Annotated in this window: 48 protein-coding genes, 2 tRNA genes and 1 riboswitch (1 of these 51 running past the window's edge); of the genes, 16 read left to right on the top strand and 34 right to left on the bottom strand. The window is 70.8% G+C overall.

What is annotated here, in order from left to right; all coding sequences use genetic code 11:
* The 4 genes from ACFU5O_RS28565 to ACFU5O_RS28550 all read right to left on the bottom strand — a co-directional run.
* Positions 1-855 carry the 5' portion of a glycoside hydrolase family 3 protein gene (locus ACFU5O_RS28565; RefSeq protein WP_384244898.1) on the bottom strand. 675 nt of this gene lie to the left of the window's left edge, so 855 of the gene's 1,530 nt are visible here — the first part of the coding sequence; the start codon lies at positions 853-855; its stop codon lies off the left edge, out of view.
* Positions 856-864: 9 nt separating this feature from the next.
* Positions 865-1,725 (bottom strand): carbohydrate ABC transporter permease, encoded by an 861-nt coding sequence (locus tag ACFU5O_RS28560; protein WP_384244896.1) that lies wholly within the window; start codon positions 1,723-1,725, stop codon positions 865-867.
* Positions 1,722-2,732 (bottom strand): carbohydrate ABC transporter permease, encoded by a 1,011-nt coding sequence (locus ACFU5O_RS28555; protein WP_384244894.1) that lies wholly within the window; start codon positions 2,730-2,732, stop codon positions 1,722-1,724. The genes ACFU5O_RS28560 and ACFU5O_RS28555 overlap by 4 nt, the downstream gene beginning before the upstream one ends.
* A 75-nt stretch (positions 2,733-2,807) precedes the next feature.
* Complete coding sequence (locus ACFU5O_RS28550; RefSeq protein WP_384244892.1) at positions 2,808-4,091, bottom strand: extracellular solute-binding protein; 1,284 nt, start codon at positions 4,089-4,091, stop codon at positions 2,808-2,810.
* A 294-nt stretch (positions 4,092-4,385) separates the two neighbouring features.
* On the opposite strand from ACFU5O_RS28550, the gene ACFU5O_RS28545 reads away from it, so the two are divergent.
* From ACFU5O_RS28545 to mctP, 3 genes are all read left to right on the top strand, one after another.
* A complete protein-coding gene (locus ACFU5O_RS28545; RefSeq protein WP_384245008.1) occupies positions 4,386-5,150 on the top strand; it encodes a GntR family transcriptional regulator in 765 nt (254 codons plus the stop codon).
* A 493-nt stretch (positions 5,151-5,643) separates the two neighbouring features.
* Positions 5,644-5,898, top strand: a complete 255-nt coding sequence (locus ACFU5O_RS28540) for a DUF3311 domain-containing protein (protein WP_384244890.1) — start codon at positions 5,644-5,646, stop codon at positions 5,896-5,898.
* Positions 5,895-7,520 carry a monocarboxylate uptake permease MctP gene (gene mctP / locus ACFU5O_RS28535; RefSeq protein WP_384244888.1) on the top strand — a complete coding sequence of 542 codons (1,626 nt, stop codon included), beginning with the start codon at positions 5,895-5,897 and terminating at the stop codon, positions 7,518-7,520. Before ACFU5O_RS28540 ends, mctP begins: the two co-directional genes overlap by 4 nt.
* Positions 7,521-7,605: 85 nt before the next feature.
* Here mctP and ACFU5O_RS28530 read toward each other — a convergent pair whose 3' ends face one another.
* The 12 genes from ACFU5O_RS28530 to ACFU5O_RS28475 form a co-directional block, all read right to left on the bottom strand.
* Positions 7,606-8,406, bottom strand: coding sequence for a phosphate ABC transporter ATP-binding protein (locus ACFU5O_RS28530; protein WP_384245007.1), 801 nt, complete (start codon positions 8,404-8,406; stop codon positions 7,606-7,608).
* Positions 8,407-8,493: 87 nt separating this feature from the next.
* A complete protein-coding gene (locus ACFU5O_RS28525) occupies positions 8,494-9,465 on the bottom strand; it encodes a class E sortase (RefSeq protein ID WP_384244887.1) in 972 nt (323 codons plus the stop codon).
* Positions 9,462-10,760 carry an Ig-like domain-containing protein gene (locus tag ACFU5O_RS28520; RefSeq protein ID WP_384244886.1) on the bottom strand — a complete coding sequence of 433 codons (1,299 nt, stop codon included), beginning with the start codon at positions 10,758-10,760 and terminating at the stop codon, positions 9,462-9,464. The genes ACFU5O_RS28525 and ACFU5O_RS28520 overlap by 4 nt, the downstream gene beginning before the upstream one ends.
* A gap of 17 nt (positions 10,761-10,777) precedes the next feature.
* A complete protein-coding gene (locus tag ACFU5O_RS28515; RefSeq protein WP_384244885.1) occupies positions 10,778-11,683 on the bottom strand; it encodes a hypothetical protein in 906 nt (301 codons plus the stop codon).
* Between the two features lie 55 nt (positions 11,684-11,738).
* Positions 11,739-13,667 (bottom strand): hypothetical protein, encoded by a 1,929-nt coding sequence (locus tag ACFU5O_RS28510; protein WP_384244884.1) that lies wholly within the window; start codon positions 13,665-13,667, stop codon positions 11,739-11,741.
* 125 nt (positions 13,668-13,792) lie between these two features.
* The gene (locus tag ACFU5O_RS28505) at positions 13,793-15,367 is read right to left on the bottom strand and encodes an Ig-like domain repeat protein (RefSeq protein ID WP_384244882.1); all 1,575 of its coding nucleotides are present in this window, start codon (positions 15,365-15,367) and stop codon (positions 13,793-13,795) included.
* A 93-nt stretch (positions 15,368-15,460) separates the two neighbouring features.
* Positions 15,461-16,459 (bottom strand): hypothetical protein, encoded by a 999-nt coding sequence (locus ACFU5O_RS28500; RefSeq protein WP_384244881.1) that lies wholly within the window; start codon positions 16,457-16,459, stop codon positions 15,461-15,463.
* Between the two features lie 97 nt (positions 16,460-16,556).
* On the bottom strand, positions 16,557-19,133 hold the full coding sequence (locus ACFU5O_RS28495) for a hypothetical protein (protein WP_384244880.1): 2,577 nt from the start codon (positions 19,131-19,133) through the stop codon (positions 16,557-16,559).
* Positions 19,130-20,869, bottom strand: a complete 1,740-nt coding sequence (gene pstS, locus ACFU5O_RS28490) for a phosphate ABC transporter substrate-binding protein PstS (RefSeq protein ID WP_384244878.1) — start codon at positions 20,867-20,869, stop codon at positions 19,130-19,132. The genes ACFU5O_RS28495 and pstS overlap by 4 nt, the downstream gene beginning before the upstream one ends.
* A gap of 89 nt (positions 20,870-20,958) precedes the next feature.
* The gene (pstA, locus tag ACFU5O_RS28485) at positions 20,959-22,254 is read right to left on the bottom strand and encodes a phosphate ABC transporter permease PstA (protein ID WP_384244877.1); all 1,296 of its coding nucleotides are present in this window, start codon (positions 22,252-22,254) and stop codon (positions 20,959-20,961) included.
* 1 nt (position 22,255) lies between these two features.
* The gene (gene pstC, locus ACFU5O_RS28480) at positions 22,256-23,275 is read right to left on the bottom strand and encodes a phosphate ABC transporter permease subunit PstC (protein WP_384244875.1); all 1,020 of its coding nucleotides are present in this window, start codon (positions 23,273-23,275) and stop codon (positions 22,256-22,258) included.
* An 8-nt stretch (positions 23,276-23,283) separates the two neighbouring features.
* Positions 23,284-23,754, bottom strand: coding sequence for a hypothetical protein (locus ACFU5O_RS28475; protein WP_384244874.1), 471 nt, complete (start codon positions 23,752-23,754; stop codon positions 23,284-23,286).
* Positions 23,755-24,100: 346 nt separating this feature from the next.
* On the opposite strand from ACFU5O_RS28475, the gene ACFU5O_RS28470 reads away from it, so the two are divergent.
* From ACFU5O_RS28470 to ACFU5O_RS28460, 3 genes are all read left to right on the top strand, one after another.
* Positions 24,101-24,601 carry a GNAT family N-acetyltransferase gene (locus ACFU5O_RS28470; RefSeq protein ID WP_384244873.1) on the top strand — a complete coding sequence of 167 codons (501 nt, stop codon included), beginning with the start codon at positions 24,101-24,103 and terminating at the stop codon, positions 24,599-24,601.
* A gap of 79 nt (positions 24,602-24,680) precedes the next feature.
* Positions 24,681-24,773, top strand: a riboswitch (cobalamin riboswitch).
* Between the two features lie 153 nt (positions 24,774-24,926).
* Entirely contained in the window at positions 24,927-27,317 is a 2,391-nt protein-coding gene (locus ACFU5O_RS28465) for a ribonucleoside-diphosphate reductase subunit alpha (protein ID WP_384244871.1), read from the top strand.
* Positions 27,317-28,354, top strand: a complete 1,038-nt coding sequence (locus ACFU5O_RS28460; RefSeq protein ID WP_384244870.1) for a ribonucleotide-diphosphate reductase subunit beta — start codon at positions 27,317-27,319, stop codon at positions 28,352-28,354. Before ACFU5O_RS28465 ends, ACFU5O_RS28460 begins: the two co-directional genes overlap by 1 nt.
* A 374-nt stretch (positions 28,355-28,728) precedes the next feature.
* On the opposite strand, the gene def is transcribed toward ACFU5O_RS28460, so the two are convergent.
* The 8 genes from def to ACFU5O_RS28420 all read right to left on the bottom strand — a co-directional run bounded on the left by def (position 28,729) and on the right by ACFU5O_RS28420 (position 36,485).
* Positions 28,729-29,358 carry a peptide deformylase gene (gene def, locus ACFU5O_RS28455; protein ID WP_384244869.1) on the bottom strand — a complete coding sequence of 210 codons (630 nt, stop codon included), beginning with the start codon at positions 29,356-29,358 and terminating at the stop codon, positions 28,729-28,731.
* A gap of 68 nt (positions 29,359-29,426) precedes the next feature.
* Complete coding sequence (locus tag ACFU5O_RS28450; protein ID WP_384244867.1) at positions 29,427-30,407, bottom strand: tetratricopeptide repeat protein; 981 nt, start codon at positions 30,405-30,407, stop codon at positions 29,427-29,429.
* 210 nt (positions 30,408-30,617) lie between these two features.
* Positions 30,618-31,874: an HD-GYP domain-containing protein gene (locus tag ACFU5O_RS28445; protein WP_384244866.1), complete on the bottom strand. Its 1,257-nt coding sequence runs from the start codon at positions 31,872-31,874 to the stop codon at positions 30,618-30,620.
* Positions 31,871-33,457, bottom strand: coding sequence for an HD-GYP domain-containing protein (locus ACFU5O_RS28440; RefSeq protein WP_384244865.1), 1,587 nt, complete (start codon positions 33,455-33,457; stop codon positions 31,871-31,873). Before ACFU5O_RS28440 ends, ACFU5O_RS28445 begins: the two co-directional genes overlap by 4 nt.
* A 312-nt stretch (positions 33,458-33,769) precedes the next feature.
* A complete protein-coding gene (gene rsrA / locus ACFU5O_RS28435) occupies positions 33,770-34,090 on the bottom strand; it encodes a mycothiol system anti-sigma-R factor (protein WP_384244863.1) in 321 nt (106 codons plus the stop codon).
* A complete protein-coding gene (locus tag ACFU5O_RS28430; protein WP_384244862.1) occupies positions 34,087-34,746 on the bottom strand; it encodes a sigma-70 family RNA polymerase sigma factor in 660 nt (219 codons plus the stop codon). The genes rsrA and ACFU5O_RS28430 overlap by 4 nt, the downstream gene beginning before the upstream one ends.
* Before the next feature lie 242 nt (positions 34,747-34,988).
* Positions 34,989-35,636 (bottom strand): alpha/beta family hydrolase, encoded by a 648-nt coding sequence (locus ACFU5O_RS28425; RefSeq protein ID WP_384244861.1) that lies wholly within the window; start codon positions 35,634-35,636, stop codon positions 34,989-34,991.
* A 33-nt stretch (positions 35,637-35,669) separates the two neighbouring features.
* Positions 35,670-36,485, bottom strand: a complete 816-nt coding sequence (locus ACFU5O_RS28420; RefSeq protein ID WP_384244860.1) for an SOS response-associated peptidase — start codon at positions 36,483-36,485, stop codon at positions 35,670-35,672.
* Positions 36,486-36,534: 49 nt separating this feature from the next.
* On the opposite strand from ACFU5O_RS28420, the gene ACFU5O_RS28415 reads away from it, so the two are divergent.
* The 4 genes from ACFU5O_RS28415 (at position 36,535) to ACFU5O_RS28400 (ending at position 40,458) form a co-directional block, all read left to right on the top strand.
* Positions 36,535-37,227 (top strand): M50 family metallopeptidase, encoded by a 693-nt coding sequence (locus tag ACFU5O_RS28415; RefSeq protein ID WP_384244858.1) that lies wholly within the window; start codon positions 36,535-36,537, stop codon positions 37,225-37,227.
* A gap of 340 nt (positions 37,228-37,567) precedes the next feature.
* The gene (gene aroA, locus ACFU5O_RS28410; RefSeq protein WP_384244857.1) at positions 37,568-38,908 is read left to right on the top strand and encodes a 3-phosphoshikimate 1-carboxyvinyltransferase; all 1,341 of its coding nucleotides are present in this window, start codon (positions 37,568-37,570) and stop codon (positions 38,906-38,908) included.
* Positions 38,909-38,924: 16 nt separating this feature from the next.
* Positions 38,925-39,935, top strand: coding sequence for a ribosome small subunit-dependent GTPase A (gene rsgA / locus ACFU5O_RS28405; protein ID WP_384244856.1), 1,011 nt, complete (start codon positions 38,925-38,927; stop codon positions 39,933-39,935).
* A 199-nt stretch (positions 39,936-40,134) separates the two neighbouring features.
* Positions 40,135-40,458, top strand: coding sequence for a DMT family transporter (locus ACFU5O_RS28400; protein WP_384244854.1), 324 nt, complete (start codon positions 40,135-40,137; stop codon positions 40,456-40,458).
* Here the strand turns inward: ACFU5O_RS28400 and ACFU5O_RS28395 are convergent.
* On the bottom strand, positions 40,424-41,056 hold the full coding sequence (locus ACFU5O_RS28395) for a TetR/AcrR family transcriptional regulator (protein WP_384244853.1): 633 nt from the start codon (positions 41,054-41,056) through the stop codon (positions 40,424-40,426). The genes ACFU5O_RS28400 and ACFU5O_RS28395 overlap by 35 nt on opposite strands.
* Before the next feature lie 256 nt (positions 41,057-41,312).
* On the opposite strand from ACFU5O_RS28395, the gene hisN reads away from it, so the two are divergent.
* Both hisN and ACFU5O_RS28385 read left to right on the top strand, forming a co-directional pair.
* The gene (hisN, locus tag ACFU5O_RS28390) at positions 41,313-42,113 is read left to right on the top strand and encodes a histidinol-phosphatase (RefSeq protein WP_384244852.1); all 801 of its coding nucleotides are present in this window, start codon (positions 41,313-41,315) and stop codon (positions 42,111-42,113) included.
* Between the two features lie 509 nt (positions 42,114-42,622).
* A complete protein-coding gene (locus ACFU5O_RS28385) occupies positions 42,623-43,030 on the top strand; it encodes a cyclic nucleotide-binding/CBS domain-containing protein (protein WP_384244850.1) in 408 nt (135 codons plus the stop codon).
* 84 nt (positions 43,031-43,114) lie between these two features.
* On the opposite strand, the gene ACFU5O_RS28380 is transcribed toward ACFU5O_RS28385, so the two are convergent.
* Complete coding sequence (locus ACFU5O_RS28380) at positions 43,115-44,566, bottom strand: catalase (protein ID WP_384244849.1); 1,452 nt, start codon at positions 44,564-44,566, stop codon at positions 43,115-43,117.
* Positions 44,567-44,728: 162 nt separating this feature from the next.
* Between ACFU5O_RS28380 and ACFU5O_RS28375 the strand changes: the two genes are divergently transcribed.
* Positions 44,729-45,145, top strand: a complete 417-nt coding sequence (locus tag ACFU5O_RS28375) for a Fur family transcriptional regulator (RefSeq protein WP_384244847.1) — start codon at positions 44,729-44,731, stop codon at positions 45,143-45,145.
* A 131-nt stretch (positions 45,146-45,276) separates the two neighbouring features.
* On the opposite strand, the gene ACFU5O_RS28370 is transcribed toward ACFU5O_RS28375, so the two are convergent.
* The 4 genes from ACFU5O_RS28370 to ACFU5O_RS28355 form a co-directional block, all read right to left on the bottom strand.
* A tRNA-Met gene (locus ACFU5O_RS28370) sits at positions 45,277-45,350 on the bottom strand.
* A 289-nt stretch (positions 45,351-45,639) separates the two neighbouring features.
* Entirely contained in the window at positions 45,640-47,787 is a 2,148-nt protein-coding gene (locus ACFU5O_RS28365; protein WP_384244846.1) for a sel1 repeat family protein, read from the bottom strand.
* Between the two features lie 192 nt (positions 47,788-47,979).
* Positions 47,980-48,053 (bottom strand) — tRNA-Met (locus tag ACFU5O_RS28360).
* A gap of 97 nt (positions 48,054-48,150) precedes the next feature.
* Positions 48,151-51,027 carry a UPF0182 family protein gene (locus tag ACFU5O_RS28355; RefSeq protein ID WP_384245005.1) on the bottom strand — a complete coding sequence of 959 codons (2,877 nt, stop codon included), beginning with the start codon at positions 51,025-51,027 and terminating at the stop codon, positions 48,151-48,153.
* A 168-nt stretch (positions 51,028-51,195) separates the two neighbouring features.
* Here ACFU5O_RS28355 and ACFU5O_RS28350 point away from each other — a divergent pair, with 168 nt between their 5' ends.
* A complete protein-coding gene (locus ACFU5O_RS28350; protein WP_384244844.1) occupies positions 51,196-51,753 on the top strand; it encodes a PPA1309 family protein in 558 nt (185 codons plus the stop codon).
* A 56-nt stretch (positions 51,754-51,809) separates the two neighbouring features.
* Here the strand turns inward: ACFU5O_RS28350 and ACFU5O_RS28345 are convergent, their stop codons facing one another.
* From ACFU5O_RS28345 to ACFU5O_RS28330, 4 genes are all read right to left on the bottom strand, one after another.
* On the bottom strand, positions 51,810-52,898 hold the full coding sequence (locus ACFU5O_RS28345; protein WP_384244843.1) for a PDZ domain-containing protein: 1,089 nt from the start codon (positions 52,896-52,898) through the stop codon (positions 51,810-51,812).
* Between the two features lie 75 nt (positions 52,899-52,973).
* The gene (locus ACFU5O_RS28340; protein ID WP_384244842.1) at positions 52,974-53,144 is read right to left on the bottom strand and encodes a hypothetical protein; all 171 of its coding nucleotides are present in this window, start codon (positions 53,142-53,144) and stop codon (positions 52,974-52,976) included.
* Positions 53,145-53,453: 309 nt separating this feature from the next.
* On the bottom strand, positions 53,454-53,915 hold the full coding sequence (locus ACFU5O_RS28335; RefSeq protein ID WP_384244841.1) for a molybdenum cofactor biosynthesis protein MoaE: 462 nt from the start codon (positions 53,913-53,915) through the stop codon (positions 53,454-53,456).
* A 148-nt stretch (positions 53,916-54,063) separates the two neighbouring features.
* Positions 54,064-55,176 (bottom strand): SDR family oxidoreductase, encoded by a 1,113-nt coding sequence (locus ACFU5O_RS28330; protein WP_384244839.1) that lies wholly within the window; start codon positions 55,174-55,176, stop codon positions 54,064-54,066.
* Between the two features lie 384 nt (positions 55,177-55,560).
* Here ACFU5O_RS28330 and ACFU5O_RS28325 point away from each other — a divergent pair, with 384 nt between their 5' ends.
* Both ACFU5O_RS28325 and ACFU5O_RS28320 read left to right on the top strand, forming a co-directional pair.
* A complete protein-coding gene (locus ACFU5O_RS28325; protein ID WP_384244838.1) occupies positions 55,561-57,045 on the top strand; it encodes a zinc-dependent metalloprotease in 1,485 nt (494 codons plus the stop codon).
* The gene (locus ACFU5O_RS28320) at positions 57,042-57,575 is read left to right on the top strand and encodes an NUDIX hydrolase (protein WP_384244837.1); all 534 of its coding nucleotides are present in this window, start codon (positions 57,042-57,044) and stop codon (positions 57,573-57,575) included. Before ACFU5O_RS28325 ends, ACFU5O_RS28320 begins: the two co-directional genes overlap by 4 nt.
* Positions 57,576-57,671 lie beyond the last annotated feature (96 nt).

Below are 57,671 nucleotides of genomic sequence, written 5' to 3'. Positions count from 1 at the left end.
GGCACCGGCGGCGATCGCGAGGACACTGCCGCGCTCGATTCCGTACGTCGCGGCGATGGCCTGCATCTCCATGCCGTCCGTGACGATCAGGCCGTCGAAGCCCAGCTCCTGGCGCAGCAGACCGGTGAGGATCTGCGGGCTCAGGGTCGCCGGGCGGTCCGGGTCGAGCGCGGGTAGCAGGATATGCGCGCTCATGACCGACTTGGAACCCGTTGCGATCGCCGAGTGAAAAGGCAGCAGCTCACGGGCATGCAACGTGTCCAACTCCACATCGATCCGTGGCAGGGCATGGTGCGAATCGACAGCGGTGTCGCCATGTCCCGGGAAGTGCTTGGTACATGCAGCCACACCTGCGGACTGCAGCCCCTCGACATACGCCGCGGTGTGCCGGGCGACCAGCTGCGGGTCGGAGCCGAAGGAACGAACCCCGATGACCGGATTGTTCGGATTTGAATTGACGTCGGCGGAGGGGGCCCAGTTCAGGTCCACTCCGCACGCGGCGAGCCGCCTCCCGAGCTCCGCCGCAACGGCCCGCGTCAGCTCGGCGTCGTCCACGGACCCGAGGGCGTGGTTGCCGGGGAAGGAGGAGCCGGTACGGACCTCCAGGCGGGTGACGTCCCCGCCCTCCTCGTCGACGGCCACGAGCACGTCGTCCCGTTCGGCACGCAACTGGGACGTGAGCGATGCCAGTTGACCGGGCGAGGAGATGTTGCGGCCGAACAGGCCCACGGACGAGAGCCCTTCGCCGATGCGGCGCAGCAGCCAGTCGGGCGCGGTGGTGCCGACGAAGCCGGGCTGGAGAACGGCGAGTGCGTCACGCGTGAGCGTGTCGGTGCGGTGTGCGAGTGTCGTCATGGGGCGGCGTCATCCCTTCACTGCGCCGGCCGTCAGACCTGCGGCCATCTTGCGCTGGACGAGGAGGAAGAGGATCACGATGGGGACGGCCATCATCGTGGCGCCGGCCATCATTGGTGCGTATTCGGTGCCGTGCTTGGTGGTGAAGTTGCCGAGCCACACGGTGGCGGTCTGGTTCTGCTGGCTCATCAGCATGAGTGCGTACAGGTACTCGTTCCACGCCTGGATGAATCCGTACACGGACGTCGCCACCATGCCCGGGGCGAGCAGCGGGAAGACCACACGCATGAAGGCGCCGGTGCGGGTGCAGCCGTCGACCATCGCCGCCTCCTCCAGCTCGCGGGGGATGTTGACGATGAATCCGCGCAGCGTCCACACCGTGAAGGGCAGGATGAAGGTCAGGTACGTGATGATCAGGCCGGTGAGCCTGTCGTACTGGCCGAGGTCGTTCAGCAGCAGGAACACCGGGATGATCATGGCGACCAGCGGGACCATCTGGACGGCCAGGATGCCCACGATCACGAGCTTCCGGCCGCGGAAGGCGAAACGGGAGATGGCGAGCGCGGCCAGCATGCCGACCACGATGCCGATGACGACCACGACGAGGGAGACGACGAGGCTGCGCCCCACCGGGCCCCAGAAGTCGGCGACGTCGAAGGCGCGGGAGAAGTTCTCCAGGGTGAACGTCCTGGGGAAGAAGTGCGGGTCCGGGTCGATGGCGTCCTTGGCCGGCTTGAAGGCCGTGTTGAGCATCCAGTAGACGGGGAAGCCCGCCGTGACGAACACCAGCAGGCCGAGCAGGTTCCAGCCCGCCCTGCTCCTCCTGGGCCCGACCGGACGGCGTCCGACGCCTTGCGTCACAGCGCTCACTCGACTTCTCCGATCTTGAGCATCTGGCGCATGTAGACCGCGACCACGCCGAGCAGCAGGAGCACGGTGACAAGGGCGATGGCCGAGCCGCCGCCGTAGTCGTTGACCACGAAGGCCTTGTCGTACGAGTACGTCGTCAGCAGCTGGAACTCCGCCTCGGGATGCCCGTTCCGCATGACGAAGACCTGCGGGAAGACCCCCATGTCCCAGATCACCGAGAGCGTCGCGAGCATCACGATGAGGGGCTTGAGGATCGGCAGCGTCACGTAGCGGAAGACCCCCCACGCGCCGGCACCGTCGAGGCGGGCGGCCTCCTCGAGCTCCTTGGGCACCTGGGTGAGTCCGGCACTGAGCGTGATCACCACGAAGGGCACGGCGCCCCAGACGACCAGCAGCATGATGACGGCGAGGCCCTGCGGACCGCTGGCGAACCAGTTGTGCCCGGTCGTGTCGACCCCGGGCAGCCGGCTGAACAGCCAGTTCAGCACGCCGTAGTCGGTGTCGAAGAGCCACTTGAAGATGGCGGTGGCGACGATGATCGGCATGCCCCAGCTCGCCACCAGCGCGATGTTGACAAGGGTCTTCACCCAGCCGGAGACGCGCTGCAGCAGCAGGGCGATCAGCATGCCGAGGACCATCGTGAGGACGACGGCGCCGCCCGCGAAGATCACCGTCCTGACGACGACGGACCAGAACTCACCGTCGCCGAGGATCTTGGTGAAGTTGGCGAAGCCGACCGACTCCGGCTCCTGGAAGCCCCACAGCTGCGACTGTCCGAACTTCTGGAAGGAGAGGGTGACCAGCCGGACCAGCGGATAGCCGAGGACCAGCAGCAGGATGAGCAGGCAGGGCGCGAGAAGCGCCCAGGGCAGTCCCGCCCCGCCGCCCGTGCGCCGCTGCTTTCCCGGCTTTCCGGCTCCCCGGGTCCCGGCCCCGGCGTCCGGGGCCGGGACTTTCGACGGCCGCGTCGGCGGCACCTTGGCAGTGGTTGTCTCTGCGGCACTCATCGGGCGCTCCTCAGCGGTCCCTCTCCTGGTACGGGAGCAGGGCCCCGTCGTCGCCCGACGGGGCCCTGCGGAAGGTCACTTGGTGTTGATGACCTTGTCGATCGCGGCGTCCGCGGCCTTCGCGGCCTCCTCGACCGACTTCTTGCCGGTGCCGATCTCCTGGAGCATCGTCTTGAGGGTCTGGGCCTTCTCGACCTGGCCCCAGCCCGGTGCCATGGGCACGAACCAGTTCGACTCGGCCGCGGTGGCCGGGACGACCGTCTTCGGGTCGTTCTTCAGGGTCGCCAGGTCGGTCTTGTTGTTGGGCAGGTTGCCCTTGGCGAGCAGACCCTTCTGGCCCTGGGCGCCGGTGAAGGCGTTGATCCATTCGGCCGCGACGCCCTGCGCACGGGACTTGACCGGCACGGCCAGGTCGGAGCCGCCGAGGAAGACGGGCATGTTCTTGCCGGACGGTCCGGGCATCACGAAGTTCTCGAGGTTGCCCTTGAGCTTGCCGGTCTTGTCGTTCTTCGGGTCCTCCGCGGTGGCGCCCTCCCAGGCCGCGCCGAAGATCATGCCGGCGTTGCCCTGGCCGTAGACGATGTAGCGGTCCGACTCGTCCTTGGTCTTGTCGGCCTTCATGTACGAGTCGAGGACCTTCTTGTACTCGTTCAGGCCCTTGACGGACTCGGGCGAGGAGAGGGCGGCCTTCCACTGGTCGCCCTCCTTCTTGGCGATGGCGCCGCCCGCGTCGTACACGAACGACATCGCGGCGTACCAGTCCGGCGAAGGCTGGTACCAGGCGCTGAACTTGCCGCCCTTCTTCTTCTGGATCCTGTCCAGGGCCGCGGTCAGCTCGGCGTAGGTCTTCGGAGGGGCCTTCACGCCGGCCTCGGCGGCGACGTCCTTGCGCCAGTTGCCCACGCGGCCACCGGCGTAGTAGGGGACACCGTAGGTCCTGCCCTCGTACGTGACGGACTCCTTGAGGCCGTCCAGCCAGGCGTCGGACTGCTCGAACTGCTTCGGGTCGACCTCGGCGAAGGCGCCCTTGACCATGTAGCCGAGCATCTCGGTGTTGCCCATCTCGACGACGTCGGGGGCCTTGTCCGTGGCGAGGACGGCGTCGAGCTTGGCGTTCTTGTCCGGCCAGCCGTAGTACTCGTGCTTGATCTTGATGCCGGGGTGCTTCTTGACGACGGCGTCGTCGGCCGCCTTGACCAGCTCGGGCCAGTTGTTCTGGGCGTCGACCGTCAGCCAGACGGTGAGCTCCTTGGCGTCAGCACCGGCCTTGTCCCCGCCCTTGTCGCTGTCGGTGCCGCATGCGGCAATGCCGACCACCATGCCCGCGACGCCGATCGCCGCGATGAGCTTGCGCTTCACGCCACCCTCCTCAGGGATGCTGCAACCCCCCGCCCACCGCAAGGACATACGGAGACCTACGCCGAGTACTGCTCGTGGGGCTGGGACCCGGTCTCAAATGGTTTAGACCAGTAACCGGGAGCTTGGCCTAGACCTTTAGGGGTGTCAAGGGTGTATAAGAAGGGCTGTCGCGTCCGTTATCGGACCGACACCTGAGGGAGGGCGACGACCCGTGGCCGGACCGTGTCACCATGTGAGCCGCAACAGACGGAGGAGCCGGTGACGGCAGCAGCACACGAGTCGGGAAGGCGGACCATGGCCACGGACGGGGGCAGCACGGAGGAGAACGGGACGGCGACCCGCACGGCCCGCGTGCCCAAGTACTACCGGCTCAAGAAGCACTTGCTCGACATGACGGAGACGCTGCCGCCCGGCACACCCGTACCGCCCGAGCGCACGCTCGCCGCCGAGTTCGACACCTCGCGCACCACGGTGCGCCAGGCACTGCAGGAGCTGGTCGTCGAGGGCCGGCTGGAGCGCATCCAGGGCAAGGGAACGTTCGTCGCGAAGCCCAAGGTCTCGCAGGCGCTCCAGCTCACCTCGTACACCGAGGACATGAGGGCGCAGGGCCTGGAACCCACCTCCCAGCTGCTGGACATCGGGTACGTCACGGCCGACGACACCCTCGCCGGGCTGCTGGACATCTCACCGGGCGGACGCGTGCTGCGCATCGAGCGGCTGCGGCTGGCCAGCGGCGAGCCGATGGCGATCGAGACGACGCATCTGTCGGCGAAGCGCTTCCCCGCGCTGCGGAGGTCGCTCGTCAAGTACACCTCGCTGTACACGGCACTGGCGGAGGTCTACGACGTCCACCTCGCGGAGGCCGAGGAGACGATCGAGACCTCACTGGCGACGCCGCGCGAGGCGGGGCTGCTGGGAACGGACGTGGGCCTTCCGATGCTGATGCTGTCCCGGCACTCCCTGGACAGGAACGGCGAACCGGTCGAGTGGGTGCGCTCGGTGTACCGCGGCGACCGCTACAAGTTCGTTGCGAGGCTGCAGCGTCCGGAGGCGGACTGACGCACCGACCGACGACTGGGGGTCCGGGGGTCACCCCCCGGGACAACACAGCGTTGCGAGGCTGCAGCGTCCGGAGGCGGACTGACGCACCGACCGACGACTGGGGGTCCGGGGGTCACCCCCCGGGACAACACAGCGTCGCGAGACTGCAGCGTCCGAAGACGGACCAACACGCCGACCGACGGCTGAAGGTCCGGGAGTCCCGCCAGGACAACACAGCGTCGCGACGCCCCAGTGCCCGAAGACGGACCCGTGCCGAACCGGCGGCCGTACATCCCGGGTGTCCCCGCAGCCGGGCCGAATGGTCCGGGTGAGTGGCCGAGCGGTAGGAATCAGCCGTTGAGCGGTCGAATTCGGCCGCCGAACGGTCGGCGACCGCTGGCCGATTGCCTCGTTCGTGATCCGAACCGGGGTTCCATCAAGCGGAACCGTCGCTTAGATTTCGTGCGCATTTACATCAGCGCAGCTGATCAGCGAGGGGACGGAGCCGCACATGCCCGAAGTACCCGCAGAGAGAAAACCGGTCCTCACCCCGGTACGGGTGGTGGTGGCCCTCTGCCTGATCGCGCCGTTCGTGGCGATGCTCTGGGTCAGTTCGTACGCGAAGGTCGAGCCGACGTTCGTCGGGATCCCGTTCTTCTACTGGTACCAGATGCTCTGGGTCATCGTCTCGACCACGCTGACGGTGATCGCGTACCAGCTGTGGCAGCGTGACCAGCGCGCCCGCAAGGAAGGGGCGTCGAAGTGAAGGACGGCGTGAACGGCGTCGCACTCGCCGTATTCATCTTCTTCTTCCTGGCCGTCACGGTCATGGGCTTCCTGGCCTCCCGCTGGCGCAGGGCCGAGAACGAGCACAGCCTGGACGAATGGGGCCTGGGCGGGCGGTCGTTCGGCACCTGGGTGACCTGGTTCCTGCTCGGCGGTGACCTCTATACGGCCTACACCTTCGTCGCCGTACCCGCGGCGATCTACGCGGCGGGCGCGGCGGGCTTCTTCGCGGTGCCGTACACGATCCTCGTCTATCCGCTGATCTTCACCTTCCTGCCCCGGCTGTGGTCGGTGTCGCACAAGCACGGCTATGTGACGACATCGGACTTCGTCCGCGGGCGGTTCGGTTCCAAGGGGCTGTCGCTGGCGGTCGCCGTCACCGGCATCCTGGCGACGATGCCGTACATCGCGCTGCAGCTCGTCGGCATCCAGGCGGTGCTCGACGTCATGGGCGTCGGCGGCGGCGAGACCACGAACTGGTTCATCAAGGACCTGCCGCTGCTGATCGCCTTCGGTGTGCTCGCGGCGTACACGTACTCGTCCGGTCTGCGAGCGCCGGCGCTGATCGCCTTCGTCAAGGACACGCTGATCTACATCGTGATCGCCGTCGCGATCATCTACATCCCGATCAAGCTCGGCGGCTTCGACGAAGTCTTCGCCAAGGCGGGCGACGCGTACGCGCAGATCAACCCGGCGACCGACAAGCCCCGGGGCGCGCTGGTGCCCGGGGAACTGGGCCAGTGGGGTTACGCAACGCTCGCGCTCGGCTCGGCGCTCGCGCTGTTCATGTACCCGCACTCGGTCACGGCCACGCTGTCCTCGCGCAGCCGTGACGTGATCCGGCGCAACACCACCATCCTGCCGCTGTACTCGCTGATGCTGGGGCTGCTGGCACTGCTCGGGTTCATGGCGATCGCGGCCGGGGTGAAGGTGACCAACGGTCAGCTGGCCATCCCGCAGCTGTTCGAGAACATGTTCCCCGACTGGTTCGCGGGTGTGGCCTTCGCGGCCATCGGCATCGGCGCGCTGGTCCCGGCGGCGATCATGTCGATCGCGGCTGCCAACCTGTTCACGCGGAACATCTACAAGGACTTCCTGAAGCCCGACGCGACCCCGGCGCAGGAGACCAAGGTGTCGAAGCTCGTGTCGCTGCTGGTGAAGGTGGGTGCGCTGGTCTTCGTCCTGACGATGGACAAGACGGTCGCCATCAACTTCCAGCTGCTGGGCGGCATCTGGATCCTCCAGACCTTCCCGGCGCTCGTCGGCGGCCTCTTCACCCGCTGGTTCCACCGCTGGGCGCTGCTCGCGGGCTGGGCCGTCGGCATGCTCTACGGCACGGTCGCGGCGTACGGGGTCGCGAGCCCGACGCAGAAGCACTTCGGCGGATCGTCGGCGGAGATCCCCGGGATCGGGGAGATCGGCTACATCGGTCTGACGGCCTTCGTGCTCAACGTGGTGGTGACGGTCGTCCTCACCTTCGTGCTCAAGGCACTGAATGCTCCCGACGGCGTGGACGAGACCTCCCCGGAGGACTACACGGCGGACGCGGGCGATCCGGGCGTCGCCCCCGAACTCCCGAAGGTGACCGCCGCCACCCACTGACCCGCGAGGTGTCGACGCCGGCCGGCGCAGGCTCATCGAGTCCGCGCCGGCCGGAGTTTGTTCGTACATCGGGCCGGATCGGGCCCTAGCCGAAGCGGCCCTCCACGTAGTCCGCCGTACGCGGGTCCCCGGGCGCCGAGAACATCGCCTGCGTGGGGCCGTGCTCGACGATCACACCCGGGGTGCCCTGCTCCGCGAGGAAGAAGGCGCACTGGTCGGAGACGCGGGCCGCCTGCTGCATGTTGTGGGTGACGATCACGATCGTCACCTCGTGGGCGAGTTCGCGGATCGTCTCCTCGATCCGGCGGGTGGAGGTGGGGTCCAGGGCCGAGCACGGCTCGTCCATCAGCAGGACCTCCGGGCGTACCGCGAGGGAGCGGGCGATGCACAGACGCTGTTGCTGGCCGCCGGAGAGCGCTCCGCCTGGCTGACGGAGGCGGTCCCTGACCTCCTTCCAGAGTCCCGCCTTGGTCAGGCACTCCTCGACGAGATCGTCCTTCGACGCGCCGCCCATCCGTGTTCCGGTGAGTTTCAGACCGGCGGTGACGTTCTCGTAGAGGGACATCGCCGGGAACGGGTTGGGCTTCTGGAAGACCATGCCGATCCGTCGCCGGGCCTCGGTCAGCCGCTGCCCTGTCGCATAGATGTCCTGGCCGTCGATCAGCACCTCCCCGGCCAGCGAGGCGGACGGGACGAGTTCGTGCATGCGGTTGAGGATCCGCAGGAACGTCGACTTGCCGCATCCGGACGGGCCGATGAGGGCCGTGACGAGGCTCGCCGGCATGGTCAGCGACACACGGTCGAGGACCTTGTGGTCGCTGAACCACGCGGAGACCCGGCGGGCGTCGAGGGTGGCCCCGGTGCCTCCGGGCGCATCGGCGTGCACCGGTAGCGGCAGGGTCTCGGTCTGGGTGCTCTGTTCGGTCACGGCATGTCCCTACTCAGGATGTCCTTGGTCGGCGGAAACGGTCGGTCACAGCAGATTCGGGAGGAGCAGCGCCGCCTGGTCGGCGACCGTCAGGCCGAGGGCGCCCAGCAGCGGCACACCCACCACCCATGTGTGCGGCCGTCCCCACCGCGCATGCGCCCAGGCGAGGGCCGCGGCGGCCAGCACCAGGGCCTGTCCCCACAGCACCAACGGCAGCCAGGCCGTCTGCTGCACGGCCATCGGCTTCTCCTCCTCCGGCAGGGCGCCCGGCGCGACGGCCGCCGGCGGAGCGGCCTGGACGTCCGACACCAGGTCCGCGTCCACCCGCAGAATCCCGCGCGGCATGAACGGCGTGCCCTCCGCGGTGACGAGGGTGAGGCGGCCCCGGCCCGCGGCGAGGGCCGGGGGCTGCGGGTCCCCGGCCCGGCGCGGGCCGATGACGGAGTACGTGTGCTTCCCCTGGCCCGTGGTCACGGTGAGCCTGTCCCCGGTGCTCAGTTCGGCGACATGCCGGAAGGGCCCCCCGTAGGCGGCCTGACGGCCCATGACGACGCTGACTCCGGCCTGGCCCGGCAGGGGGGTGTCCCGGCGGTGGCCGGAGCCCCTGGCCAGGTCCTGGGCGGTGGTGCCCTCGCGGACGACCTCGCGCAGGTGGAGTGCGGGGATCTCCAGCAGCGCCACCGGCTCGCCGGCCTCCGGTGCCGTACCGCCGCCGGCGGATCTGCCGACCGGTGCGACACCGTTGGCCAGGGCGGACCGGAAGTCCGCGTAGTCGACCTGCCGGTCGCGGGCGTGCCGGAGGTCGCCCACGAACCCGACGTCCACGACGAATCCGAGAAGCAGCGCGGCAAGAATGCTCAGGGCCGCACCGAGGACGCGCAGTCCGGGGCCGGGGGCCGGGCGCGGTCGATGCGCCCGGCCGGGCTCCGGGGGTGACGAACGGTCAGGTGGCCCGTCGCCGGAAGGCGGCCTGTCGTTCCGCGCCAGGGCGTCCGCCACGGCACCCGGTGCTGTCATCCGATCCTCCGCGACACGGAGGTGGCGTAACCGGGGGCGTAGCCGGGGCGCTTCGCCGTGACGGTGACGGTGACGAGATGGCGCCGGTCGGCCGCGGTGGGGTAGTAGGTGGCCCGCGTGGCACCGCGGATCACCCTTCCGTCACGCTTCCAGACGTAGCTGTACGAAGTGGCCGCCGGGGTCCAGGTGCCGGGTTTGGCGGTCTGGCGGTAGCCCACCTTGGCCGTACCGGTGATCGAGGGCTTCGTCCCGTTCCGGAGAGCGGGGCCGAGGCCCACGGACACGGCAGGGCTGCTGGAGGTCGTGGTGCCCGTGCTGTTGGCCGCAGTCGCCCGGCAGGCCGTCCTGTGCGGGTGGTCGGCGGCAACGAGCGCACGGGTGCGCGTGGTCGCGCCGCTGATGACGGTGTTGTCGCGCAGCCATGCGTACTTGACGGAGGCCGCCCCGCTGAAGGTCACGGCGCAGGTGACCGTCGAGCCGACCTTGGCGGTACCGGTCACCTTCGCGGCGGTGGTGACCGCCGGGGGCTTGATCCTGACCGTGTACGGCAGGGCGGCGGAGGAGGAAGCGGCGTAGGCCGCCGGATCGGCCGGCGTGAACACCGCCTTCACCGGGTGCGTGCCGACGGTCAGGGTGCTGGTGGTGAGCGTGGCCTTCCCCGCGGCGACGGCGACAGGGGTGCCGAGCTGGGCCGTCCCGTCCAGGAAGCGCACCGTGCCCGCGGCGTCGGCCGGGGTGACCGTCGCGGTCAGCTTCACGGACGTGCCCTGGACGACCGGGCTCGCCGGCGCCCCCGCGAGGGTGGTCGCGGTCGCGGTGGCGGGCGCGGTGCTCTGGTACGAGGTGTTGGACGTGAACCAGACGGGCGCGGTGAAGTCGCCGTACGTCGACGAGCCGAACGCGGGCCGGCAGGTCAGCGTGAAGTCGTAACGGCCCTGCAGTGTGGTGAAGCCGGCCGTGCTGGCGTAGTCCCGCATCGTCTGCGTCAGCGGCACCACGATGCCGCCGGCGGGGGTGGACGCGTAGGTGTCGACGGGCGAGTTGCTCACCACGATCTGGCCTTCGGCCGGGAAGCCGGAACCCTTCACCGAGACGATCAGGTTGGTCGCCTCTGCGGGGCACGGAGCCGGGGTGGTCAGGGTGATGCCGCTGGTGTCGGTGCCGGTGGCCGGGGCCACCTCCAGCGAACCGAGGACATCGGCGCGGGCGCCGCCCGAACCCAGCGTGATCGCGCCGGCGGTCAGCAGCGACACGAGGGCGGCCGACAGGGTACGGCGTGCAGTCGTGAACTTCATCGGTGCCTCTTCCCGGCTCAGATGTTCGGGGTGTCGGTGACGGGGAACTCCTCGCGCCTGCGGGCCCGCCGGACGACGAGGACGCCCGCCGCGACCAGGGCTGCCGAGACGGCGCCCAGCACGGCCGCGTCGGCGCCGGTGGCCGCCAGCGAGCCCTTGCCTCCGCCCGAGCCTCTCGAACCTCCGGCGACGTCGGTGGTGATGCCCTGGGAGCTGCCGCCCGTGGTCGTGGTGTCGGTCGGCGGCGCGGTGTCCGTCGGGCTCGCCGTGTCCGTGGGCGACGCCGTGTCGGTGGGCGACGCGGTGTCCGTCGGGCTCGCCGTGTCGGTCGGTGACGCGGTGTCGGTCGGCGACGCCGTGTCCGTCGGCGACGCGGTTCCGGTCGGCGAGGTGGTCGCGGTGCCGGACGGCGTCGGACCGGGGCCCGCGGGGTCGGTGTTGCGGTACTCGGTGTTGGAGGTGAACCAGATCGGAGCGCCGAAGTCGCCCAGGCTGGCGCCGTTGAAGGCGGTACGGCAGGTCAGTGTGAAGTCGTAGCGTCCCTCCAGCTTGGAGAAGCCGGCCGTGTTGGCGTAGTCGCGCATCGTCTGCGTCAGCGGCACGACGATGCCCCCGCTCGGCGCGCTCGAGTACGTGCTGATCGGTGAGTTGCTCACGACGTTCTGGCCCTCGGCCGGGAAGCCCGAGCCCTTCACCGTGACGATGATGTTGGTCGCCGTCTCCGGGCATGCCTTCGAGGTGGTCAGCTGCATCCCGCTGACATCCGTGCCGGTGGCAGGGGTCACCTCGAGCGAACCGGCGGCCTCGGCGTACGCGGAGGTCGTCGCGAGCAGTCCCGCGGCGCCGCACGCCGCGACAAGCGCTCCGACCCGGACGGCGGTGGCCCGGGCCATCGGGATGCGGGCCTTGAGTGTGAAGGACACGGTGTTCTCTCCTTGGCAGTGGATCAAGCAGTGGATCGAGGGGTGGCGGTGGTGTTCAGTCGCCCGGACCGGACCCGTCCGCGGCGGTGCGTGACCTGCGGCCGCGTGCCCACTGGGCGACGCCGGTGAGCAGCGCCAGGAGAGCGAGGCCGAATCCCGCCGCCGACCAGGCGATGAGGGAGGTGCTGGAGCTCCGCGTCGCGTCACCGGCCGCCGCGGCAGCGGGCTCGGCCGGGCCCTGCGTGGATGTGCCGGAGCCGTCGGCCGGGGCGGTGGGCGCGGCGGCGCCGCCCGCACCCGCCGCGCTTCCCGGTCCTGCGCCCGTACCGCCCCCCGACGCGCTCGGCGGTACGGGCTGCTTGGGCTGCCCCGGCGCCTGCGCGCCCGGGGCCTTCTCCACGGCGGCGACCCGCGTGCCGTCCCGGTAGGCGTCCTTCACGGTGAACCGCAGCGATCCCGTGAAGTCCCGCAGGCCGGTCAGGTCGAAGGCGCTCTCGAGACAGCTGACCGTGAAGGTGTAGGTGCCGCGCAGCGTGGTGAATCCCGCGGTGGCGGCATAGTCCCGCATCGTGTACGTCAGCGGGATCGCGAGGCCACCGCCCGGTGCCTTCTGATAGGTGGCGAGGGGCGCGTTGCCGACGACGATCTGCCCGTCACTGGGGAAGCCCGCTCCGAGGACGCGGGCGATGACATGGGAGGTCCCTGCGGGGCAGGGCCCGGCGGCGGTGAGCGTGATGGGTTCGGTGTCGCTGCCCTTGGCCGGGGTGACCGCGAGCGCCCCCGTCCTCTGCGCCCGCCCGTCGGCGGCGACGGCGTCGGCCGGTGTCCGCGCCACGGCGGCGGCGACGGCGTCGGCCGGTGTCCCCGCCACGGCGGCGCCCGCGGCCAGCAGGACCGCCGCCAGGCCGACGGCCTGCTTCGACCGGGAGACCGTCGGGAGCCGGTCCGCCCGGCCCCTGTCCGGTCGCGGTCCACGCCGGCGGCGCCGGCGTACCAGCAGCAGGGCCACCGTCGCGGCGGTGGCCGACAGGAGGACGAGCAGCGCCCAGGGCACGGCCCGGAACGCTTCGGTCCGGGTGACCCGGGGCAGGATGCGGTGGTTGACGTCGCCGCGTACGGGCCGGGGGTCGACCGTCACCGTGGTGGTGTCCCGCACGGCCGGGAGGACGTCGGTGGCCGGGGCCGTGATCTTCAGGGAGGCGCCGGGCAGCAGCTCGGTGATGTCACGGGGCTTCGCCACCTCGGCCCTGCCGCCGAACAGATCGCGCACGCTCACCGTCTGACGGGCAGCCAGCCGGACGTTGCCGGTGTTGCGCAGGGTGTACGTCACCGTCGCGGAGCCGCTGCCGAAGGGGTTGGCGGTGCCGTCGTACGCCGTGCTCAGATCTTCCACCGCGAGTCGGGCCTTGAGTTCCCCGGCGATCCGGAGATAGATCCGCGCCCCCACCCGCTGGTCGACCGCGACCTTGTTGCCCTTCTTGTCGGTTCTCACCGCGGACAGCGACGCGACGATGCCACCCACGTGGTCACCGGGGGTGACGTTGCGCGGGACGGTCATGGTGAAGGGGACGATCACATGGGACCGGCGGGGCACGCTCAGCACGTTCTTGCCGAGCTTCACCCAGGCGCCCACATCGGTCGGCCTGTGGCCCGCCGCGAACAGGTCGAAGCCCCCGTCGGCGGTGGTGAAGGCGTCACCGGCGTACACGCGCAGAGTCAGCGGCCGGTTGGCGTAGTTGAAGACGGCGATGTGGTCCTTGACGACGACGCCCGGGGTCGCCCCGTACGAGAAGTTCGGTCGCGCGTCGGCCTTCCTGGCCGCCGACGGCTGGACACCGAACGTGGTACGGCCCTGTCCGCCGTCGCTCTGCCGGCCGGCCGGGGCCGGGGCGGCGGCCGGCGCGGCCACGGCTGCGCCCGGGAGGACGGCGAGGAGGCAGGCGGCGAGGACGGCGGCGATACGGGAGGCCGAGGTGGTGATCATGTCAGGTCGTCCGATCGGGCGCGGGCAGGACGGGCGGGGCGGGAGGCCGGGACGGGCATCGCTGCCCGTCCCGGCCCGGAGCGGCGGTACCGGGGGTGGTGCCGCCCCAGGACCATCCGACGGGGTCAGATGGCGGTGAGGGTGAGCGTGGCGGTGTAGGTGCCGGCCACGGTCGAGGTCGGTGCGTTGAGGGCCAGGTCCGCCCCGACATGGGCGGTGCCCAGACCGGTACCGGTGGCGAGGGAACGGGAGGACTTGAGTCCGGCCGTGCCCGCGTCGGCGGGGGCGACACCGCCGGCCGCGGCGACCGCCGCACCGGCGTTGACGGTCTGGGACGCACCCTTGTCGATCACCTTCGGCGTCCAGCCGAGGTTCTGACCGTTGATCTTGTGCGTACCGCCGTCGGAGAAGTCGGTCACCTGGCCGCTGACCGACCAGCCGGGGTTTCCGGCGCGGGTGTCGGTGAGGGTGACCGGGTTGATCGCACCGCTGGTGGCCAGCAGGTCACCGTTGGCGTTGAGCACCGGGGAGGGCAGGGTGACATGCGGGTTGTCGACGCTGATGACCAGCGCACCCGCCTCGACGGTGGTGGTGATGTCCTGCGAGGCGGTGACACCGGCGAAGGCACCGATCACGTACGGGACGGCACCGGAGTCGGAGCCGAGGTACGCGGCGGAGTCCGACGGGACGAAGGTTGCCGAGAAGGAGTGGTCACCGGCCGCCAGGCTGCTGGTGGTGAACGCGGCCTGACCGGCGGCGACCGGCACCGTGGCCAGCGTCGTGGTCGTACCGCCCACGGTGTCCTGGAACTTGACGGAACCGGCCGCCGATGCAGGCGACACCGATGCCGTCATGCTGACCGGGCTGAACTGCGCCGCAGTGCCTGCCGGGGAGACGGCCAGCGCGGTCGTGGTCGCGGTCGCCGGAGCGACGTTGACCGTGTAGGCGACGGCGGTGGACGTGGAGCCGTTGTAGGCGGCGCCGGACGGCGTGAAGACGGCCGTCAGCGAGTGGTCGCCCTTGCCCAGGCCGGCGGTGGTGAGCGCGGCCTGGCCGCCGGAGACGTTCACCGGGTTGCCGAGCGCCGCGCCATTGTCGCGGAACTGCACCGTGCCCGCTGCCGCGGCGGGAGCCACGGTCGCGGTCAGCGTCACCGGGGTGCCCTGGGTGGCCGGGGCGGCCGGGGACACCGCGAGCGAGGTGGTGGTGTCGGTCTTCACGGCCGGGTCGGTGTTCTGGTAGGCCGTGTTGGACGTGAACCAGACCGCGGCCGGGAAGTCGCCGAGGCTCGTGCCGTTGAAGGCCGTACGGCAGGTGACGAGGAAGCTGTACTTGCCCGTCAGATTGCTGAATCCGGCCGTGTTGGCGTAGTCACGCATGGTCTGGGACAGCGGGATGACGAGCCCGCCCTCCGGCGTCGATCCATAGGTGCCGATCGGCGAGTTGCCGACGACGTTCTGGCCCTCGGCCGGGAAGCCCGAGCCCTTGACCGAGACGATGATGTTGGTGGCGCTGTCCGGGCAGGCGCCCGAGGTGGTCAGCGTCATGCTGGAGGTGTCGGTGCCCGTCGCCGGGGTGACCGCGGCGGTGCCGATGTCGGCGGCGTGCGCCGCGGGGGCCAGCACCAGGCTGCCCGCCAGCACGGCCACCAGGCCCGCGAGCCCACCCGCCAGGGTCCGCGGGAGCGTGTTCTTCCACACAGTCGTGCTCTCCTTCTTGGAAGGATTCGAAAGTGACGAAAGCGATGGATCAGAAGTGGGGGGTCGAAGCACTACAAGGCGTCAGGCGCGGCGTCAGGGCGTCTGCTTGCTGGTGTCACCGCAGTTGGCGTTGGCCGCGAAGCCGTAGGTGTTGATCACGGCCTCCTGCTTGCAGATGAGGGCGTCGGGCCCGACGAAGACGGTGCTGTACGGCGCCGTCGCGATCTTGCTGGTCGGAATGACGTTGTAGACATCGCGCTTCACACCGAACTTGCTGTTGAGCGTGGTCGGCGCGAGACCGTCGATCGTGCCGAGGATCGCGCGGCCGCGCAGGTCGGCGATCGTCTGCGTGGACTGCGAGTTGTACTGCGCGATGGAGAAGGGGACGATCGACTTGTCGTCCAGGACACGGCCGTCGTGCTCCTGCACGGGTGCGCCGCCCTTGGCGTCCTTGATGCACGGGTAGACGCCCGCGACCACGTCGGCATCGGTGATGCCCATCGTGGACTCCCAGAAGCTGCGCGTACCGGAGCCGGCCTGCGGCAGGTACACGTTCAGGCTGAAGTTGGGAGCGGTGCCCACGTAGTTGGGGTCGCAGTGGTAGATCGACTTGAGGTCGTTCAGGGAGAGCTTGCGCGGAACGGTGCTGGTCGGCGTGATCGCGTAGCTCACCGCGTCCACGGCGAACGGGACATAGGTCAGCCCGGGGTTCGCGGCGCCCAGATTGAGGCTGGAGGAGCGGGCGAAGTCCAGACAGCCGTTGTTCGCCTGCAGCGAGTTCAGCAGCGCGGTACGGCCGGCGCCCGACCCGTTCGGGCGGTTGATGGTGCAGCCCGGGGTGGCGGCGGGGTCCTTGGTGGTGATCTGGGCCGAGCCGGTGGCGTCGTAGGAACCGATGACCTTGGTGCCGTTGATGGTGATCGCGTTGGCGAGGCCGTTCATCACGTCCTGCGTGGTGTCGGAACCCACGCCGGACAGCTGACGGTAGGGCGGCGGGCCGGAGGGCTCGGCAACTGCCTGGCTGACGCTGACCGTTCCGGTGATCAGACCGGCGATACCGGCGACGGCGACGGCTGTCTTCCTCTTGTTCATGTGCGTTACCTCTCGGATAGGCTTTCGCCGGGTGGTGCCCGGCGCGTTGTTCGGACAGTTCGTTGGCGCGGACCTGTCGACGATTCGGCTTCGGGCATCACCCCCCTTGGTTTCGTGACGACTTGCTCCCGGCGCGCCAGGCCGACAGGCCTGCCGACAGCCGCGGCACCACCCTCGGCAGCAGGGGGCCGCCGGCCGCGGCGGCCAGCCCGACGACGAGGGCGATCAGGAGGGCGTAGCGCACAGCGCCGAGCGCCCAGGCCGGAGTGCGGGGCAGCGGCCCGTCGGAGGCCGCGGGTGCCGCCGCGGACGGTGAGCCGGACGGCCGCGCGGTCGTGGACGGGGACGCTCCGTCGCCGCCGGCCGGACCGTCCGACCGGCCTCCTGCCGCGGTGCCACCGCCGCTCGCGTCCGCGCCGCCCGCTGCCGCGCCGCCGGAGGTTTCCGGGCCCGCGCCCGCGGTCGAACCGCCCTGGGCGCCGCCGGGGCCCGGCCCGGCCGGCGAACCGCCCGCGCGGGACTCGATGGCGTCTGCCGCCGCACGGGTACGGGCCCGGAGGCTCTGCGGCAGCGGGGCGTAACCCTCCGGCAGGGTTCCGGCGGCCACGCCCGGCTGCTGCCCGGCGCCCGCCGCATACCTCAGCAGTGCCGCGTAGTCCTGGCCTTCCTGCTCGGTCAGCTGCTCGGGCACGGTGGCGGCATAGGTGAGCAGGGCGAGCGGATAGGCGCCGCCGGCCGTGGCCGCCGGGTCGGCGGCGACCACCCCGGCGACGCCGGTGGGCTTCATCGCCGCTTGGCCGGCGAGTAGACCGGGCGTGTCCGGGGCGACGAAGCGGCCCGCGGCGTTCCGGAGCTTCGCCGTCACCAGCCCGTAGCGGCTCGCCGTCGCGGTGTCGGTCAGGGCGAGGACGGCCCGCCTGCCCGTGGGCTGCGGGGAGTTCTTCTTGTAGCCGGGCGGCGTGGCCGTGTTGTCCCAGGTGGCCCGGGCGAGCGTGTCACCTCGGGCGGCCGCGCGCGCGGCGGCGTGCATGTCGCCGGCGTAGGGGTGCTTGTCCTGGATGCACAGCGGGTGGTCGGGGTGGTCGTCGAACTGCTGGCAGAACGGGTCGCTCTTCGGGAAGTCGTGCCGCGGCAGCTTGACGTTCCGGTAGTGCGGGTTGACCTTCATCCCGGAGAAGGCGGCGCTGCCGTGGCGGCCCTGGTTGTCGGCGGTGCCGTTCAGGAACTCGCGGGCGGCCGGGTCCTGGTTCACCCAGTTCCACAGCTGCCAGGCCGCGTCGGAGAGCGCCTCGGGCACGAGCGCGTCGCCGAGGTTTCCGGCGAAGTCGAGGTCCCGGTAGTCAGGGTTGACGGCGCGGAACTCCGGGTCGCGGGCCAGGTTGAACGGATTCCGGGCGGTGCTGGGAGCGAAGCGTGAATTGCCGTCCTGGTACGACTCGGTGAGCAGCTTGGCGACCAGCCTCGGGGTGAGGTCGAGCGAGGTGAGCCGCGCCCCGTCACGTGCCTTGACCTCGGGTGGTGCGCTGAAGCCCGACTGGCTCTCGATGAAGAACCCGAGGGTGAGACCGGACAGTGCCACGGGCGCGTACACCGGGTCCGTACCGGCGGGGACCTGGCTGCCCGTGGCCGGGCGGCCCAGGAAGACCATTCCGGGCCTGCCAGAGACGAGCTTGGCGCGGGCGGTGTCATCGGTGACCTGCGCATAGCCGTAGATGGTCCTGGCGGCGGACTGGCACAGGGCCGGCTGCCAGCGGGCGACGGCCTCGGCGACGAGCTCGTTGCCGAGCGTGCTCCGCTCGTCGGCGCCGATCGGGCAGAAGCGGCCCATCGGTTCGAAGCGCAGCGGCACCACGAGCCGGTGCTGCCAGTTGCTCGCGCTGAGGGGCGAGGACTCCAGCAGCCCGCTCGGCCGGGAGGTGTACGAGGTGCCGTTCACCTCGGTCTCGCCGCGCGGCACGACCACCAGCCAGCAGGCCCGGCCCGCGGTCGCGCCCGACGCCCCTCTCGGCACTTCGCCGCACCCCAGACCGGGCGCCTCGAGCGCGGTCTGGGTCTCGAAGTACACCTCGCCCCTGCCGTCGGGACCGCTGCGGGCGTAGGGGACCTCGTTGGTGGTGTTCACGTCGTAGAACTCGTTCCAGTTCCCCTTCGTGATCACATCACCGGTGGCCGACCTGAACGGCATGTAGGAGATGCCGGTGGGGGTCGGCCCGGGCAGTGTCTGGTGTTCGTCCTTCAGGGTGGCGCCGTAGTTGAGCTGCCGGGTGTTGGTGTACGCGCCGGCGGCCTGGCTGCCGGCGCCCGCGCCCAGCGCGGACGTGCCGCCGAACTGGCACTGTTCCGGGTCCGGTCCGCCGGCCTCGTCCCCCCAGCACTGCATGACCTGCAGGTAGTTGGCCGCATAGGTGGTGTCCGAGACCGTGGGGGCGCCGCCCGTCCAGGAGACCTTGACCACTTGGTTGACCAGGTTGCGGGTCTGGCTGACGGTCACCTTCAGGCCCGCGTAGGGCCCCTTGCCCGAGACGGTCGCCGCCGACCCCGCTCCGGAGGCGCTCCGGTCGGCGGCGTCGGCCGGCCGGGGAGCCAGGGCCAGGGCCGCGGCGCCGATCACCGCGAGCAGGACGACCGCGACGACGGACGACGCCCGGACGAACCGGCGGAGTGCGGCGATCATGACCGGCCCCGCTTCAGCCGCCTGTTGAGCAGCGGGGGTCCGACGGTCACGGCGAGCAGCAGCAAGGCCGAGACGGCCATCAGCGCGGTCCGCGTACCGCTGCCGATGCTCTGCGAGGTCGTGACGGGTACGGCGAACGCGTCGACGTTGCCGCCTCCGCCCGCCGCGTCGCCCGCCCCGACGACCTGCCCGGTGTCCGGGTCGACCGTGGCGCCGCCTGGACCGCCCGTGGCTCCGGCAGAGCCCGCGCCGGCCGGCGTCCCGCCCGCACCCTTGCCGCCCGTGCCCGCGTTCGGTCCGCCGGATCCGCCGCCACCGGTGGCGCCCTGGGCGGAACCGGACGAGCCGCCGGAACCGCCCGAACCACCCGAAGCCGAGCCGCCGCCACCGCCGTTGACGGTGGTCGGGGTCTTGGCGCCGCCCGTGCCGGTCGAGCACTGCGCCGTGCCCTTCTTGTCACAGGCGGGCGGATAGGGGGCGGTCTTGACCAGGGTGTTGGTGCCGTCGGCGGAGAAGGTGGGGTTGCGGCAGTCCTTGATGTCGACCGACTCGACGTCCACACCGGGAATCCGGCGGACCTGCTTGAGTCCGGCCTGCACCAGGTTGATCGGCAGCGGTGAGTAGCCGAGGTTGTCCACGTGCTGCTGCCCCTGGCAGAGGAAGTAGTACGCGAAGGCGCCGAGCGTCTTGCCCTTCTGGGCGTTGAAGTTGGACTCCGTCTTCGTCGGGATGATCATGTAGCTGTAGCTCGACAGCGGATAGCTCCGCGGGTCACGGTCGTTGTAGACGCGGTCGAGCTTCTGGGTGAGATAGGCGGGTGAGGAGGCGTTCTCCTCGATCTCCGCCTTCGTGAGCGCCACGGCCACGTTCTTCGCGGTCGGCTCGGTGTAGTACCCGGCCTCGTTCAGCACCTTGGCCACCGGGAACCCGGTGGTGTACACGGCGTAGGAGTACTCGACGTAGGTGATGGTGCCGACGTTGCCCGCCTGGGCGACGTAGCCGGACACGCCGTTCGAGCCCGACTGGCCGACGAAGCCGCTCCCCGGTACGAGCGGGTAGTTCGACGTCGCCCCGCAGGGTGTGCCCCGGCCCGCCCTGCGGCAGTAGGCGTCCCACAGCCCCGGGTGCTTCTTGCTCAGCCAGGTCGTGAACTGCGCCGTGGTGCCGGAGCCGTCGGAGCGCACCACGGGCACCACCCGGCGGGCGGGCAGTGCGGCGGCGAGCGCGGGGTTGTCGGCCTTGATGGCAGGGTCGTTCCAGGTCTTGATCTGCCCTGTGAAGATCCTGGCGACGACCTCGCCGGACAGCCGGAGGTTGGTCACCCGCCTGTTGCCGATCGTGAGGTTGTACATGAACGACGTGCCGCCGGCGACGATCGGCATGTAGGCGTACTTGCGCGACGGCGGTGAGTCGACGACGCCCGAGTCCTTGATGCCGTACGGGATCTCGGAGACGCCGTAGTCCACGGTGCCGTTGCGGAACTGGTTGCGGCCGTCGGAGGAACCGGTGCCGTTGTAGTTCACCGTCATCCCGTACTGCTTGACGTTGGCCCGCCACTGGTCGAGGGCGTTCTGGCTCCAGGTGGATCCGGCACCCGAGATCGGGACGTAGGTCGCGGCGGCTGCGGGCTCGGCGCCCGGCATCGTGGCGCCGAGCAGGAGGGCGGCCAGCAGGGCGATGACGGTCACGACCCTCGGGCGGATACGTGCTGTGGGTGCCGGAGGCGATCCGGGCATGGCAGAGACTCCTGGTCGGTTCGATCGGTACGGGGCGGGGCGGATTCCGTGGCGCGGACGGGCGCGGGCCCGCGGGGAGCGGCGTGCGGTCACTCCGACGGCCGGACCGGGACATCGGGCGGGCCGTCCGACGGTGTGCCGGTCGTCGCGGCCCGCCCCTCGGGCGCTTGTGGCCTGAGCCGCGCGCGCCTGCTCATGCGCTCGGCGTCCCGGCGCGACGCCAGTACGCGGCGGTGCTGCTGGTTGCGGGTGAGCTCACCGGGAGCACGCCCGCCGATCACGCGCGCCACGACGAACAGCAGCAGCACGAGCGCCATCAGCAGGGCGGCCGATCCGAATCCGCGGGCGATGAGGCTGGGCTGGGGGGAGCCCACCAGCTGGAAGGTGGCCAGCGGAAGCGAGACCTGGGGACCGCTGAGCGCGTTGGCGTTCAGATCGGCCGTGAAGCCGGAGGTGAGCAGCACCGGCGAGGTCTCGCCGATCCCCCGGGCGGTGCCGAGGATCACGGCGGTGGTGAGACCGGAGCGCGCGGTGGGCAGCACCACGGTCCACACCGTGCGCCACTGGCTCGCGCCCAGGGCGTACGAGGCCTCGCGCAGCGAGCCCGGCACCAGCCTGATGACCACATCGGCGGCGCGGATGATGATGGGCAGCATCATCACGCCGAGCGCCAGGGCGGCGGCGAACCCGGACTTGTCGAAACCGAGGATGAGGATCACCGTGGCGTAGATGAACAGCCCCGCGACGATGGACGGCAGCGCCGTCATCGCCTCGACGATGGTCCGTACGAACCGGGCGTAACGTCCCGGCACTTCGTTGAGGAACACCGCGCAGGCCAGCCCGAGCGGCACCGTGATCGCCAGCGAGATGGCGATCTGCTCCAGCGTTCCGACGATCGCGTGGACGACTCCGCCGTCGCTGAGCGGCTGGAGCGGGCCGGTGCGCGACATGTCCTCGGTGAAGAAGTTGAGGTGCACGAGGGCAGAACGGCCCCGCCACAGGGTGTACACCACCACCATGACCAGCGCCGCGAGCAGCAGCACGGCAAGGCTCTGCCACAGCACGGCCGCGACCTTGTCCCGTACCGCCACGCCGCTCTCGTCGAAGGAGACGAGCACCGCGTACACGCCGAGGAAGAGCAGACAGGCGACGACGACGAAGCCCAGGACGGAGTCGAACGGGGCGATCCACACGAACAGCAGCACCGTCAGGGCGAGCGAGCCGACGGCCGCGCCCGTCAGGGCGAGCAGGTCGGAGGCGTGCACGGACGAGGTGTTGCGGCGGACTTCCGGGGAGCCGTCCCGGTCCCCGGCCACCGGCCGTACGGTCCCCGTCTGCCCGGCAGTGCTCTTGTGCAGCGGGTGTTGCTCGACGAGCTCGGTCATCTCAGGCCTCCGCCCCGCTGCCCGAGCGGCTGCGGGCCGCGATCGAGGAGGCGATGAAGTTCACGACGAGGGTCATCAGGAAGAGCGCGAGTCCTGCGGCCATGAGGGCCGACATGCCGAACGCGCTCGCGGAGCCGTAGCGCAGTGCGATCAGCGCAGAGACGGAGTTGGCACCGTTCTGCAGGATGTGCGGCTGCACGGCGAAGACCGGCGAGATGATCATGTAGACGGCGATCGTCTCGCCGAGCGCCCGGCCCAGGCCGAGCATGGTGCCGCCGATCACGCCGCCCCAGCCGAACGGCAGGACGACGGCGCGGATCATTCCCCACCGGGTCGCCCCGAGGGCGAACGCGCCCTCGCGCTCGCCCGGAGGTGCTTGCGAGAAGGTCTCCCGCATCACCGAGCAGGCGATCGGCGTGACCATCAGCGCCACGACGATCCCGGCGATGAAGGTGGACGACGTGTAGACGGTCGTCGTCTCCAGCGGGTCGTGGGGGTCGGTTCCGTCGACCCTGAAGAACGGGATCCATGAGAAGTACGTCGCGATCCAGCGGGACAGCCCGACCACATGGCCCTGCAGGAAGAAGGCGCCCCACAGGCCGTAGACCACGCTCGGTACGGCGGCCATCAGGTCCACGAGGCTGACGAGCGTCCGCTTCAGCCTGCGCGGCGCGTACTCCGCGATGTACAGGGCGGTGCCCAGCGCCAGTGGCAGCGCGATGCTGATCGCCACCAGGCCGATGAGCACGGTCCCGGTGAGCACCGCGGCGATGCCGAAGTGGCGGGAGTCCGGCTCCCACGCAGATGTGGTGAGGAACGAGCCGCCCGCGACGCCGAGCGCCTGGTACGCGCGATAGGTGAGGAAGACGCCGACCAGCAGCATGACGGCCAGGACCACGGCACCGCTGCCACGTGCCGCCCCGCGGAAGAGGCGGTCCCCCGGCTCACCTCTGCCCCGCACCGCACGTGGCGCGTCGACGCCTTCCGGCCCCTGCCACGACGAGCGCCCTGGGCCGGGCATGACAGCCGTCATCGCGCACCCGCCCCGGCCGTGACGCCGGCGGTACGCGGGAGGGCGTGGCCTTCGTCGTCCGGCTCCGCACCCGTGGAAGAGGGCCGCGCGGGCCCGCGCAGTGGCACACCCCGCGGCCGGGGCCGCCGGTTGGGCATGCCTTCCGCCAGCTGGGCCACGGGAACCGCGGCGAGGAACTGGCCCAGGTTGTACTGGCACTCCCGATGGCGCAGATAGGAGCGTCCGGCGACCGCCACGGTCCGCCCCTCGATCTCCAGGCGCCAGGTCCAACTGCCCGCCGTGTCCGCCATCGTGAGAAGTACCCGGGCCTCCGCGGCTTCGGCGCGGAACCGGACAACCGCGGCCCGGCACTCCGCGAGGCCGCTGAACGTGTCGGCGCTGCGTCCGAGTTCACGGTTGTTCGCGCCGACAAGTCGCCACCCGACCGGTTTCTCCTCTCCCTCCGGTCTCTGTGGCGATACGCGCACTACGTAAAGGAACCGCGGCCGAACCATCAGAACCACCCCCACTCGTCTTCCGTCCTTGCGTTTGTGGCGTGCGGCGGAAAGACATCCCCAAGCGCCCCTGACGGTCGCGGGTTGTGTGGGGGCTGTGTGCACGGCGAGGTGAAGGCCGAACGGAGAGCAAATGAATGGGAATCTCCGATGAACCGTAGGTAATCGTGATCAAGATCCCGGTGACGCTGCGCGTCCCCTGTGACGACAGGAGGCCCCGCGCCCCTGGTTGCCTCTGTGACCCGCGGGAGCGCAGGTCACAGCACGGACGGAGGACCGCGTCACCCGCACTCGTCCGCGCCGGGGGACACTTCCCGGTATGGACATCCTCATCAGACGGGCCGAGACGCGGGAGTACGAGGCTCTGGGAGAGCTCACCGCGCTGACGTATCTCCGTGACGGTCTACTGGAATTCGGGGAGGCCGACCCCTATCTCGAGGTCCTTCGGGACGTCGCCACGCGCGCCGGACAGGCCGAGGTACTGGTCGCCGTGGACGAGGCGGGGCAGGTGCTCGGCGGCGTGACCTTCGCCCCCGGCGGCACGCCGTGGGCCGACATCGCGCGGACCGACGAGACCGAGTTCCGGATGCTCGCGGTCGCCGCGCCGGCCCGCGGACGCGGAGCCGGGGAGGCGCTCGTGAGGGCCTGCATCGAGCGTGCGAGGAGCACCGAAGGGTGCCTGCGGCTCCTGCTGTCGACGACTTCCGCCATGCGTGCCGCGCACCGCATCTACGAGCGCCTGGGCTTCGTGAGGACCCCTGAGCGGGACTGGGAACCCATCCCCGGACTCGGTCTGCTCACCTACGGCCTGGAGCTCTGAACACCACGGCGACACAACATGTGGGGGGTGCCGCAAGCCGTCGCCCCCACATGTATGCTCATGCTCGCTGTCGCTGCAGGGGAATCCGGTGCGAATCCGGAACTGTCCCGCAACGGTGTGTTGGTGTGCCTTTGCGCTCTCGCGCAGGCAGACAACCGCGAGTCCGAGGACCTGCCGACGGTGCGCCCGGACCGACCGGCCCGGGTGCCGACGACGTCCGGGCCTCGCGGAAACAGGCCGGTGGACGCGGCGTACCTGCCCCCGGGTGAGTGCGCCCGTGCCCCGTGCCCCCGCCGGCCCCGAGCCGAGCGAGGGAGAGCACCCAGTGACCATCGCGCCGCCAGATCCTGCATCTACGCAGACACAGCTCGCCGATGGGCCAGGCACCGCGCTGCTGCGCATCCTGACCGACCTCACCGCCGATCTCCCCGACACCGACCCCGGCCGCGTCGCCGCCGCCGCCCTCCGAGGGCGCCACGCGGGCTCCGACGAGGCCGAGTTGCGCGAACTGGCCACTGAGGCCGCCGCCGGTCTGATCTCCGAGGACCCGGCGTACTCACGGCTCGCCGCCCGGCTGCTGACTCGCACGATCGCGAAGGAGGCGGCCTCACAGGGTGCGGCCGCGTTCTCCGATTCCATCGCCGTCGGCCACCGCGAGGGCCTGATCGCGGACCGCACAGCCGCGTTCGTGGAGACGCACGCCTCCCGGCTCGACGCGCTGATCGACCCCACGGCCGACGACCGCTTCGGCTACTTCGGCCTGCGCACCCTCTACAGCCGCTACCTCCTGCGCCACCCGATCAGCCGCAAGGTCGTCGAGACCCCGCAGCAGTTCATGCTGCGCGTGGCCGCCGGCCTCGCAGAGGACGACTCCGTACGCTCCCTCGACGAGGTCGCCGCGCTGTACGCGCTGATGAGCCGGCTCGACTATCTGCCGTCGTCCCCGACCCTGTTCAACTCCGGTACCCGGCACCCCCAGATGTCGTCCTGCTATCTGCTGGACTCCCCGCTGGACGAGCTGGACTCGATCTACGACCGCTACCACCAGGTGGCGCGGCTCTCGAAGCACGCGGGCGGCATCGGCCTGTCGTACTCCCGCATCCGCTCCCGCGGTTCGCTGATCCGCGGCACCAACGGCCACTCCAACGGGATCGTGCCGTTCCTGCGGACCCTCGACTCCTCCGTCGCCGCCGTGAACCAGGGCGGCCGGCGCAAGGGCGCCGCCTGCGTCTACCTCGAGACCTGGCACGCGGACATCGAGGAGTTCCTCGAGCTGCGCGACAACACGGGTGAGGAGGCGCGGCGTACGCACAACCTCAACCTGGCGCACTGGATCCCGGACGAGTTCATGCGCCGGGTGAACGAGGACGCCGACTGGTCGCTCTTCTCCCCCGCCGACGTCCCCGAGCTGGTCGACCTCTGGGGCGACGAGTTCGACGCCGCCTACCGCAAGGCCGAGGAGGCGGGCCTGGCCCGCAGGACCATCCCGGCGCGCGACCTGTACGGCCGCATGATGCGTACGCTCGCCCAGACCGGCAACGGCTGGATGACCTTCAAGGACGCCTCGAACCGCACCGCGAACCAGACCGCGGAGCCCGGCACCGTGGTGCACTCCTCCAACCTGTGCACCGAGATCATCGAGGTGACGAACGACGGCGAGACCGCGGTCTGCAACCTCGGTTCCGTCAACCTCGGCGCGTTCGTCAGGAACGAGGCCGGCGACGCGGGCGACGTCATCGACTGGGAGCGGCTCGACGCCACTGTCCGTACGGCCGTCACCTTCCTCGACCGGGTCGTCGACATCAACTTCTACCCGACCGAGCAGGCCGGCCGCTCCAACGCCAAGTGGCGCCCGGTGGGTCTCGGGGCGATGGGCCTCCAGGACGTCTTCTTCCAGCTGCGCCTGCCCTTCGACTCCGCCGAGGCGAAAGCCCTGTCGACGCGCATCGCCGAGCGCATCATGCTGGCGGCCTACGAGGCGTCCTGCGACCTCGCAGAGCGGAGCGGCCCGCTGCCCGCCTGGGAGCAGACCCGCGCGGCGCGCGGTGTGCTGCACCCCGATCACTACGACGTGGAGCTCAACTGGCCCGAGCGGTGGGAGGCGCTGCGCGCCCGGATCGCCACGACCGGCATGCGCAACTCCCTGCTGCTCGCCATCGCGCCGACCGCCACCATCGCGTCGATCGCGGGCGTGTACGAGTGCATCGAGCCGCAGGTCTCGAACCTGTTCAAGCGCGAGACGCTGTCCGGCGAGTTCCTCCAGGTCAACTCCTACCTGGTGAACGACCTGAAGAAGCTGGGCGTGTGGGACGCACAGACCCGTGAGGCGCTGCGCGACTCCAGCGGCTCGGTGCAGGGCCTCAACTGGATCCCGGCGGACGTGCGGGCGCTGTACCGCACGGCGTGGGAGATCCCGCAGCGCGGCCTCATCGACATGGCCGCGGCCCGCACCCCGTTCCTCGACCAGTCGCAGTCGCTGAACCTCTTCCTGGAGACGCCGACCATCGGCAAGCTCAGCTCGATGTACGCGTACGCCTGGAAGCAGGGCCTGAAGACGACCTACTACCTGCGTTCCCGTCCGGCGACCCGCATCGCGCGCGCCGCATCCGGCAGCGCGGCTGCCACTGCCCCCGTTCCCGCACAGCAGGCGGCCCCCGACGCCGAAGCGATCGCCTGCTCGCTCGAGAACCCCGAGTCCTGCGAGGCCTGCCAGTAATGCCCACCGAAGCCAAGAGCGCCAAGACCGCTCACCACAAGAACCTGCTCGACCCCGGCTTCGAGCTGACGCTCCGCCCGATGCGCTACCCCGACTTCTACGAGCGCTACCGGGACGCGATCAAGAACACCTGGACGGTGGAGGAGGTCGACCTCCACTCGGACGTCGCCGATCTCGCCAAGCTCTCCCCCGGTGAGCAGCACCTGATCGGCCGTCTGGTCGCCTTCTTCGCGACCGGCGACTCGATCGTGGCGAACAACCTGGTGCTGACGCTCTACAAGCACATCAACTCACCCGAGGCGCGGCTCTATCTCTCCCGCCAGCTCTTCGAGGAGGCCGTACATGTCCAGTTCTATCTGACGCTGCTGGACACCTACCTCCCGAACCCGGATGACCGCGCCGCCGCCTTCGACGCGGTCGAGAACATTCCGTCGATCCGCGAGAAGGCAGAGTTCTGCTTCAAGTGGATGGACTCGGTCGAGAAGATCGACCGCCTGGAGACCAGGGCCGACCGCCGCCGCTTCGTGCTGAATCTGATCTGCTTCGCGGCGTGCATCGAGGGCCTGTTCTTCTACGGGGCGTTCGCGTACGTCTACTGGTTCCGCTCGCGCGGGCTGCTGCACGGACTGGCGACCGGGACGAACTGGGTCTTCCGGGACGAAACCATGCACATGAACTTCGCCTTCGAGGTCGTGGACACGGTCCGCAAGGAGGAGCCCGACCTCTTCGACGACGAACTCCAGCAGCAGGTCACCGACATGCTGAAGGAGGCCGTGGCGGCTGAGCTGCAGTTCGGTCGCGACCTGTGCGGCGAGGGCCTCCCGGGAATGAACACCGAGTCGATGCGCGAGTACCTGGAGTGTGTCGCCGACCAGCGGCTGACCCGGCTCGGGTTCGCTCCGGTCTACGGCTCGCAGAACCCCTTCTCCTTCATGGAGCTGCAGGGCGTCCAGGAGCTGACGAACTTCTTCGAGCGCCGCCCGTCGGCGTATCAGGTCGCCGTCGAGGGCTCCGTGGACCTGGACGAGGACTTCTGACCGTTCGGCCGTTCGCACGCGGGTCGGGGCCCGGACCGGATGACGGTCCGGGCCCCGGCCCGTTGCGCGTTGCGCAGCCGGCCGCCGAGTTCCGCGCCGGCCGTGGCCACGACCCCGGCGAACACGGCAACCATGGGCATGACGAACGACCAGCAGGAGTCGTGCGGTGCGTCCGGGCATCGGCCGCCATGAGGAGTTGACGGGTCCGCCGGTTGCGGGAGCTGCCGGGGTGTGCACGCCAGAGACCGACCGGGTGGTCGACGCACGTCAACAGGGCCGGGACAGCCGTCGTTCGTCCGCCCGTCGGCGGTAACGCGCGCGCCCCGCACCGGTCCACGGTGCGGGGCGCGCAAACGGCGGAAGGGCCGCCGCCGTCAGTCGTTCGGCACGGTCTCGTAGCGGGGCGTACCCTCGGCCATCTGCTTCAGCGCGTCCTTGCGGTCGCGCTTCGACAGCCGGTCGATGTACAGGTAGCCGTACAGATGGTCCGTCTCGTGCTGCAGGCAGCGGGCGAAGTAGCCGGTGCCACGCACCTTGATCGGGTTGCCCTGGGCGTCCTGCCCGTGCACCTCGGCGTAGTCCGGACGGGCCAGCGACGCGTACGCGGTCGGGACGGACAGGCAGCCCTCGTTCGAGTCGTCGAGCACACGACGCTCCGGCGGCAGCTCCTGGAGCACCGGGTTGCAGACCACACCGGTGTGACGTGCACCCTCGTCGTCCGGGCAGTCGTAGACGAAGACCTTCAGGTCCACCCCGATCTGGTTGGCGGCCAGGCCAACGCCCTCCGCCGCCCGCTGGCTGGCGAACATGTCGTCGATCAGCGCCGCGAGCTTGTCGTCGAACTCGGTGACGTCCTTGCACTCCTTGTGGAGCACCGGGTTGCCCACGACGGTGATCGGACGGGCCGTGCCGCGCTCGCGGTACGCCCGCTCGCGCTCCTCGCAGTCCTCCGTGTCGACGACGAAGCCGTCGTTGATCTGCTCGTCCGTCTCCTGCTGCGCCATTCCGCCGTAAGCCTTCCTGAAAAACCCGGTCTCGATGTCCGGTACAGCCTACGGCCCTGCCGGAGTGGTCAGCAGACTTCCTCGAGATCTCGCCACTCACGGCTGTCCGGGCTGTCCGCGACCCAGCCGTCGAGCAGGCCGCGCACCAGCCCGGCGGGAGCCGCGATACCGCACTCGCGCTCCGGCACCCACAGGTCCCCGGCCGTGCGGTGGCCCAGCGGTCCGGGGTGGCCGGGCTCACTGTGGTCGTGCGGATCGAGGTGCTCGCCGTCACCCTCGGCGCTCGGCATCACGCCTTCGGAACAGGCCCGGCACAGCAGCCGCACCGAAGAGGACCAGTCCTCGGCGGCGAAACCGGCGTCGGCGGCGAGCTGCTCCAGCGCGTCCCGGTCCTCCTCGGTGGCGGCCTCCAGCAGCACCACCCAGGTGGGGACGGGCGAGGGCGCCCAGAGCTCGATCTCGTCGAAGACGGGGAAGCTGTGGCCGGCGGCGGTGGTGCGCTCGCCGTGCGGTACGCCGTCGTGCAGAACGACCTCGCCCCAGCGGCGGCCGGACGACGGCAGCGGGATGGAGAGCACCTCTATCCGGGCCGGGTCGAGCCTGCGGCCCCACACGACCTCGGCCTCGCCCTCCGGCGACAGCCTCACGGCGGCGCTGCCCAGCTCCATGCCGAGCGGCTCGCCGTTGGCCGCGGCCTCGCCGGGGACCTTGAGCCCGTACGCCTGCCAGGAGCGGCGGGCCAGCGGCCAGTCCTGCAGGGCGGTGGCGGCGATGCCCACGTTCCACCAGTCCGGGGCGCCGGTCTCCTTGTCGAGCAGCGCCACGGCGCGCAGGCCCGCGGCGCGCGCCTGCTCCCAGTCGTGCCGGAACTTGTGCAGCAGCGCCAGGTTGAACCAGGACTCCGAGAGCCAGGGCTCCAGGTCCGCCGCGCGGGTCAGCAGTGCTCCCGCGTCCTCGTACCGGCCGTCGCCGATCAGCGTGAACGCGCGGTCGGTGGCCTGCCGCCAAGAGGCGGAGGGCCGATGCCGTACCTTCCCGAAGATCCTCACGATTCCTGCCTGCCGGTCGCTCGGGTCACTTCCCCCGGACACATTGCCTGTCTGTGTCGCTGTCGTCCGTGTCGCTGTCGTCCGTCGTCTGTCTCTTGTACCTGCCTTCATTCGCATCCAACCATGCCCGGTCCGACGCTCGCTCATTACCCATGGGTTACCCGGACAGGCAGGAGGTCAGACAGCCGACCCGCCTCCCGCCACCACGGGTCAGCGCAGGACCGGGCCCTGCGGACCGCGCCCCTGTCGGCCCAGCACACGGGCGAGCGACTCCACGACTTCCGGCTGATGGTCGTGGGCGGTCGCGAGACGGAGCTGTTCGAGGGCGCTGAGCACGCCTTTGGCACTTTCACCGGTGAGATCGTCGTACGCGTTGACGGTACGGACGATCCGGGCGGGCAGCGGCTGCTCACGGTAGGGGTCGGCCTGCCGCTCGACAATGACGGCGACGTACGCAGGCACGCCGGTCTGGCGGACCACCGCGCCCCCCAGCATGGCTATTCGGCGCTGCTCGGCCGCGGGAAGCAAAGCGGTTGCCCCTTCCGGTACGGGGTCCACCAGCGAGAGCTGCCCGATGTCGTGCATGAGCGCCGCGTACTCCAGAACGGTCAGCTCGGCCGCGGACAGACCCAGATCCCGCCCCACGGCGGTGCTGAGCGCCGCGACCCGGCGGGCGTGACCGTGGGGGGTGTACCCGGCGATCTCGGTGGCCCGGGCCAGCGAGGCGATGGTCTGGCGGCAGGTCGTCCGTATCGCCGCGTAACGGCGGAACGAGAGCTGGGTGAGGAGCAGCGGTACGCAGAGCACGGGCAGCGCCCAGAGCCCCGTGACGGCGACGGCGAGCGCCATCACGGCGCCGGTCGCGCAGACCGCAGAGCCGATGCCGAGGAGCGAGCGCAGCTCGTCGCGCAGGAGTGGGCCGTACGGATAACGGGTGCGGGCCCGCAGCATCAGGGCCGCGAGCACGGCGTCGCAGAGCGCGGTGAGGAGAAGGACCAGCACCAGGCAGAGTGCATAGTAGGGGCCCTTGCCGACCTGTCCGGCCAACTCTCCCGAGTCGCGCAGCGGTTGGAAGCACACCGCGGCGAATGCGACGGTGATCACCCGGCGGACCGCCTGGTCCGGTGCGGGGCCACGGCCGCGGGCGAGATGGGGTACGGCGCCGGCGAGCGCTCCCGCGACGCAGACCGCGACGACCTGGAGGACGCCGTGCGTCGTGGACCGTCCGGCACTCTCGGCGAGCAGCGCGTACGCCAGCGCCCCCGCGGATCCGACGGGCGCGGGCTCACGCTCCCCCGGCGGCGCGTCCCTGCGTGCGAGCTCCCCGACGGCGATGAGCACCCCGAACGCGAGCGCGATCTCGGGGTCCTCGATCCCGTTCCACAGGGTCCGGGCCAGTCCGGCCCCCGTGAGCGCCGCGGCGGTGCCGTACACGCCCACGACGGTGAGCGGGACGCTGCGCCTCATCCGTCCCGCCTGTCGGGGATGCCACGCGCCGCCCGGGCCGTGGCCACGGCCTCCACCACCCGCCGCACCCTTCCGGCCGCGCCTGCGTATGCGCCGGGGGCTCCGGATGCGGTCACGCCGGCCGCCGGTCCGGCGCCGTACCCGCCGGGCCCGCGGCGGCCACGGTCGTCGGCCATGAACCCGGCCGCGTCCGTGCCGCCGCGCGGCGGCTGCGGCCGGTACGTCCCGGCGCCCGACACCGGACCCGCGGCCGACGGCGGAGCCGCGACCGGCTGCGCGCCCGCGCCCGGCAGGGGCGGCGTGTCCACGGTGACCTCCGGCTGCCAGCCGTGGCGGGTCAGGGCACGGTCGAGGGCACGCACCATCCGTGGGTCGAACTGGGTGCCGGCGCACCGCTTCAGTTCCTCGACCGCCGTGGCGACCGGCCGGGCCCGCCGGTAGGAGCGGGTCGAGGTCATCGCGTCGAACGCGTCGGCGACGGCCACGACGCGCGCGAACTCGGGGATCTGCCGTCCGGCGAGACCGTACGGATAGCCGCTGCCGTCGAGCCGTTCGTGGTGGTGCAGGATCGCCGCCCTGGCCTCGCCGAGGAAGCCGATGCCGCGGACCATCTCGTGCCCGTACTCCGGGTGGAGTTCGATCACGCGCCGCTCCTCCGGCGTGAGGGGCCCGTCCTTGCGCAGCACACGCGTGGGCACGCCGAGCTTGCCGAGGTCGTGCAGGACACCGGCGAAACGGAGGGCCGCCTGACGTTCCTCGTCCATGCCCAGCTCCCGCGCGATCAGCACGGACGCCCGTCCCACCCGCTCGCTGTGGCCGCGGGTGTACCGGTCCTTGATGTCGACGGCCTGCACGAGCGCGCGGATGGTGGACTCGTGCGCGTGCTGCTCACGGTGGTACTGCGCGAAAACCCAGCAGGAGATGTACATCGGCAGCAGGACGAGCGTGGCGGAGACCGGGCCGTACGGGCTTCGCCACAGGAGGGCCATCATCAGTCCGGCCGGCCCGTGAACGGCGTGCGGCGCGAGCGAGCGCGGCAGCAGCCCACGCCAGGCCGCGCCCAACGGCAGGCATTCGGCCATGGCCAGGATGGCCCCGTCCAGCGCGGCGAGCACCACGGAGAACGCCAGCACCGCCGCCCCCGCGGGCAGCAGCGCGATCGGAGCGCCGGGCGCGTTGCCGAGCCCGCCGCACAGGACGGCCGCCCACGACGCGGCCCACGCGGCCAGGGCGAGTTGGGCGGCGCGCCACGCCCTCCGTATGCCCTCGGGCTCCTGTTCCACATGGGCGACGACCGCGCCGGGCACCGCGACCAGCGCCGCCGCGGCGGGCGGCAGCAGCAACGCGGCCGCCAGCAGGACGGGAAAGAACGATCCGGCACCCAGCGGTACCGGACCGCCCGGTAACCGTCCGGCGAGCGTACGGCCGCCCGGGGCCTCGCAGAGCGCGTAGATCGCGGCGAGCAGCGCAACCTCGCCCCAGGAGACATCCGCACCCGGCAGCAGCGCGGGAAAAGCACATGCGCCGGCACACAACACGGCACAGAGAACCAGCGCGCGTACCCCGCCCGGAATGCCTCTCACCAGCCGTCAGCCCTCCTCAGCCGCCCCCAGGGCCCTTCAAGGCCCCCCAAGTCCCCCAAATCGAGCGTCAGGCTAACGAGTTGAACGTTGGACTGTGGCTGGGAACGGGCGATTAGCACCATCGGGTGACACAGCGGCATCCACGGGCCTCTGCCGGGGCCACACCCATGCACCGGGTACCTCGGTACTCCACCGGAGCACGGCCGACCCTCGCCGGCTTCCCGGACGTTGCGGCCGGCGGGCCGCCGGGGCAGACAGAAGGGGCGCACCTTCCGGTGCGCCCCTCTCGTCCCGTCCGGCTCGCGGTCCCCGCTACTCCGCCGTCGCGTTCGGCAGATCCGCCACCGTCGCCGTCACATCGTGCTCCGGCACCGCCTCGCCCGCCCTGATCAGCTCGATCCGGCCCATGACCTTGGCCCGCAGGTCGACCGGCACGTCGTCATGGCCGCAGCAGCGCTTGACGAGCTTCTTCACCGCCTGCTCCAGGCCGTACTTCTCCAGGCAGGGTGAGCACTCCTCGAAGTGCACCTCAAACTTGGTGCAGTCGGCATCGGGCATCTCACGGTCGAGGAACTCGTAGAGATGATCGAGTACCTCCGCGCAATCCGTCTCGTGCGGCTCTCCGCAGCTCATGAGCCCGAGCCTTTCCGATCGTTCGTCGACTCCCCGGCGCCGGCCGGCACCAGCCCGCGCTCACGGGCGTAGTCCTCGAGCATTTCGCGCAACTGGCGGCGGCCCCGGTGCAGTCGGGACATCACCGTCCCGATGGGCGTTCCCATGATGTCCGCGATCTCCTTGTAGGCAAAGCCCTCCACGTCCGCCAGATAGACGGCGATGCGGAACTCCTCGGGGATCGCCTGCAGGGCTTCCTTCACGTCCGAGTCCGGCAGATGGTCGAGCGCCTGCGACTCGGCGGAGCGCAGGCCCGTCGACATGTGCGACTCGGCGCGCGCGAGCTGCCAGTCCTCGATCTCCTCGGCGGCACTGCGCTGCGGCTCTCGCTGCTTCTTGCGGTACGAGTTGATGAAGGTGTTCGTGAGGATGCGGTACAGCCAGGCCTTGAGGTTGGTGCCTTCGCGGAACTGGTGGAAGGAGCCGTACGCCTTCGCGTACGTCTCCTGTACGAGATCCTCGGCGTCGGCCGGATTGCGCGTCATGCGCAGCGCGGCCGAGTACATCTGGTCGAGGTAGCCGAGCGCGTCCCGCTCGAATCGTGCGTTGCGCTCGGCGGCCGTCTCGTCCGTGCGATCGTCCGTGCGGCCGTCGTCGGTCCCAGTGACCGGACCCACCTCCTCCAACGCTGTGGCGAGACCGAAACCGGACCCGCTCGAATCGGAGGATAGACGACCAACCGCTCCGCCCGCCGCCCGAACGGGGGTCGCCTTGGGCGCAGGCAGCACCGTCCAGTCCAGGTCAGCGGCCTGCGACCTGCTCGGGCAGATGGTCGAACCCATGCGACGGACTCCCTCTCCACGTACGTGTGCTGACGTCCGGCTCAACAGAGGTCGCGCCCGTAGCTATTCCCGGCCCGTCACCGCCCGGCCGGGCGGAGGCCGGTGATCCACTTCCGTACTCCGTCGACCACCACCGCCAGCGCCTCCTCCTGGGTCAGCGCCGCCCGCTTGGGCACGGAGAGTCCGTGATCGGCCGACTCGACCTCGATCAGCTCGTACCCCCCTTCGGGAAACTCCTCCGGCTTGCCGAAGGGGTCGTTGCCGCCCTGCACGACGAGTACGGGCACTCCCGCGCCGAGCAGCTCATCGGCCCGTGACCTCTCCGGCCTTCCCGGGGGATGCAGGGGAAAGCTCAGCGCGAGCACGGCTCGGGCGCCCAGCTCGCGCGCGGTACGGCAGGCCACACGCGCCCCGGCACTGCGCCCGCCCGCGACGATCGGCAGCCCCTCCTTCTCCAGCGCCGGCCACAGGCCCCGCCAGCCGGTGTCCAGGGTGCTGGGCGCGGGCGCGACCTTCTTGCCCGCCAGCCGCCACGGCTGTTCCACCAGGGCGACGGTCACCCCGGCGGCGGGCAGCCCGGCGGCGAGCGCCTGCAGGTCGCGCGCCCCGATGCCGCCGCCCGCCCCATGGCTGACGGCGAGCACGTGCCGGGCCTTGCCCGTGGCCGGGTGCCAGGTGATGCGCGCGTCACCGGCGGGCGTCTCGACGATCTCGCTCCGTGTCACGTCAGCAGTGTCACATCACGCGTTCCCGAAGTCTCAGAACAGCGTGCCGACCTCGGGAGCCGCCAGCTCCTCCAGCAGCTCCGGCCCGTTGTTGCGGACGTTGCTGACCGCCGTCGTCACCGGATACGCCCGCATCAGCCCGGCCGGCGGCGGAGCGAGCAACTCACGCAGCTCGTCGACGTCGGTGCGCGAGGGGTCGAGCCATGCGTCCCAGCGGTCCTCGGTGAGCATCAGCGGCATCCGCGGGTGAATGTCCGACAGCGAGTGCGGGCCTTCGGCGGGCGCGACGGCCAGGGGGCCGGTCTCCGCCTCCGTCGTGATAACCGAGCAGGTGACCCACCAGGACTGCGGATGGTCGTCGGGCAGTGTCCGGTCGCGCCAGAACTCGTACAGACCTGCCATCGCGAAGACCGAGCCGTCGGCGGGGGTGACGAAGTACGGCTGCTTGCGCGGCCTCTTCTTCCTGCCCTGCACCTCCAGCTCCCGCTCCTCGGTGCCGGTGACCCACTCGTAGTAGCCGTCGGCGGGCAGGATGCACCGACGGGCCAGGAAGGGCCTGCGGTACGACGGCTTCTCGTGCACGGTCTCCGCGCGGGCGTTGATCATCCGGGCCGCGCCCTCGGGGTTCTTGGCGAAGGACGGGACGAGTCCCCACTTGAGTGTGCGCAGCTGGCGAACCGGACGGGGGTCGTCCGCGTCCTTCAGAGGACGTTCGAGGACCGCGTGGACCTCTTTCGTGGGGGCGACGTTCCAGTCGGGGGCCAGGGTCTCCGCCGGCTCCCACTTCTCGACCTGAAAGAGTCCCGTCAGGTCCTCGGGCCTGCGACTCGCTGCATACCGTCCGCACATAACTGCCACACTGCCACGACCCCGACTCTCCCGAGGAGCCACCCCGGAAATGGCCACCACCGATGTTCTCGGCACCCAGCCGGCACCTGACCAGTGGCTGGTCATAGGAACGGCCGTACTCGCCCTCGTCGCGGTCGTGCCGCACTCGCTGTGGCGGCTGTCCCGCAACGCGATCACGATCGCCCACGAGGGCGGGCACGGCCTGATCGCCCTGGTCACCGGCCGCCGCCTCGACGGCATCCGGCTCCACTCCGACACCAGCGGCCTCACCGTCAGCCGGGGCAGGCCGACCGGTCCCGGCATGATCCTCACCGCGGCCGCGGGCTACACCGCCCCGCCGCTGCTCGGCCTCGGCGGGGCCTGGCTGCTCGCCGCGCACCGCATCACGCTGCTGCTGTGGGTGGCGACGGCCCTGCTGATCGTGATGCTGGTCATGATCCGCAACGCGTACGGGGCGCTGACGGTGATCCTCACCGGTGCGGCCTTCCTGCTGGTGTCCTGGCTGACCGGCCCGGCGGTGCAGGCGGCGTTCGCCTATGCCGCGGTGTGGTTCCTGCTTCTCGGCGGTGTACGGCCCGCCTTCGAGCTGCAGTCGAAGCGGCGGCAGGGAGGGGCGCCCGACTCGGACGCGGACCAGCTCTCCCGGCTGACCCATGTGCCGCCCGCGATGTGGCTCTTCCTCTTCCACGCCGTGGCGCTGTGCTCGCTGATCGGCGGCGGCCGCTGGCTGCTCGGCCTGTGACCGGCCGCCGGCGGCTCGGCCCCTGACCGGCGGGCGAGTGGCTGGGCCGCGTTCTCGAACCGGCGCCGCCCGCCGGGCGGGGCTCGCGGCGTCCGGTGCGTGCAGTCGCAAGGCGGTGGGGCACCGCCCAGCGGTGGCTGGGGGAGATCGCCCTCGTACCGGACGTACGCGGACGACTCCGACGACGCAACGCGTGTGCGTGTGCGTGTGCGTGCCGGGGGTATCTCCCCGGCGAAGCTCCGGGAGAGTCGCGAGCCGGGCGGCAGTCCGAAAGCACGGCCCGGGCCCGTGCCGGACCGTGGAACAGCCCGGGTCCTCGCGGCCCACTAAAGTGATGGCCATGACCGACAGCCCCGTGCACCCCGCCCTCTGGCCCGCCCCTCACGCGAGCGGGCCCGTCGACGCGACGGTCACCGTGCCCGGATCCAAGTCGGTCACCAACCGCGGACTGGTGCTCGCGGCGCTGGCCGCCGAGCCGGGCTGGCTGCGCCGCCCGCTGCGCTCCCGTGACACCCTGCTGATGGCCGAGGCGCTGCGGACGATGGGCGTGGGCATCGAGGAGCAGGTCTCCTCCAGCTCGACCTCTACGGGCGGCGCCGACAGCGGCGAGGCCTGGCGGATCATTCCGGCCGGGCTGCACGGCCCCGCCACCGTCGACGTGGGCAACGCCGGCACCGTGATGCGCTTCCTGCCGCCGGTCGCCGCCCTCGCCGACGGCCCCGTCCGCTTCGACGGCGACCCTCGCTCGTACGAGCGACCGCTCGGCGGAGTGATCAACGGTCTGCGCGCGCTGGGCGCCCGGATCGACGACGACGGCCGCGGTGCGCTCCCGATGACCGTGCACGGCGGCGGCGCGCTGGACGGCGGACCGGTCGAGATCGACGCCTCCTCGTCGTCGCAGTTCGTGTCCGCCCTGCTGCTCTCCGCGCCACGCTTCAACCAGGGCGTCGAGGTGCGGCACGTGGGCTCCAAGCTCCCCTCGATGCCGCACATCCGGATGACCGTCGACATGCTGCGTACGGTCGGCGCGCAGGTCGACGAGCCGGAGACCGGCGGTGAGCGGAACGTGTGGCGGGTGCGCAGCGGCGCACTGCTCGGCCGTGATCTGACCGTCGAGCCGGATCTGTCCAACGCCCAGCCCTTCCTCGCCGCGGCGCTGGTGACCGGCGGCCGGGTCACGATTCCGGACTGGCCGGAGCACACCACCCAGCCCGGTGACGCACTGCGCGAGATCTTCACCGAGATGGGCGGTTCGTGCGAGCTCGGTGACACCGGTCTGACGTTCACCGGCACCGGCCGGATCCACGGCATCGATGTCGACCTGGGCGAGGTGGGTGAGCTGACTCCCGGCATCGCGGCGGTCGCCGCTCTCGCCGACTCCCCCTCGACGCTGCGCGGCGTCGCGCATCTGCGGCTCCACGAGACCGACCGCCTGGCCGCGCTCACCAAGGAGATCAACGAGCTGGGCGGCGATGTGACCGAGACCGAGGACGGGTTGCACATCCGGCCGCGCCCGCTGCACGGCGGGGTGTTCCACACCTACGACGACCACCGGATGGCCACGGCCGGCTCGATCATCGGTCTTGCCGTCGCGGGTGTGGAGATCGAGAACGTGGCGACGACCGCCAAGACCCTGCCCGACTTCCCCAGGATGTGGACCGACATGCTCGCGGGCAACTGAGCGGGGACGGCAAGAAATGCGCCGCTACGGCAAGCACACCGACGAGGACGACATCCGCCAGCGCCCCAACCCGAAGGGCAACCGTCCCCGTACGTCCATCCGCCCCAAACACGAGGACGCCGCGGAGGGCATGGTCCTGACCGTGGACCGCGGCCGGCTCACCTGCCTCGTCGACGGCCGTACGGTCATGGCGATGAAGGCCCGCGAGCTGGGCCGCAAGGCGGCCGTGGTCGGTGACCGGGTCGAGCTGGTCGGAGACATGACGGGCAGGAAGGACACCCTGGCCCGCATCGTCCGTATCGGGAAGCGCTCGTCCGTCCTGCGCCGCACGGCCGACGACGACGATCCGTACGAGCGTGTTGTCGTCGCCAACGCCGACCAGCTGGCCATCGTGACGGCTCTCGCCGATCCGGAACCACGGCCCCGGCTGATCGACCGTTGTCTGGTCGCCGCGTTCGACGGTGGTCTGGAGCCGCTGCTGGTGCTGACCAAGTCGGATCTCGCGCCGCCCGAGACGCTTCTGGAGCTGTACGGCGCGCTGGACATCCCCTATGTCGTGACCTCCCGCGAGGACCTGTACGACGGGGACGCCGCCGACCGGGTGCGCGAGTACATCGACGGCCGGATCACCGCCTTTGTGGGGCACTCGGGCGTCGGCAAGACGACCCTGGTCAACGCGCTCGTGCCGGAGGACCGACGGCGCAGCACGGGCCGTGTCAACGCGGTCACGGGCCGCGGCCGGCACACCACGACGTCGGCGCTGGCGCTGCCGCTCGCGGACGAGGGGGGCTGGGTGATCGACACCCCCGGTGTGCGGTCCTTCGGGCTGCACCATGTCGATCCGTCGCGGGTGATCCAGGCCTTCCCCGATCTGGTGCCGGGCACGGAGAGCTGCCCGCGCGCGTGTTCCCACGACGAGCGCGACTGCGCGCTGGACGAATGGGTGGCTCAGGGAAACGCCGATCCTGCGCGTCTCTATTCACTGAGGCGGCTGCTTGCCACGCGTGAGCGTCGCGAAGGCGACTGAGCGGGGGCCTGCCGGAAACCGGCCGGGCCCTCGAGTCCGGACGGGGTGAAGCGCGGGGCGACGCGCGGGCGACGCACGGGTGACGCGCGGACGACGCGCAGAGCCGGCGGCCGATGCGCGTTTGCAGGCGACCGCGGTTGGTAAGTGCATAATCGCACCAAGTGAGACGAAGCAGTCACCGACGCGGGAGGCACTGACGATGGCGTGGCTGCTCGTAGTGGTCGCCGGGCTCCTGGAGACCGGATTCGCGGTCTGCCTGAAGCTGTCGCACGGCTTCACCCGCCTCTGGCCGACGATCGCGTTCTGCGTCTTCGCGCTCGGCAGCTTCGGCCTGCTCACGCTGTCGCTGCGAAAGCTCGACGTGGGCCCCGCGTATGCGGTGTGGACGGGCATCGGCGCCGCGGGCACCGCGATCTACGGAATGATCTTCCTCGACGAGGTCGTCTCCACCCTGAAGCTCGTCTCGATCACTCTGGTGATCGCCGGGGTCATCGGCCTGCAGCTCTCGGGCTCGAGCCACTGACGGCGTTGCGGACCAGCTGACCGACCCCCTCGGGCGCGGGCGCGACGACGCACGAGAGTGCGAGCCGAACGGCCAGCTCACAGCGCTGGGCGAGGTCGGCCGCCTCCTCCTTCGTACGGCTCCGGGCGCCCTGTTCGAACGCGGCGAACGAGCGGTCGCGTACCGCCGCCGCCAGATCGGCGGGCGCGGGATGCCCGGCGTCCGCGCGCCGCTGTGCGGGAACCCCGACCACGCGCGCGGCCGGGTGGGCGGCGCGCGGTGCGGGGAGCCGCTCACCCCAGCAGCCGGTGAGCAGGGCACGCAGGAGCGGTCTGGCGCGGGCCTCGCCGACGGTCCACTCGGCGACCGCGACCAGCCGCTCGGCGCTGCTCGCGGAACGGTCCCCGAGCAACAGCCGGTCCACACCGTGCAGATACGCGTCGGCCTCGCGCCGCAGGAGCGCGCGGGCGAGACCGTCCTTGCTGCCGAATTCGTTGTAGAGGGTCTGCCGTGAGACTCCGGCGGCGAAGGCGACGTCGACCATCCGGATCCCGGACCAGGGCAGGTCGGTGAGCGCGGTGAGAGCGGCGTTCAGAAGTGCTTCTCGCGCAGTGGGCATCGTCGCCTCCTGGGCAGGCCACCCGGGCCCTGCGGCTCTGTGCTCAGAGTTGACGGACGGCCACGCGCTGTCAAGAGGCCCTGCGGTACGCCCCGTTCCGCAGCCCGGGCAGCGCGGGCGGCCACCCGCGGGTCCCCGGCCTCCGGCCCCGGCCGGGAAACCCACGGACAACCCGGCGATGCCCCAGCACCCCGGGGGCCCACCCCCGGACCCCCGGCCCGGAAACCCACGGACAACCCGGCGATAGAGTTCGACCATGGCCGACTATCACGATGATCTGCGTCTCGCCCATGTCCTCGCGGACGCCGCCGACGCGGCGACGATGGACCGGTTCAAGGCGCTCGACCTCAAGGTCGAGACCAAGCCGGACATGACCCCGGTGAGCGAGGCCGACAAGGCGGCCGAGGAGCTGATCCGGTCCCAGCTCCAGCGCGCCAGGCCGCGTGACGCGATCATCGGCGAGGAGTACGGCATCGAGGGCACCGGGCCGCGGCGATGGGTGATCGACCCGATCGACGGCACGAAGAACTACGTCCGGGGCGTCCCCGTCTGGGCGACCCTGATCTCCCTCATGGAGGCCGGGGAGGGTGGCTACCAGCCGGTCGTCGGCGTGGTCTCCGCGCCCGCCCTGGGCCGCCGCTGGTGGGCGGCGAAGGACAGGGGCGCCTACACGGGACGCAGCCTCTCCTCCGCCACCAGGATGCACGTCTCCAACGTCGGTGAACTCTCCGACGCATCGTTCGCGTACTCCTCGCTCAGCGGCTGGGAGGAGCGGGGGCGTCTCGACGGCTTCCTGGATCTGACCAAGGAGGTCTGGCGTACGCGTGCGTACGGCGACTTCTGGCCGTACATGATGGTCGCCGAGGGCTCTGTGGACATCTGTGCCGAGCCGGAGCTCTCCCTGTGGGACATGGCCGCGAACGCGATCATCGTGCAGGAGGCGGGCGGCGTCTTCACCGGTCTTGACGGCACTCCCGGACCGCACAGCGGCAATGCGGCGGCCTCGAACGGCCTGCTGCACGAGGAGCTGCTGGGCTATCTCAACCAGCGCTACTGACGCCGCCTGCGGCGTGACCTGCGCGCTTCAGAATTCGACATGAGGGACGTCGAGGCCCATCGCACCCGTCTGCCGGTCCTCCGGGACCGCGTGTCCGTCGCCGCGCCACGGACCCGGTGAGCGAGGACACCATGGACTCGCCCGTGAGGACGCCACGGACCGGCTGAGGAAGGGGCGCGCGGGCCGGACTCGGAACAGCGATCCGGACCGCCTTCGCTGCCTCCGGCCCCGCATGGTCCGGCCCTCGGCGCCTGCAACGCCTGACGGACCGACGGCCGGGCGCGACCTGGCCCGACAGCGATTCCGGCGGCGCCCCGGACCAACAGCGCACCCGGCGGAAGGGCCGTTCAATACCAGCGCCGCTGATCCGGTACGCCTCGGGCGCCCTCGGCGAACCACGCGCTCCCCCTTGTTCGCTTCGCGAATCACTGCGACTCTGAGAGTCCCCCTACTTGTGAACTTGTGAATCGGTTCTCGTTGAACCGTTCACCAAGGAGGTGGCTCCATCCATGCTCGTCCGTGACGCCATGAGCACGGTGGTCCTCACCATCGGCCCGGCACACACTCTCCGGCAGGCGGCCCGGCTGATGTCCGCACGCCGCGTCGGAGCGGCCGTCGTGCACGATCCGGAGACCAGCGGCCTCGGGATTCTCACCGAGCGCGACATCCTGAACTCGCTCGGCGCCGGTCAGGACCCGGACCGGGAAACCGCAGGCACCCACACCACGACCGACGTCGTCTTCGCCGCGCCCGCCTGGACGCTGGAGGAGGCAGCGGAGGCCATGACGCACGGCGGCTTCCGCCATCTCATCGTGCTCGACAGCGGCGGCGCCATCGGCGTCGTCTCCGTACGCGACATCATCAGGTGCTGGGCACCGGCCCGGCATCGCGCGACGGCCGCCACGGTCGCGGGATAGAAGGCACAGCGCACGCGAGAGGGCCGGAACCCTGAACGGGTTCCGGCCCTCTCTTCGCCGACAAGCGGTTCCAGTGCTGGTGGATCAGCCGCGCAGGGCCTGGACCGCGGCTCCCAGCCGCTTGCCGAAGTCACCGTCCGCCTGACGGAAGTTGTCCACCGCCCGCTCGGCGATGTCGTCGCGCGAGACCTTGGCGATGAAGCCCGCCAGATTGTCGACGAGGCGGCCCTTCTCGTCCTCGGGCATCAGGCGGTAGAGGTTGCCCGCCTGGACGAAGTCGTCGTCCTCGGAGTGCGAAGGGGCCGCGTGGTCACCGGTCACCCCGGAAACCGGAGTCGGCCGCCAGAGCGCACTGTCCGTCTGGAACGGGCCGCCGAAGCTGTTCGGCTCGTAGTTCTTGGCACCCTTGTGGCGGCCGTCGTACAGGAAGCCGTCACGGGAGTTCGTACGCGCCTCGGCGGCGTGCGGACGGTTCACCGGGAGGTGGTCGGCGTTGATGCCGACGCGATAACGGTGCGCGTCGCCGTACGCGAAGAGCCGGCCCTGGAGCATCTTGTCCGGGGACGGGCCGATGCCCGGCACGAAGTGGGCGGGGCTGAAGATCGACTGCTCGACCTCGGCGAAGATGTTCTCCGGGTTGCGGTTGAGCTCCAGCTTGCCGATCTCGATCGGCGGGTAGTCCTCGTGCGGCCACACCTTGGTGAGGTCGAACGGGTTGAAGCGGTAGGCCGCCGCCTCGGCCGCCGGCATGATCTGCACCTGCACGGTCCAGCTCGGGAAGTCACCGCGCTCGATGGACTCACGCAGGTCGCGCTGGTGGCTGTCGGGGTCGACACCGGAGAGGCGGTTGGCCTCGTCCGTGGTGAGATTCTCGATGCCCTGGTCGGTCTTGAAGTGGTACTTGACCCAGAAGACCTCGCCGGCCTCGTTGTTCCACTGGTACGTGTGCGAGCCGTAGCCGTTCATGTGACGGTACGAGGCCGGGATTCCGCGGTCGCCGAACAGCCACGTCACCTGGTGGGTGGACTCGGGCGACAGGCCCCAGAAGTCCCAGACGTTGTCGGCCTCCTGGCTGCCCGTGTACGGGTCGCGCTTCTGGGTGTGGATGAAGTCCGGGAACTTGATGGCGTCCTTGATGAAGAACACCGGGGTGTTGTTGCCGACGAGGTCGTAGTTCCCCTCCTCGGTGTAGAACTTCAGCGCGAAACCGCGCGGGTCGCGGACCGCGTCGGCCGAGCCGAGATTGCCCGCGACGGTGGAGAAGCGCAGGAAGGTCTCGGTCCGCTTGCCCACCTCGGAGAGGAACTTCGCGCGGGTGTACCTCGTGACGTCCGCGGTCACCGTGAACGTGCCGTAGGCAGCGGCACCACGCGCATGGACGACGCGCTCCGGGATGCGCTCACGGTTGAAGTGCGCGAGCTTCTCGAGCAGCAGCTGGTCCTGTACGAGGACCGGACCGCCGGCTCCCGCGGTCTCGCTGTTCTGATTGTCGGCGACCGGCGCGCCGGCCTCCGTGGTGAGCGGTCCCTGGGTCATGTGCGCCTCCTGCATGTGCTGCGTGTCCTGCGTCATCGACGGCAAATCCCGTCCCTCGGCGATGCCGGTTCCGATCCTATATTAGACATTGTCTAGGTCAAGGTGGCATCCAAAGTCACACCTGTTCGGGACCTGGTTCCACCGACTGTTAGGCTTGTCTGTATGAGTGACCTGTTGGGACGACTGCGCGGACGCGGCTGGCGTATGACCGCGCAGCGGCGCGTCGTGGCCGAGGTCCTCGACGGCGACCACGTACACCTGACCGCCGACGAGGTGCATGCGCGCGCCGTCGAGCGACTGCCGGAGATCTCCCGGGCGACCGTGTACAACACGCTGGGTGAGCTGGTGTCGCTGGGCGAGGTCCTGGAAGTCACGACGGACCGCCGCGCCAAGCGGTACGACCCGAACGCGCACCGTCCGCATCAGCATCTGGTCTGCGCCCGCTGCGGCGCGATCCGCGACGTCCACCCGACGGGAAACCCGCTCTCGGACCTGCCGGACGCGGAGCGTTTCGGCTTCACGGTCTCCGACGTCGAGGTCACCTACAGGGGCGTCTGCCCGAACTGCGCCGGCGCATAAGCGGCCCGGGGGCGCGCCCTGCGCACCCCCGGCGCGGCGCCGAAGCGGTAATGCGGAAGCGGTAATACAGCCCGGAAACACGGAAAACACCGGAGCCGGGATCCTTCTCAGGATCCCGGCTCCGGTTTCAGTAGCGGGGACAGGATTTGAACCTGCGACCTCTGGGTTATGAGCCCAGCGAGCTACCGAGCTGCTCCACCCCGCGTCGGTGAACCCAACAGTACGTCACCGTGCGGACCAGAGCAAATTGATAACCGTTCGCCTGTTCGCCATACGCACGCTCGCCCCGCAGCGGTGCCACTGCGGGACCGCCAGGGCCTCTCCTTCGGAACTTGCCGGGCTCGCGTGCCCTGGCGCCGCACCTCGCTGCCTTGTCGTCGGTCGCCCACGCCCCTCGGCTACCGCTGGGAGGTGCCCCCACCGCGTGGACTCCCTCCTCCGCCTTGCGATGCACGCCGCCGGACCCCGCTCACGGCCTGATCCAGCGAAAGACCCTAGGCCGTGAGCTCCTGGTGGAGCGCCTGGCGCAGCGCCTCCGCCCGCTTCGCGACCTCCGCCGGCCCCAGCTCGACGGCCTGCGCACACCACCGCTGCCCCTCGGCGAGCTCCCCCCGCCGAGCGGCGAGCAGCGCGAGCCGCAGTGCGGCCCGGCCGTGCCCGGCACGGGCGGCGCGCGTCCACCACAGAGCCGCCTCGCGCTCGTTGCCCTCACGCGCGAGCAGCAACCCGAGGTTGAACGCGCCGTTACGGCTGCCCGCCTCCGCGGCCTCCCGGTACCACCGCGCCGCATCCGCGAGGTCACCGCGCGCCGCCGCCAGCATGCCGACCCTCACCTGCGCCCGCCGGTGGCCCTGCTGAGCGGCCCGCTCGTACCACTCCTCGCACTCGCTCTTCTCGTGCACCGGCTCCCCGAGCGCCGGTGCCCCCTGCGAGGGCTGGCGTGCGTCGAGCACGGTCGCGAGCCGGAACGCCGCCTCGGCACTGCCGCTCCCTGCCGCGCAGCGCAGATGCCGCTCCGCCTCCCGCTCCTCACCGTCGCGCAGGCACGCCATGCCGACCTGGAGCGCGGCCTCGGTGTGCCCGGCCGCGGCGGCGCGCTCGTACCAGCACAGGGCCGTACGGTCGTCGTCCCGGCCGGCGTACAGGATGCCGAGGTTGAACGCGGCGTCCACGCTGCCCGCCTCTGCGGCCTTGGAGAACCAGGGCTCCGCACCCGTCGCGTCACCGGACTGCAGCAGCAGCACCGCGAGCGCGTTGGCGGCCTCGCGGTGGCCGGCGTACGCGGCACGGCGGTACCACTGCTCGGCCTGGGCCGTACGGTCCTGGGCGGCGCAGAGCAGGCCGAGGTTGTACGCGCCGTTCACGTCGCCCGCGTCCATCGCCGCGCGATACCAGCGCTCGGCCGTCTGCTGCTCACCGCGTGCAGCGTGCAGAGCACCGAGCGCATTGGCAGCGTTGCCATCGCCGTCCTGCGCGGCCCGCAACCACCACACGGCCGCGCTCTCCTCGTCACCCGCGTCCCTCAGCAGGAATCCCAGCGCGCACGCGGCCCGGGCCTCGCCCTCCTTGGCGGCCGTGAGGTACCAGCGCCCCGCCTCCTTCATCTCGCCACGGCGCTCCAGGATGACCCCGAGATGCAGCGCGGCCCGCCGGTGGCCCCGTGCGGCGGCCTGCCGGTACCACTGCTCGGCCTCCAGCCGGGCTCCGGCCGCTCGGGTGCCGGTGACGGGGCCCTTGGCCCGGCCTGTGCCGGTGGCGGGGTTCTTGTCGCTCTCCCCGACCGCGGCGGTCCCGCCGGGTCCGGAGCGCGGGACGGAGGGCACCCCACGCCCGGAGGCACCACCGCCCGCTTCCCGTCCGGCACCTGGGCCGAGTCCCTCGGACGCGGGCCGGGCCGCACGGACACCGGAGGAGGACGCGTCGCGCTCCAGCGCCCGCGCGAGGCGGTACGCCGCCTCCCGGTGGCCCTGTTCCGCAGCGGCGCGCAGCCAGCGCTCCGCGCCCGGCTCGCTGCGGTGCTCCAGCAGGTCGGCCAGTGCGTACGCCCCCAGGGCGTGGCCCTGCTCTGCGGACTGGCGCAGCCAGTACTCCGCGGCCGGCTCGTCGCCACGCTCCCGGAAGTGCCTGCCGAGCGCGTGCGCCGCTGCCGCCGAGCCCGCGACGGCGGCGATGCGCCACCAGCCCGCCGCCTCGTCGGCGTAGCCGCGCTGATGGAGCAGTACCCCCAGATTGTTCGCGGCGGCCCGGTCGCCCTCCGCCGTCGCGCCGCGCAGATAGGGCTCAGCGCCGTCGAGGTCTCCTCGGCGCAGCAGCATGGCCCCAAGGACGCTCATGGACGCGATGTCCCCGGCATCGGCCGCGCGACGGTGCCTGGCCTCGGCCTCCGCCTCTGCCGACTCGACGGTGTCACCCGCGCCTGCGGACTCGACGGACTCCACGGAGTCGACGGCCTCGGCCGGTCCGGCGGCCGCGGTGAGTTCAGCGGTCACGGCGGACGCCAGGGCCTCGACGGGCTCGGCAAGCCCCAGGGCGCCTGCCGCAGCCACGGCATCGATCCCGACCGCTTCCCTCTCGGTCCCGGTATGCCGCTGCGCAAAACGCCCTGTCTCCAACAGAGTTGCCCTGTCCCCCATAAATTCCATCGTCGCACCACCTGCAACCCGCGTACACCTGGTATACCGCAGCCAGTGAGGTCACTTCAGCGTTTTGTCGACATGCCCACAGAGAGACAAGTCAAACACGTCTCGCCCCAACTCCCCCTGTCCGGCACGCGGTTCTCGCGATCGCACATGAAGAAGGCCCGGATCCTGATGGATCCGGGCCCTCGACTTCAGTAGCGGGGACAGGATTTGAACCTGCGACCTCTGGGTTATGAGCCCAGCGAGCTACCGAGCTGCTCCACCCCGCGTCGTTGTGGAACAACCTTACCACGGCGCGTGACGGGTCCTGCCCGGCGTCCCTACGGCCGCCGGGCAGCCCCTCGGGCGGCTACCTGCCCGGCCTCCCTACGGCGTCGGCTGCGGCTGTGCCGCGGCCGCCCGCTCCAGCGCCGCCTGCAGGTCCGCCTGGGCCCTGCCGTACGCCGTCCAGTCGTTCTTCTTGAGCGCGGCCTGGCCCTCCTCGTACGCCTTCTGGGCGTCCGCGATGGCCTGCTTGAGCGCCGCGTCACCGGTGGCCGGCGGCTTCGTCGTATCGCTCGGCGGCGGTGGTGTCGTGGGCGGCTGCTCGGCGCCGTCGACACCGAAGACCGCGTTCAGCGCCTCCGCCAGGCTGTCCTTGAAGACCGGCTTGCCGCCGTACGACACGGCCACCTTCTTGAGCAGCGGATAGTTCGCGCTGCCGCCGCGCGCGTACACCGGCTCGATGTAGAGGAACCCGCCGTCGAGCGGAACCGTGAGCAGGTTGCCGTACTCGATGTCCGAGTCCGTACCCCTGAGGTCACGGACGAACGTCGCGACCTCCGGCACACCGTTCAGCTCGGACTGCACCTGCTGCGGCCCCTGGACGGTCGACGTGACTCTCAACAGCCTTATCGATCCGTACTTGCCACTGGTCGCGTCGGCGTCGACCGCCATGAACGCGCCCAGGTTGGGACGGCCACTCGGTGTGAACGTCGTCGTCAGCGAGAACCTCTGGTCGGAGTCACCGGGCATCTTGAGGCTCAGGTAGTACGGCGGGACCGTCCTGCCGTCCTTGTTCGTCGGGTCGTCCGGCACCTGCCACGCGTCGCTGCCGCTGTAGAACTGCTCCGGATCGGTCACGTGGTAACGGGTGAGCAGCTCACGCTGGACCTTGAACATGTCCTGCGGGTAGCGCAGATGGGCCTTCAGGTCCGGCGCGATGTCGCTCTTCGGCTTCACCGTGCCGGGGAACGCCTTCATCCAGGTCTTGAGGACCGGGTCCTCGGTGTCCCACTCGTACAGGTCGACCGTGCCGTCGTAGGCGTCGACGGTCGCCTTCACCGAGTTGCGGATGTAGTTGACCTGGTTCTGCTGCGCGACGACGGCACGCTGGCTGTCGGTCAGCGAGTCGGCCGTCGTGTCGCCCAGCGTCGTACGCGATGCGTAGGGGTAGCCGTTCGTCGTCGTGTAGGCGTCGACGATCCACTTGATCCGGCCGTCGACCACGGCCGGGTAGGCGTCGCCGTCGATGGTGAGCCAGGGGGCCACCGCCTCGACGCGCTCCTTCGGCGTGCGGTTGTAGAGGATCCGCGAACCCTCGCCGATCGCTCCGGAGTAGAGGATCTGCGGCTCGCTGAACGCCACCGCGTAGGCCGCGCGGTTGAACGCGTTGGAGAGGTTGACCCCGCTCTTGCCCTTGTAGCTGGTGGTCTCCTCACCGTTCTTCTCGTAGTCGAGCTCCTTCTGCGGACCGCCCACGATCGAGTACTGCTCGGTCTTCTCGCCGTAGTAGATCCGCTGCTCGTACTTGCCGAACAGGCCCTTCGTCGGCAGTCCGGACTCGATGAAGTCGGGCGAGCCGACCGTCCCCTGGTCCTCGTCCGTGATCGTGTTGGTGCCCTTGGCCGCGATCGCGCCGTAGCCGTGGGTGTACGTGAAGTGGTCGTTGATCCAGTTGCGCTTCGGGATGCCCTTGATGTTGAGCTCGCGCAGACCGATGACTGTGTCCTGCGGCTTCCCGTCCGGGCGGTTGTACCGGTCCACGTCCAGGGTCGCGGGGAACTGGTAGTACTTCCGCTCCTGCTGGAGCTGCTGGAAGGCGGGCGAGACGACGTTGGAGTCGACCAGCCGGTAGCTGGCGGCCGAGTCGGCCTGCTCGCGCTGCTGCGCCTTGCGCTTCGGGTCGCCCTTGCCCGAATAGTCCTCGGCCTTGGCCCGGTCGATGCCGTACGCCTTGCGCGTGGCATCGATGTTCTTCTGGATGTACGGGGCTTCCTTGGCCTGCTCGTTCGGCTGGACCTGGAACTTCTGCACGATGGCCGGGTACAGACCGCCGATCAGGATCGCCGACAGCACCATGAGGCCGAAGCCGATCACGGGCAGCTGCCAGGTGCGGCGCCACAGCGTCGCGAAGAACAGCACGGCGCAGATCACGGCGATGCAGAAGAGAATCGTCTTCGCCGGCAGATACGCGTTGGCGTCGACGTACCGCAGACCCGTCCAGTTGCCGGCCGCCTTGAAGTCACTGGACTTCACTGCCAGTCCGTACCGGTCCAGCCAATAGGCGACGGCCTTGAGAGCGACGAAGAAACCGAGCAGGACCGAGAGATGGCCGGTGGCAGCGGCGGTCGCCCGCGCTCCCGGGCTGGTGATACGCAGTCCGCCGTACAGATAGTGGGTGAGCGCGGCGGCGATCAGCGAGAGCACGGCGGCCGCGAATCCGAACCCGAGCAGGAAGCGGTACCAGGGCAGATCGAACGCGTAGAACGACACGTCCATCCGGAACTGAGGGTCCTTCTGCCCGAACGGCACGCCGTTGACCCACATCAGCCAGGTGCGCCACTGGGAGGAGGCGGAGGCTCCGGCGATCAGTCCGACGAGCGCGGTGATCGCGAGGAGCACCCACTTCTTGTACGGAGCGATGCCCATCCGGTAGCGGTCGAGGCTCTGCTGCTCCAGGGACATGGCGCTCAGCGGCGGGCGCAGCCGGTGCGCGAGCCAGATGTTCACCCCGACCGCGGCGGCCATGAGCAGGCCGAAGACCGCGAAGAGACCGATCTTGGTCCAGAGGGTGGTGGTGAACACCGACGAGTACTTCACCGAGCGATACCACAGCCAGTCGGTCCAGAACCCGGCGAACATGACGAATGCCATGGCCAGGATGGCCAGCACACCCAGTGTCATGAGCAGGGTCCGGACGCGCCGGGACGGCCGACCGACTCTGATCCGTGGCCCGCTAGGGCCTCCGCCGCGGTCCGGCATCTGGAAAGCCAACGTGCGCCCCTCGAGTTCGCGGTTTTGTGTAACGCCTGCGGACGCAGGTGCGCCGCGGGTGAATCAGGCCCACGCGATCGTAGGGCCCACTCCTGCAACTTACTGAGGCTTTACCTAGTTCCCGACTCCGGGTCCGGAGGAGGCAGGATATTGACCATGTCCAACGTTTCCCCCTCAGGCCCTCCGATGGCCGCGAGCCCGCTCACACGAGCGGTGCTCGAGATCGACGAATACGCGTCCGGCCTCGGCTGGGACCAGCCGGCGAGACTCTTCGCCCTCGTCGACACCGCACAGCTGCGCACCCAGGAGCCGGGCCTCGCGGCCCAGCTCGGTCTCGACGAAGGGGACACGGCCGCTCCGCTGACCCCGGTCGAGCAGGACGAGGTTCCGTCCGACACCCCCTTGGACGAGTTCCTCGCGACGATCGCATGGCCCGACGCGGTGGCGGGGTGTGCCCTGACCGTGGAGCGGCTGATGCTGCCGCCGTCCGCCGAGGCTTCCGTACCCGAGGGTCTCGACGAGGCCGGTCTGGCGAAGTGGGTCGCCGGTCATCCGGACCGGCAGGAGGTCCGGATGACGGTCGCGGTGCTGCGCGACGGCGCGCGCGAGTCGGCGCTGCGGCTGCGCGAGAAGGACTCCCCGAATGAGGTGCTCACCGGGTCGGACCTGGTCCCGGGGCTGGCCGAGGCCCTGTCGGCGACATTCGAGGTGTAGTCGCGGCTGGGGGCGCGCCCGGCACGGGGTGCGCCCCCCCTGCGCGAGGCCGGAGGTCAGCCCTTCGAGCAGCTCGGCAGGCCCGCGGTGTCGCCGCTGCGGATCTTCTCCAGGGACTTTGTGGCGTCGTCGATCGTCTTGACCCTGACCAGGGTGAGCCCGTCGGGGGTGTCGGAGGCCGCGGCCCGGCAGTTGTCGCTGGGCGTCAGGAAGTACTCCGCGCCCGCGTTCCGCGCGCCGACCAGCTTCATCTCGATACCGCCGATCGGGCCGACCACGCCCTTCTCGTCGATCGTGCCGGTGCCCGCGATGAACTTGCCGCCGGTCAGATCGGCGGGGGTGAGCTTGTCGACGATGCCGAGCGCGAACATGAGCCCGGCACTCGGGCCACCCACATCGGCGAGCTTGATGTCGACGGTGAACGGGAACGTGTGGTCCGTGCCTGCCGCGATGCCGACGATGGCCCGGTCCCCCTCGTCCGACTTCGCGGTGGTCATCGAGACGTCCTGTGTCGCGGGCAGCTCCTTGCCCGCCTTCTCCGCCGCGGTCGCCTCGTCGGCCGGAACGACGGAGAAGACCACCTTGTCGCCCGGCCGGTGCTTGGTGACCAGCTTGGCGACATCGTCCGGCCCCTTCACCGGGGTGCCGTCCACCGCCTTGATCACATCACCGGCGTGCAGCGCGCCCTGGGCAGGGGTCGCCTTGCGGACGGAGGCGACAACCACCCGGGTGCTGACCGGGATCCCCAGCTCCCGCAGCGCTGCCACCTTCGCGCTTTCCTGGGACTGGCTGAACTCCTCGGCGTTCTCCTGGTTGGACTGCTCCTCCGTCTTTCCGTTCGGATAGAGAGTCTCGTGCGGCACCACGACGTTGTCGTGGGCCAGCCAGCCGTAGACGACCTCTGCGATGTTCATCCGGTATTCGGCGCCGGTGACCCGAACAGTTGTCATGTTCAGATGCCCGGACGTCGGGTACGACCGGCGGCCGGAGATCTGCAGAACCGGCTCCCCGCCGGAGTTGCCGAGGGTATTGACCGTCGGCCCGGGTGTCATCTCGGAGTAGGGCGGCGTCAGGAACACGCCGACACAGAGCAGCACAATGAGGACGAGGGTGGAGGCGAGCATCGTCGCTGTGCGGCGTGGCATGGAACGACAGTACGGGACCGGTGCGTCAGTCCACCCGTCGGCCCGGTCCGTACGGGGCGTGCGACGGCGGCGTCGTCAGGCGGCGTCCGAACCGGCGTCGGGCTTCTCCATCGCGTCCCGGAACCGGGCGTAGCCCGCGAGCTCGGCGACGTCCCCGGTGGACCGGTTGCGAGAGGCCCAGCCTCCCCATATCGCCGCACCGACGGCAGCGACAAGCGGAATCAGCAACCAGGCAAGTGCCGCCATCCTGACCTCCCGACCCCATGAGCTGGACTCCACTGCACAGCTGACCGATCAGCAGATTAACCATCCGTCGGTTCAACGCTGGTGCCAGGGGGGCGGTTACGCAAATCGGCCCTTCCGACCGCCAACCGGGTTGCCCGCTCGCAGAGCGCCGACGCCGGGCTTCCGGCGCCGGCCCCTGTCCGCCGATCGGGTTACGCGGCGGGCCTGCCGGAGTCGCCGCCGAAGCCACGGCCCGTCCCCCGGCCTCGGTACGGAACCTCATTCGTGCCGTCCGGGAACCATCGGTGCTTCCCGCGCGTGGACCGGGCCTCAGCAGGATCCGACCCACTCCTCCGTACCGTCCGAGAACCGCTGGTGCTTCCAGATCGGAACCTCGTGCTTCAGGTCGTCGATCAGCTTCCGGCAGGCCTCGAACGCCTCCCCCCGATGCGGACACGAGACCGCGACGACCACGGCGAGGTCCCCGACCTCCAGGTCACCCACACGGTGGACGGCCGCCAGGGCGCGGACCGGGTACTGCGCGGCGACCTTCTCCGCGATGCGGCGCATCTCCGCCTCTGCGGTGGGATGGCACGAATAGCCGAGCCTGTCCACGTCCGCGCCGCCGTCGTGGTTGCGCACGGTGCCGACGAACAGCGCCGTGCCGCCGGCCGCCTCGTCGCCGACCGCGCGGAAGACCTCGTCGACGGAGAGCGGGGCGTCGCGGATCTCCAGCAGCCTGATGGGGTCCGCCGCGGCCTGCTCGCCGGGGTGCTCGTTCGTGCGTGCCATGGCCCCATCGTGCCGCACCCCACTGACAACGGGAAATGGCGCTTTCGCCCGGGCGGACCGGGCAGCGGTTGGAGCCTCCTACAGGCCGGGCGAGGAGCTCGCTCGGCCGGGCAGCGTCGTCGACGGCCGCGTCGCTACAGGGACCCCGCTACAGGCCGCGTCGCTTGCGAGCCCGCCGCACCAGAGCCGCGGTGCCCAGCAGCGCGACGGTCGCGCCCGCGGCACCGGCGGCGGCCGTGGCGTCCTTGCGGCCGAGACGGCGGCCCGCGACGGTGTGCCGGCCCTCCACCTCCTCCAGGAGCGTGGCGAGCACCTCTTCGTTGGTCCACTGTGGCCGCCAGCCCGCGTCGTGCAGCCTGCCGACACTGACCACCCAGGGGTGCATCGTGTAGGCGAGGTCCCCCGCCGGTGAGGGCGTGAGGCCGATCCGGTGCAGCCGGGCCGCGGCGCCGAGCGCCACCGCAGAGGGCAGCTCCATGCGACGGATGCCGCTGAGCTCCTCCACCTCCTCCTGCTCCAGCCAGCCGTCGCAGCCGACCGCGAACTCCCCGTCGGCCTTCTCCAGGGCCGCGTACTCCAGGGCGCTCACCAGGTCGTCGACATGGCAGAACTGCCACGTGGGGCGGGAGCCCGCGACCACGAGCAGGCGCGGCGACTCGAAGTACCGGGTGAGGGCCGTGTCGGTACCGCCCACCAGGACGGCGGGCCTCACCACCGTGACGTTGAGGCCGGGGTGCGCGCGGGGCGCGCGGCGGCCCAGTCGCTCGATCTCCAGCAGGTCGCCGACGCCGGTGGCCTCGGCCGTGGCCCGCAGCTCCGCGTCCTCGGACAGCGGGATGTCGTTGTCGGGCAGCGCCCCGTAGACCATGGTCGAGGTGCACAGGACGACCCGGTGGACGCCCGCGGCGGCGGCCGCGGTGAGCACGGTCTGGGTGCCGCGGACGTTGTAGGCGGTGCGGGCCGCCGGGTCGGTCTCCAGGTCCAGATCGAGCGCCAGGTGTACGACGACGTCGGCGCCGCGCAGCTTCTCGGCGATCGCCGGGTCGCGGACGTCGAGGATGTGCCAATGGGCCTCCGGGACGTCGCCGCGTCTCTCGTCGATGGCGACGACCTGCTTGATCTCTTCCGAGGCGGCGAGGCGCCTGGTCAGCAGGTCGCCGACGCCCGACGCGGCGCCGGTGACCGCGACCACGGGGCCGCGCCCCGCGGCCGGGGTTGAGTGGTTTCGCGCTGCGCGAACCTGCGGATCTGGGGAACTCACCAGGCGTCTCCAGCGGTTGTCTTCAGTACGTACGCGAAACACGCGCACGCACCAGGTGGCGTCCATCCTGCCGCAGGCCGCGGGCCCGCGGAGCACTGAGCCCTCATCCGGCTCGGATGTCCGGCCGGCAGCGGCCGGCCGGGACGGGAGAAGGAGCGGGCCGGGGGCGGTGCCCGGCAAGGCGGAGCGAGAAGTCGGCGCGGTGACGACACCGCCCGGGCCCACGGGGGCCACGGGAGCGCCGGCGACTGGTGAAACCGCAGCCGGGCGTCAGCCGACGGCCCGCGACACCACCACCGCCGGCCGGGCCCCGCTTAGGCTGGTGGTGTTGTCGGGCAGTCGCCGCCGGCAGAAAGCCGGCGGCCCTACGAGCCGAGGAAACCCGTGAGTGACACCCCATTCGGATTCGGCCTTCCGCCGGAGGAGCCGGAGAACGGCGACGAAGGCAAGAAGAAGGACCCCGCCGGAGGTGGGCAGGGTTCCGGCGGCGGCCAGGGCCCGGCCAACCCCTTCGGGTTCCCGGGCGCCGGAGCGGGCGGTCCGGGCGGCGGGGACAATCCGTTCGCCGCGATGTTCGGTTCGCTGAACCCGAACGACCTCGGCGCGGCCTTCCAGCAGCTCGGCCAGATGCTGAGCTACGAGGGCGGCCCGGTGAACTGGGACATGGCGAAGCAGATCGCCCGCCAGACGGTCTCGCAGGGCACTCAGGACGGCACGAAGGACGCGAGCGTCGGCCCTGCCGAGCGCTCCGCCGTCGAGGAGGCCCTGCGGCTGGCCGACCTGTGGCTGGACGGCGCGACCTCGCTTCCTTCCGGAGTCGGCACCGCAGTGGCGTGGAGCCGCGCGGAGTGGGTCGAGGCGACCCTTCCCGCGTGGCAGCAGCTCGTCGACCCGGTCGCCGAGCGTGTGGGGCTCGCCATGGGCGATGTGCTGCCCGAGGAGATGCAGGCGATGGCCGGCCCGCTGATCGGCATGATGCGCTCCATGGGCGGCGCCATGTTCGGCCAGCAGATCGGTCAGGCCATCGGAGTGCTCGCGGGCGAGGTCGTGGGCTCGACGGACATCGGTCTGCCGCTCGGCCCGGCCGGCAAGGGCGCGCTGCTTCCCCTGAACGTCGAGACGTTCGGCAAGGACCTCGGAGTCCCCAGGGACGAGGTGCGCCTGTACCTGGCCCTGCGCGAGGCGGCCCATCAGCGGCTCTTCGCCCATGTGCCGTGGCTGCGCTCCCACCTCTTCGGCGCCGTCGAGGGGTACGCGCGCGGGATCAAGGTCGACACGACCAAGCTGGAGGACGTGGTCGGCCAGTTCGACGCGGCGCATCCCGAGCAGTTGCAGGAGGCCCTCCAGCAGGGCATGTTCCAGCCGGAGGACACCGCGGAGCAGAAGGCGGCGCTCGCCCGGCTGGAGACGGCGCTCGCACTGGTCGAGGGCTGGGTGGACGCGGTTGTGCACGATGCCGCCAAGAACCGGCTGACCTCCGCGGACGCCCTGCGCGAGACCTTGCGCCGGCGCCGTGCCACGGGCGGGCCCGCCGAGCAGACGTTCGCCACGCTGATCGGTCTCCAGCTGCGTCCGCGCCAGCTGCGGGACGCTTCCCGGCTGTGGGCATCGCTCACCGATGCGCGCGGGCTCGACGCCCGTGACGGCCTGTGGGCGCACCCGGACATGCTGCCCACCGCGTCCGACCTGGACGACCCGGACGGCTTCGTCCACCGTGAGCAGCTCGACTTCTCCGAGCTCGACAAGATGCTCGGCGAGGCCGCCAGGGGCCGGGGTGAGGACGGCAAGGGCCAGGGTGAGCCCGGCCGCCAGGACGAGCCCGGTGAGGACCAGCCAGGACACGGCGGCAAGGACGACGGCGACAAGTGAGCCTGTACGACGACGCGGTCCGCGTGCTGAAGGAGTACGAGGACCAGGAGCCGCTGCGCCAGGCGTACCTGGATCATCTGGCCGCGCACCCGGACGGGATGTGGAAGGCGTGCGGGGCCGGGCATCTGACGGCCAGTGCACTGGTGGTCGACCCCTCGCGCGGCCGTGTACTGCTGACGCTGCACAGGAAGCTCGGCATGTGGCTGCAGATGGGCGGCCACTGCGAGCCCGGTGACGTCTCGCTGGCGGACGCGGCCCTGCGCGAGGCGACCGAGGAGTCCGGCATCCGCACACTGACGCTGCTGCCCGGCGGTCCGGTCGCGCTGGACAGCCACCCGATCCCGGCGCCCTGTCACCGGCATCTCGATGTGCAGTACGCGGCGGTCGCGGCGCCGGACGCGGTGGAGGCGATCAGCGACGAGTCGCTGGACCTGCGCTGGTTCGCGTACGACGAGGTGGCGGCCGTGGCCGACACCTCCGTCGTGCAGTTGCTGGACCGCACCCGCGCCCGGCTGAGCGGCACGCGCTAGTTGTATTGCCCTGTGAGGTTGGGGACGCGGCTGGCGGGTGGTTTGCCTGCGAGCGCGGTGTGTCCGCGGTGGTGATTGTAGGTGTGCAGCCATTGC

Source organism: Streptomyces sp. NPDC057445 (assembly GCF_042802855.1).
In the GTDB taxonomy this organism is placed as follows: Bacteria; Actinomycetota; Actinomycetes; order Streptomycetales; family Streptomycetaceae; genus Streptomyces.
The sequence above is the reverse complement of the archived record's forward strand: the minus strand, read 5'-3'. Positions and strand labels throughout refer to the sequence as shown.

Coding starts and splice junctions, on each gene's coding strand:
- ACFU5O_RS28520 (WP_384244886.1), bottom strand. CDS start 10,760: ATGAAGTTCACGACTGCACGCCGTACCCTGTCGGCCGCCCTCGTGTCG.
- ACFU5O_RS28380 (WP_384244849.1), bottom strand. CDS start 44,566: ATGACCCAGGGACCGCTCACCACGGAGGCCGGCGCGCCGGTCGCCGAC.
- ACFU5O_RS28345 (WP_384244843.1), bottom strand. CDS start 52,898: ATGCCACGCCGCACAGCGACGATGCTCGCCTCCACCCTCGTCCTCATT.
- ACFU5O_RS28545 (WP_384245008.1), top strand. CDS start 4,386: ATGGCCACGGACGGGGGCAGCACGGAGGAGAACGGGACGGCGACCCGC.
- def (WP_384244869.1), bottom strand. CDS start 29,358: ATGGCGCAGCAGGAGACGGACGAGCAGATCAACGACGGCTTCGTCGTC.
- ACFU5O_RS28415 (WP_384244858.1), top strand. CDS start 36,535: ATGGCCACCACCGATGTTCTCGGCACCCAGCCGGCACCTGACCAGTGG.
- rsgA (WP_384244856.1), top strand. CDS start 38,925: ATGCGCCGCTACGGCAAGCACACCGACGAGGACGACATCCGCCAGCGC.
- ACFU5O_RS28555 (WP_384244894.1), bottom strand. CDS start 2,732: ATGAGTGCCGCAGAGACAACCACTGCCAAGGTGCCGCCGACGCGGCCG.
- ACFU5O_RS28460 (WP_384244870.1), top strand. CDS start 27,317: ATGCCCACCGAAGCCAAGAGCGCCAAGACCGCTCACCACAAGAACCTG.
- ACFU5O_RS28335 (WP_384244841.1), bottom strand. CDS start 53,915: ATGGCACGCACGAACGAGCACCCCGGCGAGCAGGCCGCGGCGGACCCC.
- aroA (WP_384244857.1), top strand. CDS start 37,568: ATGACCGACAGCCCCGTGCACCCCGCCCTCTGGCCCGCCCCTCACGCG.
- ACFU5O_RS28400 (WP_384244854.1), top strand. CDS start 40,135: ATGGCGTGGCTGCTCGTAGTGGTCGCCGGGCTCCTGGAGACCGGATTC.
- ACFU5O_RS28445 (WP_384244866.1), bottom strand. CDS start 31,874: ATGAGGCGCAGCGTCCCGCTCACCGTCGTGGGCGTGTACGGCACCGCC.
- ACFU5O_RS28510 (WP_384244884.1), bottom strand. CDS start 13,667: ATGATCACCACCTCGGCCTCCCGTATCGCCGCCGTCCTCGCCGCCTGC.
- ACFU5O_RS28395 (WP_384244853.1), bottom strand. CDS start 41,056: ATGCCCACTGCGCGAGAAGCACTTCTGAACGCCGCTCTCACCGCGCTC.
- ACFU5O_RS28470 (WP_384244873.1), top strand. CDS start 24,101: ATGGACATCCTCATCAGACGGGCCGAGACGCGGGAGTACGAGGCTCTG.
- pstC (WP_384244875.1), bottom strand. CDS start 23,275: ATGCCCGGCCCAGGGCGCTCGTCGTGGCAGGGGCCGGAAGGCGTCGAC.
- hisN (WP_384244852.1), top strand. CDS start 41,313: ATGGCCGACTATCACGATGATCTGCGTCTCGCCCATGTCCTCGCGGAC.
- ACFU5O_RS28525 (WP_384244887.1), bottom strand. CDS start 9,465: ATGACAGCACCGGGTGCCGTGGCGGACGCCCTGGCGCGGAACGACAGG.
- ACFU5O_RS28420 (WP_384244860.1), bottom strand. CDS start 36,485: ATGTGCGGACGGTATGCAGCGAGTCGCAGGCCCGAGGACCTGACGGGA.
- pstS (WP_384244878.1), bottom strand. CDS start 20,869: ATGCCCGGATCGCCTCCGGCACCCACAGCACGTATCCGCCCGAGGGTC.
- ACFU5O_RS28350 (WP_384244844.1), top strand. CDS start 51,196: ATGTCCAACGTTTCCCCCTCAGGCCCTCCGATGGCCGCGAGCCCGCTC.
- ACFU5O_RS28385 (WP_384244850.1), top strand. CDS start 42,623: ATGCTCGTCCGTGACGCCATGAGCACGGTGGTCCTCACCATCGGCCCG.
- ACFU5O_RS28495 (WP_384244880.1), bottom strand. CDS start 19,133: ATGATCGCCGCACTCCGCCGGTTCGTCCGGGCGTCGTCCGTCGTCGCG.
- ACFU5O_RS28365 (WP_384244846.1), bottom strand. CDS start 47,787: ATGGAATTTATGGGGGACAGGGCAACTCTGTTGGAGACAGGGCGTTTT.
- ACFU5O_RS28375 (WP_384244847.1), top strand. CDS start 44,729: ATGAGTGACCTGTTGGGACGACTGCGCGGACGCGGCTGGCGTATGACC.
- ACFU5O_RS28355 (WP_384245005.1), bottom strand. CDS start 51,027: ATGCCGGACCGCGGCGGAGGCCCTAGCGGGCCACGGATCAGAGTCGGT.
- ACFU5O_RS28540 (WP_384244890.1), top strand. CDS start 5,644: ATGCCCGAAGTACCCGCAGAGAGAAAACCGGTCCTCACCCCGGTACGG.
- ACFU5O_RS28340 (WP_384244842.1), bottom strand. CDS start 53,144: ATGGCGGCACTTGCCTGGTTGCTGATTCCGCTTGTCGCTGCCGTCGGT.
- ACFU5O_RS28500 (WP_384244881.1), bottom strand. CDS start 16,459: ATGAACAAGAGGAAGACAGCCGTCGCCGTCGCCGGTATCGCCGGTCTG.
- pstA (WP_384244877.1), bottom strand. CDS start 22,254: ATGACCGAGCTCGTCGAGCAACACCCGCTGCACAAGAGCACTGCCGGG.
- rsrA (WP_384244863.1), bottom strand. CDS start 34,090: ATGAGCTGCGGAGAGCCGCACGAGACGGATTGCGCGGAGGTACTCGAT.